Origin of the sequence: Streptomyces sp. 5K101 (assembly GCF_046506645.1) — a bacterium.
Taxonomy (GTDB): domain Bacteria; phylum Actinomycetota; class Actinomycetes; order Streptomycetales; family Streptomycetaceae; genus Streptomyces.
The window spans coordinates 1-57,671 of record NZ_JBKFFO010000011.1 but is presented as its reverse complement, the minus strand read 5'-3'; the positions used below and the strand labels follow the sequence as shown (position 1 = coordinate 57,671).

Here is a 57,671-nt window from a genome sequence, read left to right as displayed (position 1 = left end):
CCGCGGCCGCGGACTGTCCGAGACGGGCATGGCGGCCGTCCTGCGCTACGCCCTCGCGGACGTCTCGCCGATCGTGAGCCTGTATGTCAACGACTACAACACCGCCGCCAGGGCGGCCTACCGCAGGGTCGGCTTCCGCGAGGTCGGCGCCTTCATGAGCGTGCTGTTCTGAACGGCAGGCCCGGCCAGTAGGGTGCGGCCATGGCAGCAGATCCCGGCGTCGTCATCGGCCCGCTCGACCTGACGGCGCGGGTCGACGAGGCACTCGCCGTCCAGGCACTGGCCTTCGGGCTCAGCGACGAAGAGATCGACATCCGCCGCTACATCGTGCTGCGACACCTGACCAACCCGGGCGCGCGCGCCCTCGGCGCCACCACCCCGGACGACCGGCTCGTCGGCTTCGTCTACGGCATGCCCAACGACCGCGGCCACTGGTGGTCCACCGTCGTCGAGCCGTACCTGCGCCGCAACGGCAAGGACGACTGGCTCGACGACGCCTTCGTCATCACCGAACTGCACGTCCACCCCGGCTTCCAGGCCCGCGGGATCGGCCGCGCGCTGATCACCACCATCACGGACGGAGCCGACCAGCCGCGCTCCATCCTGTCCGCCATCGACGTCGAGAGCCCCGCCCGCCGCCTGTACCGCAGGCTCGGCTACCGGGACCTCGCCGAGCACGTCCTGTTCCCGAGCGCGCCCAGTCCGTACGCGGTGATGGGCGCGCCGCTGCCGCTGCTGCGCGGCAACTGATTTCCGCCTGTCGGTGCGGCCCGGCTAACCTCCTGCACATCACACGTTCCGAGCAGGAGTTCACCATGGCCCAGGTCCAGCGCATGTCCCGTCTGATGATCAAGACACTGCGCGACGACCCGGCGGACGCCGAGACGCTCAGCCACAAGCTCCTCGTCCGCGCCGGTTACGTCCGCCGCAACGCCGCGGGCATCTGGTCCTGGCTGCCGCTGGGCAAGCGTGTCCTGGAGAACGTCGCCCGCGTCGTGCGCGAGGAGATGGACGCCATCGGCGCCCAGGAGGTCCTGCTGCCGGCCGTGCTGCCCAAGGAGCCGTACGAGGCGACGGGCCGCTGGGAGGAGTACGGCGCCGAGCTGTTCCGCCTCAAGGACCGCAAGGGCGCCGACTATCTCCTCGGCCCCACCCACGAGGAGATCTTCACCCAGCTGGTCAAGGACCAGTGCACGTCCTACAAGGACCTGCCGGTGATCCTCTACCAGATCCAGACGAAGTACCGCGACGAGGCGCGCCCCCGCTCGGGCATCCTGCGCGGCCGCGAGTTCCAGATGAAGGACTCGTACTCCTTCGACACCTCCGACGAGGGCCTCGCCGAGTCCTACGCCCTGCACCGCGAGGCGTACGTGAAGATCTTCGAGCGCCTCGGCCTGGAGCACAAGATCGTCTCCGCGGTCTCGGGGGCGATGGGCGGCTCGGCGTCCGAGGAGTTCCTCGCACCCGCCGCGGCCGGTGAGGACACGTTCGTCTACTGCCCCTCCTGTGCATACGCCGCCAACACCGAGGCCGTCACCTTCGGGCTGGTGCCCGTCGACGGCTCGGCCCACGGCCCGGTCGAGGAGCTGGACACCCCCGACACCCCGACGATCGAGACGCTCGCCGAGCACCTCGGCGTCCCGGCGTCGGCGACCCTCAAGAACCTCCTCGTAAAGGTCGACGGCGAGATCGTCGCGGTCGGCGTCCCCGGCGACCGCGAGGTCGACCTCGGCAAGCTCGGCGACCACCTGGCGCCCGCGACCGTCGAACTGGTCACCGCCGACGACTTCGTGGACCGCCCGGACCTGGTCCGCGGCTACGTCGGCCCGCAGGGCCTGGAGAAGGTCCGCTACATCGCCGACCCGCGCGTCGCGCCCGGCACCGCCTGGATCACCGGGGCGAACAAGCACGGCTTCCACGCGAAGAACGTCGTCGCGGGCCGGGACTTCGAGGTCGACGACTACCTGGACGTCGTCGTGGTCGAGGAGGGCGACCCCTGCCCGACGTGCTCCACCGGCCTGAAGCTGGACCGCGCGATCGAGATCGGCCACATCTTCCAGCTGGGCCGCAAGTACGCGGACGCCTTCCAGCTCGACGTGCTCGGCCAGAACGGCAAGCCGGTCCGCGTGACCATGGGCTCGTACGGCATCGGCGTCTCGCGCGCGGTGGCGGCGCTCGCCGAGCAGACGGCCGACGAGCAGGGCCTGTGCTGGCCGCGCGAGGTGGCGCCAGCGGACGTGCACGTCGTCGCCGCCGGCAAGGCGCTGCAGACGGAGCTGGCCCTGGACGTCGCGCAGCAGCTGGGCGACGCGGGCCTGCGCGTGCTGGTCGACGACCGGGCGGGCGTGTCGCCGGGCGTGAAGTTCACGGACGCGGAGCTGATCGGCGTCCCGAAGATCCTCGTGGCGGGCCGCCGGGCCGGCGAGGGCGTGGTGGAACTGAAGGACCGCCGCACAGGCGAGCGCGAGGAGCTCCCGGTGGCGGAAGCGGTCGCACGCCTGCGCGCCTGACGCGACGGGGGCGGGGTCCTTTCCCGGGGACTCCGCCCCCGGGCCCCCGCCTCGCACGGAGGTGGGGCGTGATTCGGGGCGCTGCCCCCGTGCCCGCGGCTCCAACGGCGGCGGGGCGTGATCCGGGGGTTCGGCCCCGCGCCTTCGATGCGGCGGGGTGGCTCGCTGTGCGGGATTCAGCCCGTCCGGCGTTTGAGGACACCGCGCGGAGCGCGGTACGGGGTCCGGGGCGAAGCCCCGTAACGGGGGCCGGGGCGGAGCCACGCGCGGTGCGGGGTCTGGGGCGGAGCCCCGGTTCGGGGAGGGGAAAGGCCCCCCGCTACAACCAGCCCGCGAACTCCAGCGCCAGTTCCCCCTCCGCCCGCCGCCCCGACGCCACCGCGCGGACGCCCGACTCGACCGCGCGGAACAGCGTCCAGCCCCGCAGCCGGTCGCGGTCCACCTCCAGCGAGTCCGCCAGCCTGTTCACCCGGCGGCGGGCCGACGACGCACCTGCGGCCGCGGCCACCAGGTCCTCGACCCGGTCCCGGACCAGCCGCGCCAGGTCGTAGGCGCGTTCGCCCACCACCGGCTCCGGTCCCACCGCGAGCCACGGCACGCGCTCACCCGCCAGCACCTTGCCCTGGCGGAAGTTGCCGTGCAGCAGCAGGAGTTCGGGCGCGGACGCCACCAGTTCCTCGCGCGCCGCCAGCGCCGCCGCGACGAGCGGCTCCCCGGCCCCGCGCGCCCGCATCGCCTCCGCCTGCCGCTCCGTGCGCGCGGCCACCGTCTCGAAACCGTGGCCCGCCGGCGGCTCGACCCACAGCCGCCGAACCGTTCCGGCAGCCTCCAGCAGCGCCTTCGCCTCGGGCAGGGACCGCAGGGAGACGTCGGGCTGCAGCCGCTCCATGAGCAGGCCGTCTCCCTCCTCGTCCAGCAGGCGCACCGCACCCCACCCGTTCCAGTGCGCGAGCGCCGCCCGCTCCAGCGCCGGGGCGGCGGTGGGCGGGGCCAGCTTCAGCGCGGCGGGTGTGCCGTCGGAACGGCGTACGAGAAGAACGAGACCGCTCCGGCCGCCCGGCACCACCACCCGCTCGACGTCGAGCCTCCGCCGGTCCACCGCCTCCTGGACGGTCCGGTGCAGGTGCACGAGCCACTCGTCGTTCTCCCCGAGTGCCCGGACCAGCCGCTGCGGCGGTTCGAGAGCCATACGTGGTGCGTTCCCTTTCCGGTTCGGCCGATTGCAGGTGAGGTCAGCCGCTTCGGCCGCCGGCCTGCTCGGCGAGCCCAGGAAAGGCTACGCCGCTGCCGCGCCAGCGCACGGCACGGACCGCCGCCTCACGCAGCGCCGTCGCGGCCTCCAGCCGCAGCGGTCCGTCCGCGGCCCGTACGAGGTCGCAGTACACGCCCGCGACCCGTTCCTCCAGCTCGGCCGCGAGCCGGACGGCCGCAGCCGAGTCCGGCACGGCGAACGGCAGGGCGTAGGCGGCCGCGGCGACCACCGGTTCGGCGCCGAGGTCGCGGGCCGTGCGGGCGAGCGCGTCCCGGCGGGCCCGGTGCGCCGCGTGGGCGGCGGCGGCCTCGTGGGCGCGGTCGTCGGCGATGCGGCCGCCGACGACCCCGTACCCGTAGACCGCCGCGTGCTCCGCCGCGAGCGCGGCCTGTACGGCGTCCACCGTGCTCATCGCGCGTCCCCCTTCGTCAGCAAGTACGCATGGGCCGCCCCGGCCGCGGCGACCGACGCCAGCAGTTGGGCCAGCTCCGGCTCCGCGTCCGCCAGTGCCGCGGTGTGCTCGTCGGAGGTGCGCCGCTCGGCCGCGGCCAGTGCCGTGAGCGCGGCGGCGGGATCGTCCGGGGCTGGCCCGCCGGCCACGACGGACCGTGACCCCGAGGGCGACGGCGACACCGGCGACGGCGTCACCGGTACGGCGGCCGACGGCGACACCGGCACGGCGGGCGCCGGCTTCCGGTCCGTGAGGGCCGCGACATGCGCGGCCACATCCGTGCGCAACGGCGTCAGCCGCGCGGCGAGCCCGGGATGGCGGGCGATCACGGCGTCGTACTCGTCGAGCAGCGCCTGGCTGCGGGCCGCGAGCCGCCGGCGCAGAGCCCTCTCGGCCCGTGCCGGGTCGGCGGCCGGCCGGCCGGGGGGCCGCTCCCCGGCGGCATCGCCCGAACAACCGGTCACCATCGCGGCAGCGGCCGCCCCCGTCGCCAGCAGCGCACGTCGCCGCGTCGTCCCCGTGCGCCCCACGCCTGTCTCCTCGGCCGTCTAGGTGATCATCGCCGCAGGCGAGCGTACCCGCGGGTCCGGCGCCCGTGGACGGCAACACCCTCCGCGACCGGATACCCTTTCCTTCGACACGCGACGATCCCACAACAGCACACGCGGCCGAGGAGTCACCCGGATGAGCACCACCCAGAGCGAGAGGCTGCGCGGGCTGCTGGAGCCGCTCGTCACCGCCGCCGGCCTGGATCTGGAAGAGATCGAGGTCTCCCGGGCGGGCCGGCGCCGCACACTGAGGATCATCGTCGACTCCGACGACGGCGTGGAACTGGATGCCTGCGCCGAGCTGAGCCGCTCCCTCTCCGAGAAGCTCGACGAGACGGACGCGATGGGCGAGGGCGAGTACGTCCTCGAAGTCAGCTCCCCCGGCGCCGACCGCCCCCTGACACAGCACCGCCACTACGTGCGCGCCACCGGCCGCCTGGTCAAGCTGCAGCTGCACGAATCCGGGGAGCTGGTCGCCCGCATCCTCACCGTGGACGACGCGGGGCTCGACCTCGAGGTCCCGGGCGTGAAGGGGCGCAAGCCCACCGCCCGCCGGGTCGCGTTCGACGAGATCGCCAAGGCGCGCGTCGAAATCGAGTTCAGCCGCAAGGACAAGCAGGACCAGAAGGACGAGAAGGAAGAGGAGGCGTAGCCGTGGACATTGATGTGAAGCTCCTGAGGGGCTTGGCACAGGAGAAGGAGATCGCCTTCGACCTGCTGGTCGAGGCCATCGAATCGGCCCTCCTCATCGCGTACCACCGTACCGAGGGCAGCCGCAGGCACGCCCGTGTGGTGCTCAGCCGGGACACCGGCCACGTGACGGTGTGGGCGAAGGAGGACCCGTCCGAACTGGAGGAGGGCCAGGAGCCCAAGGAGTTCGACGACACCCCGTCGGACTTCGGGCGGATCGCCGCGAGCACCGCCCGCCAGGTCATCCAGCAGCGGCTGCGTGACGCGGAGAACGACATCACCTTCGGCGAGTACGCCCGCCGCGAGGGCGATGTCGTCGCCGGCCAGGTGCAGCAGGGCAAGGACCCGAAGAACGTCCTCGTCAAGCTGGACGACAAGCTCGAGGCCATCCTGCCCGTGCAGGAGCAGGTGCCGGGCGAGGAGTACACCCACGGCCTGCGTCTGCGCACCTACGTGGTCCGGGTGGCCAAGGGCGTGCGCGGCCCGTCCGTGACGCTCTCGCGCACCCACCCGAACCTGGTGAAGAAGCTGTTCGCGCTGGAGGTCCCGGAGATCGCGGACGGCAGCGTCGAGATCGCGGCGATCGCCCGTGAGGCCGGTCACCGCACCAAGATCGCGGTCCGCTCCACCCGATCGGGCCTGAACGCCAAGGGCGCGTGCATCGGCCCGATGGGCGGCCGGGTGCGCAATGTGATGGCCGAACTGCACGGCGAGAAGATCGACATCGTCGACTGGTCGGACGACCCGGCCGAGATGGTGGCGAACGCGCTCTCGCCCGCCCGGGTGAGCAAGGTGGAGATCGTCGACCTCGGCGCCCGCTCCGCCCGCGTCACCGTTCCGGACTACCAGCTGTCGCTGGCGATCGGCAAGGAGGGGCAGAACGCCCGCCTCGCCGCGCGCCTGACCGGCTGGCGCATCGACATCCGCCCCGACACGGAGCACCCCTCCGAGCAGGGCTGAGGAATGAAGCGGCGTGGGTCCCCGTTGGCGAAGACGGGGCTCACGCGGATCAGGACAACATCCGTTCGATTTTTGCCCCAAAGGGGTGAGGTCGGTGCGGGGAGGTAGACTTAAGCGTGTCTGGCCGGACGCATGCCCGCGTGTGCCCTGAGCGAACCTGTGTGGGATGCCGGGAGCGAGCGGCCAAGAGCGATCTGCTGCGCATCGTGGTGATCGAGGGCGAGTGCGTCCCCGATGATCGCGGTACGCTGCCCGGCCGGGGTGCGTACGTGCACCCCGCCTTGGTCTGTCTCGACCTGGCGGTTCGCCGCCGGGCGTTCCCGAGGGCCTTCCGGGTCACGGGACCGCTCGAGACCGCCGACGTCAGGCGGTATGTCGAGCAGGCAGCACCGTAAGAAGAAAGAAGTACGGCACGGAACACCGTGCGGTCAGGTACCTCGCGAGTCGGAAGTAGGTCGAGATTGCGATGAGCACTCGATGAGTACGCGATGAGTACGCCCATGAAGTAGCGACGGTCCGGCGGTAACCCGGACCTAAAAGGAGCGAAGTGGCTAAGGTCCGGGTATACGAACTCGCCAAGGAGTTCGGTGTGGAGAGCAAGGTCGTCATGGCCAAGCTCCAGGAACTCGGTGAATTCGTCCGTTCGGCGTCCTCGACGATCGAGGCGCCGGTTGTACGCAAACTGACTGACGCGCTGCAGGGTCCCGGTGGCACCGCCGGCAAGACCGCAGCCAAGCCCGGCGCGCCCCGCAAGGCGACGCCGTCCCCCGCAGCGGCAGGCCGCGCGGGAGGCACCCCCACGCCGTCCGCGCCCTCTCCGGCGCAGGCGGCCCGTCCGGCTGCCCCCAAGCCCGGCGCCCCGGCCCCCAAGCCGGCCCCGGCGAGCGGCACCCCCTCCGCGGCCCCGACTCCGGGCCCGCGTCCGACTCCGGGTCCCAAGCCCGCACCGGCCAAGCCCGCTCCGGCGGCTCCGGTGCCGGCCGCCGAGTTCTCGGCCCCGGCTCAGCCCAGCACCCCGCAGGCCCCGCGGCCCACGGGTGCCACCCCCGGGCCCCGTCCGGCCCGCCCGGCTCCGGCCGGCGGCCAGCGTGACGGCGGCCGCGGCGGCGAGCGTCCGGCGCGTCCCGCCGGCGGCACCGGCGCGCGCCCGGGTGCCCGTCCGGCCGGTCCCCGCCCGGGCAACAACCCCTTCACCTCCGGTGGCTCCACCGGCATGGCGCGCCCGCAGGCGCCCCGTCCGGGCGGCGCCCGCCCCGGCCCCGGCGGCGGTGCCGTTCCGGGTGCCCCGCGTCCGCAGGGCGGCCCCGGCGGCGCTCCGCGCCCGCAGGGTCCCGGCGGTGCCCGTCCGACTCCGGGCGGCATGCCGCGTCCGCAGGCGCCCCGCCCCGGCGGCGGCCCTGCCGGCAACCGTCCCAACCCGGGCATGATGCCGCAGCGTCCCGCTGCCGGCCCGCGTCCCGGCCCCGGCGGCGGCGGTCGTGGTCCCGGCGGTGCCGGTCGTCCCGGCGGTGCCGGCCGTCCGGCCGGCGGCGGCTTCGCCGGCCGTCCCGGTGGCGGTGGCGGCGGTCGTCCCGGTGGCGGCGGCGGCTTCGCCGGCCGTCCCGGTGGCGGTGGCCCCGGTGGTGGCGGCGGCGGCTTCGGCGGCGGTCGTCCCGGCTTCGGCGGACGTCCGGGCGGTCCCGGCGGCCGTGGTGGCACGCAGGGCGCCTTCGGCCGTCCCGGCGGCCCGGCGCGCCGTGGCCGCAAGTCGAAGCGGCAGAGGCGCCAGGAGTACGAGGCCATGCAGGCCCCGTCGGTCGGCGGCGTGATGCTGCCTCGCGGCAACGGCGAGACCATTCGCCTGTCGCGCGGTGCGTCGCTCACCGACTTCGCGGAGAAGATCAACGCCAACCCGGCGTCGCTCGTCGCGGTCATGATGAACCTCGGCGAGATGGTCACCGCGACCCAGTCCGTCTCCGACGAGACGCTGGAGCTCCTGGGCTCCGAGATGAACTACACCGTCCAGATCGTCAGCCCGGAGGAGGAGGACCGCGAGCTTCTCGAGTCCTTCGACATCGAGTTCGGCGAGGACGAGGGCGGCGACGAGGCCCTGGTCTCGCGTCCGCCGGTGGTGACCGTCATGGGTCACGTCGACCACGGTAAGACCCGGCTGCTCGACGCCATCCGCAAGACGAACGTCGTCGCGGGCGAGGCGGGCGGCATCACGCAGCACATCGGTGCGTACCAGGTCACGACCGAGGTCAACGGCGAGGACCGCGCGATCACCTTCATCGACACCCCGGGTCACGAGGCGTTCACCGCCATGCGTGCCCGTGGTGCGAAGTCCACCGACATCGCGATCCTCGTGGTCGCGGCCAACGACGGTGTGATGCCCCAGACGATCGAGGCGCTGAACCACGCCAAGGCGGCCGACGTGCCGATCGTGGTCGCGGTCAACAAGATCGACGTCGAGGGCGCGGACCCGACCAAGGTGCGCGGCCAGCTCACCGAGTTCGGTCTGGTGGCCGAGGAGTACGGCGGCGACACCATGTTCGTCGACATCTCCGCCAAGCAGGGTCTGCACATCGACTCCCTGCTGGAGGCCGTGGTCCTGACCGCGGACGCCTCGCTCGACCTGCGGGCCAACCCGGAGCAGGACGCGCAGGGTATTGCGATCGAGGCCCACCTCGACCGCGGCCGCGGCGCCGTCGCGACCGTCCTGGTCCAGCGCGGCACGCTGCGCGTCGGTGACACGATGGTCGCCGGTGACGCGTACGGCCGTGTCCGCGCGATGCTCGACGACAAGGGCGAGAACGTGGAGGTGGCGGGTCCCTCGACCCCCGTCCTCGTGCTCGGTCTCACCAACGTCCCGGGCGCCGGCGACAACTTCCTCGTTGTCGACGAGGACCGCACGGCCCGTCAGATCGCCGAGAAGCGCGCCGCCCGTGAGCGCAACGCCGCGTTCGCCAAGCGCACCCGCCGGGTGTCCCTCGAGGACCTGGACAAGGTGCTCAAGGCGGGCGAGGTCCAGCAGCTCAACCTCATCATCAAGGGCGACGCGTCCGGTTCGGTGGAGGCCCTCGAGTCCTCCCTGCTCCAGCTCGACGTCGGCGAAGAGGTCGACATCCGCGTGCTGCACCGCGGTGTGGGTGCGGTCACCGAGTCGGACATCGACCTGGCGATGGGCTCCGACGCCATCGTCATCGGCTTCAACGTCCGCGCGGCCGGCCGTGCCTCGCAGATGGCGGAGCGCGAGGGCGTCGACGTCCGGTACTACTCGGTGATCTACCAGGCCATCGAGGAGATCGAGGCGGCCCTCAAGGGCATGCTCAAGCCGGAGTACGAAGAGGTCGAGCTCGGTACGGCGGAGATCCGCGAGGTCTTCCGCTCGTCCAAGCTGGGCAACATCGCGGGTGTGCTCATCCGCTCCGGCGAGGTCAAGCGCAACACCAAGGCCCGGCTCATCCGCGACGGCAAGGTCATCGCGGAGAACCTCAACATCGAGGGCCTGCGCCGCTTCAAGGACGACGTCACCGAGATCCGCGAAGGCTTCGAGGGCGGTATCAACCTCGGAAACTTCAACGACATCAAGATCGACGACGTCATCGCGACGTACGAGATGCGCGAGAAGCCGCGCGGCTGACACAGCTCGGCTGCGCAGCCTTTCCGGGGCCGGTCGGCGGAACAAACTCCGTCGATCGGCCCCGGCCGTTGCGTGTACGGTTTGGAGGTCCCTGCCAAGCGCTGGCAGGCGTCATGAACCCGAACCGGCGGGACATCCGGTCACACATGTATGTGGGGACGCTGTCCTTCGATCTGCTTCTCGGCGACGTACGGTCGCTGAAGGAGAAGCGCTCCGTGGTCCGCCCGATCGTCGCCGAGCTCCAGCGGAAGTACCCGGTGAGCGTGGCCGAGGTGGGCGGTCAGGACCTCTACCGGCGGGCCGAGATCGGCCTCGCGGTGGTGTCCGGCGACACGGGACATCTCACGGACGTACTGGACCGGTGCGAGCGCCTCGTCGCCGGCCGGCCAGAGGTGGAGCTGCTGTCGGTTAGACGCAGACTCCACAGCGACGAAGACTGAATGAGCAAGGCACAGCAGGAAAGGGAGAAGGACCAGTGGCCGACAACGCGCGGGCGAAGAAACTGGCAGACCTCATCCGGGAGGTGGTCGCCGAGAAGCTGCAGCGCGGCATCAAGGACCCTCGGCTGGGATCGCACGTGACCATCACGGACACCCGCGTCACCGGTGACCTTCGGGAGGCCACGGTCTTCTACACGGTCTACGGCGACGACGAGGACAGGGCCAGCGCGGCGGCCGGACTGCAGAGCGCCAAGGGCATCCTGCGCTCGGCGGTCGGCGCGGCGGCGGGGACGAAGTTCACGCCGACCCTGACGTTCGTGGCCGACGCCCTTCCGGAGAACGCCAAGACGATCGAGGACCTCCTCGACAAGGCGCGGGCCTCGGACGCCAAGGTGCGCGAGGCGTCCTCGGGCGCCACGTACGCCGGCGAGGCCGACCCGTACCGCAAGCCCGAGGACGAAGCCTCGGAATGACACAGCACCACAGGACGCCCGACGGGCTTGTCATCGTCGACAAGCCGTCGGGCTTCACTTCGCACGACGTCGTCGCCAAGATGCGCGGGATCGCGAGGACCCGCCGCGTCGGACACGCGGGGACGCTCGACCCCATGGCCACCGGGGTGCTCGTCCTCGGCGTCGAGAAGGCCACCAAGCTCCTCGGCCACCTCGCGCTGACGGAGAAGGAGTACCTCGGCACCATCCGGCTCGGGCAGAACACCGTCACCGACGACGCGGAGGGCGAGATCACGTCCACCGCCGACGCCTCCGGGATCACCCGTGAGGCGATCGACGCGGGCGTCGCCCGCCTGACCGGCGACATCATGCAGGTGCCGTCCAAGGTCAGCGCCATCAAGATCGACGGCAAGCGGTCGTACGCGCGCGTGCGCGGCGGCGAGGAGTTCGACATCCCGGCCCGGCCGGTGACCGTCTCCTCGTTCCAGGTGTACGACGTGCGGGAGGCGACCACCGAGGACGGTCTGACCGTCGTCGACCTCGTCGTCTCCGTGGTCTGCTCGTCCGGCACCTACATCCGGGCGCTCGCCCGCGACCTCGGTGCCTCGCTCGGCGTCGGCGGCCACCTCACGGCGCTGCGCCGGACCCGGGTCGGCCCGTACGGGATCGACGCGGCGAAGACGCTCGATCAGCTCCAGCAGGAGCTGACGGTAATGCCCATCGCCGAGGCGGCCGCGGCTGCCTTCCCCCGCTGGGACGTGGACGAGCGGCGGGCGAAGCTGCTGGCCAACGGTGTGCGGCTGGACATGCCGGCCCAAGACCGGTCGCCGGTCGCGGTCTTCGGCCCCGGCGGGCGCTTCCTGGCGCTCGTCGAGGAGCAGAAGGGCAAGGCCAAGAGCCTCGCGGTCTTCGCGTGACAGGTCTTCGCGTGACAGCTCGTCGCATGACCGGTCTTCGCGTGACCGTGAGCACGGGTCATGGCGTCGCCCGGGAGCCCGGCTCTTCGCCCGGCTGACGCTCCGGCCGGCCCGCACGGGAATCGTCCGCCGGGCCGGGCGGTGCCGCCCGGCGCAGGGCGGGTCGGGCCGCAGGACCGGAAACGCTTCGTGGCACGGGCGGTGCTGCCGCCCGTGCCACGACCCCCCTCGCTTCCCCCACCCACAGCCTGTCCGCCGTAACGCCGGGATTCACCTCATCGTGCAGGCGCTCGGAGTACCTGACGGCGCACTCGGGGGGCGCTTTTGTGACGCGGACTCGTGCGTTGATCATCGGCGACCTACCGTCGACCGCATGGAACAGGGCAGTCCGGCAACGCTGGTACGGATCTGCGATCTGGCCGGGCGGCCGCTGGGCGCCGGCTTCGTCGCAGACGACTCGGGCACCGTCGTCACCGGTCAGGAGACCGTCGACGGGCACGACGCCGTGCTCGTCAGGGCGCCCGGCGGCCGAGAGAGCACCGCCGCGGCGGATGACGTCACCCGCCTCCCGGGCCCCGGCCTCGCCCTGATCCGCACCCGCCGACTCGCCGTTCCCCCGCTGCCCATCGGCGCACGGGACCAGGTCGCGCCGGGGACATACGTACGACTGGCTGCGGACGGCTGGCGCGAGGCCAGAGTCCTCGGCGCGGCCCACGACGTCCCGCAGCCGGGCGCCATGGAGCTGGCCATGGGCACCGACGGCAGCGACGCACTCCGCCGCGGCCGGTCGGCCGTCGGGGGACCGGTGCTCGACGCGGCCACCGGCGCCGTCCTCGCCGTCCTCGGCGCGGCCCCGCCCGGACAGCGCGCGGCGGCGGTCGCCCGGCCCCTGCGCCCCGGCCACCCCGACGGACCGCTCGCCGCGCTGCTGCGCCGCAACGCCGCCACCGTCCCCGCCTACGGCGACGACCTCAACCTGGCCGCCGTCCTCGAACTCACCGCCGTCTCCTGCGGACCCGCCGGAGCGGACGGCGCCTGGCCCGATCCAGTCGAACGCCCCGAAACCGCCGCCCAGTTGACCGCCTTCACCCGGTCCGCCCCCGGGGTGCTGGGACTCGTCGGCGCACCCGGCACGGGACGCAGCACGCAGCTGTCGGCGCTCGCCGCACGGCGCGCAGCCGGCCCCCACCCCGCTCCCACTCTGTGGCTGCGCGGAGCCGACCTGCACCCCGACGACTCGTCCGTCGCCGACGCGATGGCCCGTACGCTGCGTCACGCGGCACGCATCCGGGCCGCCGCCGACGGGACCGCCGACCTCGCGGGCGTCACCCCGCAGCTGGTGGCGCACCTGTCCCACGCGGCCGGCCGCCCTCTCCTCGTCGTCCTCGACGGCCCCGAGGAGATGCCGCCCGCCGTGGCGCACCGGCTCGCCCAGTGGGCGCCGGCCACCGCGGACTGGCTGGCCGCCCACTTGGTGCATCTGATCGTCGGCTGCGGCCCCGAGCACTGGGATCAGGCCGCGGACCTGTACCGGCCGTCCGCCCCCCATCCCCGCACCGCGCGCCCCGTCGTACGGATCGGCGACCTCGGACCGGAACAGGCGCGCCTGATGCGGGAGCGGTACGGCCTGCCCGAGCACGCCCTCGCCGACCGGGACGCGGGGCATCCGCTCGCCCTACGCCTGCTCGCCGAGGTACGGCGGGCCCTGCCCGCGGAGGCGGCCGGCAGTCCGGGGCGCGAGGACGTCTTCGCGGCCTGGCTCGACCTGGTCTGCCTGCGCATCGCGGTCCGCGTCGCCGCGGCGTCCGCACCGGCCCCGCGCGGCACCGCCGTACGGCGGCTCGCCGCCCGGGTGGCCGGCCGGGTGCACGAGGCGGCACGGCGCTGCCTGGGCCCGGGACAGGGCGAACTGGACCGCCGGTCCTTCGAGGACCTCTTCCCCTGGGCGTCCGGCTGGGCCCCCGCCGTGCTCACCGAGGGACTGCTCGTCCCGGCCGGCGCGGGCTACCGCTTCGCCCACGAGGAGTTCGGCGACTGGATCCAGGGCGTCCATCTGGACCTCGGCACCGCGCTCGGCACGCTCGTGCACCGCCGCGCCGACACGGCACCGGCCCTGCCGCGCCACCGCAGCGGCCCCGTCGTACAGGCCCTGCTGCTCCTCGCCCGGCAGCACGGCCCCGGCCGGCTCGTCGCCGAACTGACCGCCCTCGTCGGCGCGTTGGACCGTACCGACGTGTCGCCGCAGGACCGGCAAGCCCGCTGGTGGGCGGTGCGGCTGCTCACCGAGGTGCTGCACCGCGTGCCGGACGCCGAGCCGTACGTGGGCGTGCTGCGGCTGCTCGCGCGGCGCGTCGTCGCCGTCCCCGGCGAACGGGAGGACTTCGGGCCCGCGTTCTGGGCACGGCTGCCACTCGGCGAGGCGTCCCGCCTCGACCTGCTGCGCCGCCTCCTTCCCGCCGACCCCGCTCCGGGCAGGGGCGCAGCCGCGCCGCGCTTCCTCGACCTGGCCGCCGAGCGACTGGCCGCCGACCCCCGGGCCGTACAGCCATTGCTGTGCCGGTGGTTCACCGACGACACACCGCTCGCCGCCGGGCCGGCCGCCGCCGTACGGCCCACCGTCTCGGCCGCCGCACAGGCCCTCCTGTACGCCCGGCGGGGCCAGGACCCCGACGGCCTGGCCGAAGCCCTCGTCGACACCGGCCACCGGCGGGCCGCCGAGCTGCTCGCCGCCCTCGCGGCCGACGAACCCGCCGCCTACTGCCGTGCCGTCCACCGCTGGGCCCGCGACCCGCGTCCCGACCGCAGGGCCGCGGCCGCCGCCCACGCGCGAGCCGCCGACGCCACGATCACCGCCGACGCCGACCGCGAACTGCTGCGGCGGGCCGCGGCCGCGCTGCTCGCGCGGCCCGGACCGCCGAGTGGCCCGGCGCTGGCCCTCCTCGTCCGCGACCCCGTCAGCCGCGGCCGCTACCTCGACCGGGCGCTCGCCCGCTTCACGGACGGCGACCCGCAGCTGGCCCCGGCCGCCTTCACCGGCGCGCTCGCCACGCACCCCGGCCCCGTGCTCGCCGCCTTCCGGGCCCGGCTGCTGCGGCCCGGGGCCACCGACACGGGCCGCCTGATGGATGTGCTCGCCCGGGCGACCACCCCCACCACCGCCCGGCCGGTCGCCGCCCTCGTCTGCGAGTACGTCGACGACCGCCCCTGCGGCGCGCCGCACGCCGCCGCCTACGTCGAGCACCGCCTGGAGCACCCGCCCGTCGACCGGGCCGTCCTCTTCCCCCTCGTCACCCGCCTGCTGCGCGGCCGGCCCGCCCGCGTACGCAGCGCGCTCGCACCCGTACTCGCCGCGCCCGGCAGCCCCGCGTCCCGCCCGCTGCGCGCCGAGCTCCTCGACGTCCTGCTGCGCTACGAGCAGTACGAGGCCCGCGACCTGGAGGTGCTCGACGCCGTGCTGGGTGCCGCGGCCCTGGGCTGCGGCACCCAGGACGAGGCCACGACCAGGACCCTGGTGCACCGCACCGGCCTCCTGCTGGTCCGCAGCCCCGGCGGCGCGGCCCGCATCGACCGCCGTCTCGTGGAACTCGCCGGGACCGTGCCCCGCTTCGCCGCCGCGCTCACCCGATGGCTCGCCGAGGACCCGGAGGAGTGGGCCCTCGTGGCCGGTCCGCACACGTGGGGGACGCTTTGGAGGCCCGGCAGCCAGGTGCCGATGCGAAGCGGGAGTCACGGGCATGGCAGTCTTAGACCTGCGTAATCGTTAATGACGTACACGGGTTCGGGCGAGGAGCGGTCACAGTGCAGCGCTGGCGTGGCTTGGAGGACATCCCCGAGGACTGGGGACGCAGCGTCGTCACCATCGGCTCCTACGACGGGGTGCACCGCGGACACCAGCTGATCATCGGTCGTGCCGTGGAGAAGGCGCGCGAGCTGGGCGTGCCGTCGGTCGTCGTCACCTTCGACCCGCACCCCAGCGAGGTCGTGCGCCCCGGCAGCCACCCGCCGCTGCTGGCCCCCCACCACCGCCGTGCGGAGCTGATGGCGGAGCTGGGCGTCGACGCGGTGCTCATCCTGCCCTTCACCGTCGAGTTCTCGAAGCTGTCGCCCGCCGACTTCATCGTGAAGGTGCTCGTCGACAAGCTGCACGCGCGCGCGGTCATCGAGGGGCCGAACTTCCGCTTCGGCCACAAGGCCGCCGGGAACGTCGCCTTCCTCACCGAGCTCGGCGCCACGTACGACTACGAGGTCGAGGTTGTGGACCTGTTCGTCTCGGGCGAGGCAGGGGGCGGCGAGCCGTTCTCCTCGACCCTGACCCGCCGCCTGGTCGCCGAGGGCGACGTGACGGGCGCCGCCGAGATCCTCGGCCGCCCGCACCGCGTCGAGGGCGTCGTGGTCCGCGGCGCGCAGCGCGGGCGTGAGCTCGGCTTCCCCACGGCGAACGTCGAGACCCTGCCGCACACCGCGATCCCGGCGGACGGCGTGTACGCGGGCTGGCTGACGGCGAACGGGGACCGGATGCCGGCGGCGATCTCCGTCGGCACGAACCCGCAGTTCGACGGCACGGAGCGCACAGTCGAGGCGTACGCGATCGACCGCGTCGGCCTGGACCTGTACGGGCTGCACGTGACGGTGGACTTCCTGGCGTTCGTGCGGGGCCAGCAGAAGTTCGACTCGATCGACGCGCTGCTGGTGGCGATGGCGGACGACGTGAAGCGCTGCCGCGAACTGACGGCGTAGCCCTCGGGCGGGCGGCGTACCGGGCTGCGCACTCGGGCGTGGCCCGGTCCCGGGGGCTTGGCCTCGGGCCGCTCCGGGGCTCGAATTCGGGACTGCTTTCACGAACCTGCGTTGCGGTGACTCACGACGCTTTACGTCCCGAACACGACCCCTGCGCGCCCCGCCCCGTGCAGGGGCCCGCGGCCCCGCCGGTGGGCGACCGAGCCAGCGGGCCGGCTCAGTGCAGCGCCGTGCAGCCGGCGCGGGGCCGGCGGGGCGGAGCCCCGGTCTCGGCAGAGTTTCGGGGAGGGGTGGGGTGGGGGAAACCGCCCCGGCCTGAGCCCGGCGTCCGCGTTCAGCGGCACGCCCCCCGGCAGGGGGGAACCCGGGGGCGCAGCGCCCCCGGGGTCAGCCCGACCAGTGGCACGCCACCCCCGCGCTCCCCAGCACCGGCAGGTCCCGTTCGCGGCACAGGTCCGCCACCCCCGCCCGCGCCGCCTCGCCCGAGGACAGGACCTGGCAGCGGGCGTGGAAACGGCACCCGGACGGGATCCGGGACGGGTCCGGGGGTTCGCCCGTCAGGACCACCGGGGCGTTCTCCGACTCCGGGAGCACCGACAGCAGCGCCTGGGTGTACGGGTGCCGGGGCGCCGTCAGCACCTCCTCCACCGGGCCCGCCTCCACGATCCGGCCCAGGTACATCACCGCCACCCGGTCCGCGATGTTCCACGCGAGCCCGAGGTCGTGCGTGACCACCAGCGCGGACAGGCCCAGTTCGTCCCGCAGGCGCAGCAGCAGCGCGAGGATCTCGCCCCGGACGGAGGCGTCCAGCGACGCCACCGGCTCGTCGGCGACGATCAGCTCGGGCTCCAGCGCCAGCGCGCCCGCGATCACCACGCGCTGGCGCTGCCCGCCGGACAGTTCGTGCGGGTAGCGCAGGAAGAACCGCTCCGGCGGCCGCAGCCCCGCCCGCGACAGCGCCTCGGCGACGGCCACCCGTTCGTCGCCCGCGTACCCGTGGATGCGCAGGCCCTCGGCGACCCCGTCGTACACGGTGTGCCGCGGGTTGAGCGAGCCGCTCGGGTCCTGGAGCACCAGCTGCACCCGCTTGCGGTACCGCTTCAGCGCGCGGGAGGCGTAGTCCAGCGGCTGCCCCCCGAACGTCACCCGGCCCGACGTCGGCGGGACCAGGCCGAGCAGCGAGCGGGCGAGCGTGGTCTTGCCGCACCCGGACTCGCCGACCAGCGCGACGATCTCGCCCGCACCGATGTCGAGATCGACCCCGTCGACCGCCCGGGCGGCGGGGCGGCCCCGCCGCCCGGGGAAGGCGACGTGCAGTCCGGCCGCCGACAGCAGGGGAGTGGTGGTCACGCTCGGCTCCTCGGTACGGCTCACAGCTGCTTCGCCCCCACGTGCAGACAGGCCGCGCGACGCCCCTCACCGGCCGCGACCAACACCTGGTCCTCGCTCGCGCAGGCGTCCACGGCGACGGGGCAGCGCGGGTGGAACGTACAGCCGCCGGGCAGCGACGCCGGGTCGGGCGGATCGCCCGGCAGGCCGCGCGGGGCACGGCGCGACGCCGGGTCGCCGATGCGCGGGAACGCGGCCGACAGCGCCTGCCCGTACGGATGCCGGGCCGCGCCGTACACCTCTCGGGCGGGCCCCTCCTCGACGATCCGGCCCGCGTACATCACGGCCAGCTCGTCGCAGGTGTCGGCGAGGACGCCCAGATCGTGGCTGATCATCAGCAGGGCGATGTCCTTCTCGGCGACCAGCTGCTCGATGAGCCGCAGGATCTGAGCCTGGATCATCACATCGAGAGCGGTGGTCGGCTCGTCGGCCACGATGAGCCGGGGATCGCAGGCCAGGGCCATCGCGATCATGACTCGCTGGCGCTGCCCGCCGGACAGCTCGTGCGGATACGCGTCCGCGCGGGAGACCGGCAGGCCCACGTGCTGGAACAGCTCGCCGACGCGCGTCCTTGCCTCGGCCGGAGTGGCCCTGCCGTGCAGCAGGATCGGCTCGGCGATCTGGTCGCCGACGCGGTGCACCGCGTTGAGCGAGTGCATCGCACCCTGGAAGACGATCGACGCCCCGGCCCAGCGGACGGCCCGCAGCCGTCCCCACTTCATCGTCAGCACGTCCTCGCCGTCGAGCAGGATCTCGCCGGTGAGGCGCGCGGACGCGGGCAGCAGCCGCAGCAGGGCGAGGGCGAGCGTCGACTTGCCGCAGCCGGACTCGCCCGCGACCCCCAGCTTGCGGCCGCCGGCGAGCGCGAGGTCGACACCGCGTACGGCGGGGACGGCCCGCGCACCGGAGCCGTAGGTCACATGGAGGTCCCTGACCTCGAGAAGGCCCGGCGTGGTCATCGCGTCACCCCCAGCTTCGGATTGAGCACGGACTCGATCGCCCGTCCGCACAGGGTGAAGGCGAGGGCGACGACGGCGATCGCGATACCGGGCGGCGCCAGGTACCACCAGTGGCCCGATGAGACGGCACCCGCCTCACGCGCGTCCTGGAGCAGTCCGCCCCAGGAGACGACCGTCGGATCGCCGAGGCCGAGGAAGGCCAGCGTCGCCTCGGTGAGAATGGCGGTGGAGATGCCCAGCGTCGTCTGCGCCAGCACCAGCGGCATCACATTGGGCAGCACGTGACGGTTCATGATGTGTGCGTGTCCGCCGCCGAGCGCCTTGGCGCGCTCGATGTACGGCCGGGACTCGACGGCGATGGTCTGGGCGCGCACCAGCCGGGCCGTGGTGGGCCAGCTGGTGACGCCGATGGCGACGACGACGGTCCACATGCTCCGTGACATGACGGTGGCCAGGACGATCGCCAGCACCAGCGCCGGCATCACCAGGAACCAGTCCGTGATCCGCATCAGCACGGTCGAGAGCCAGCCGCCGTGGTGTCCGGCGACAATGCCGACGAGGGTGCCGATGGCGACCGAGAGGGCAGCGGCCAGCAGTCCGACGGTGAGCGACATCCGCGCGCCCCACAGCAGCAGACCGAGCAGCGACCGGCCGAACTGGTCCGTCCCGAGCGGGAATTCGCCGCTGGGCTTCTCCAGCGCGGTGCCGGGCGCGTTCGTCACGCTCTGCACGTCGGAGCCGACGAGCAGCGGCGCGGCGAGGGCCAGGAGGGCGATCAGCGCGAGCGCGGCCAGTCCGTACAGCCCGGCGCGGTGGGTGCGGTACGCCCGCCAGAAACGGGCCACCGAGTCACGGCGGCGCGCCCATGCCAGCGACGCGGCGGACGGTGCGGTCTTCTCGACGGGGGTCGTCGTCATCGGCCCACCCGGGGATCGAGCAGCGGATACAACAGGTCGGCGAGGAGGTTCATCAGAATCATCGCGCCGGCGAACACCACGAACAGGCCCTGCACGAGCGGGAGGTCCGGCACGCTCAGCGCCTGGTAGAACAGGCCGCCGAGGCCGGGCCAGGAGAACACCGTCTCCACCAGGATCGAACCGGCCGCCACATGACCGAGGTTGATGAACACCATCGTCACCGTGGGCAGCAGCGCGTTCGGCACGGCGTGCCGGCGGCGCACCGCGTCGTCCCGCAGCCCCTTGGCGCGGGCGGTCGTCAGATAGTCGCTGCCCATCTCGTCGAGCAGTGAGGAACGCATCACGAGCAGCGTCTGCGCGTAGCCGACCGCGACCAGCGTGATCACCGGCAGCACCATGTGGTGCGCGACATCGGCGACGTACGCGAAGCCGCTCTCGTTGCCGGACTCCATGCCACCGGTCGGGAACATGCCGGGAATCGGGCCGATGCCGACCGCGAAGACGATGATCAGCAGCAGGCCCAGCCAGAACGAGGGCACCGACCACAGCGTCAGCGCCACACCCGTGTTGAGCTTGTCGCCGAGACTGCCGTGCCGCCATGCGGAGCGCGTGCCCAGCCAGAGCCCGATTGCCGAGTAGACGACCACGGCGACGCCGGTCAGCAGCAGCGTCGCCGGGACCTTCTGGGCGATCAGGTCGCCGACGGGCGCGTGGAACTGGTACGACATGCCGAGATCACCCGACAGGGCCTTGCCGCAGTAGTCCGTGAACTGCTGCCACAGCGGCTGGTCAAGCCCGAACTGGCGCCGCAGCGTCGCCAACTGCTCCGCGGACGTCGGCATGCCGTGGGTCATGGCCTTCACCGGGTCGCCCGGGATGATCCGGAAGAGGAAGAAGCTCGTGACGAGCACGGCGAACAGCGAGACCGCCGCACCGCCGAGCCTGCCCGCCGCATGCATGAGGTAGGCGCGTACGTGGCCGCTCGCGGCGCGGGCCTCGGGGGCCCGCGCCACAGCGGTCGTGCCGGTCGTGCTCGTGGTGCTCATCGTCTATTCACGGTCTTCCGCGGTGGAACGGCGCCGCATCGCGACGAAGAGCCCGAGAGCGACGGCCAGCACGACGACCGCGCCGACGCCGATCACGACACCTGTCGAGGAGCCGCTCCGGGAGTCACCACCGTCATCGCTCGCCGGCTCGGCCGACCACCAACTCCAGTAGCCGTCCTGGCCGTAGATGTTGCCTGCGGCCTCGGGCATCGTCTTGATGGACTTGATCTGGTCGGTACGGTACGCCTCGACCGCGTTCGGATACGCGAGGACATTCATGTATCCCGTGTCGTACAGCCGCGACTGCATCAGCCGGACCAGGTCCGCGCGCCTGGCGGGGTCGTACTCGGCGGCCTGCTGGGCGTACAGCTCGTCGAACTGCTTGTCGCAGATGAAGTTGTCGGTCGCGCCGGTGTCCTTGGGCGTGGCGGGCAGCGCGGCGCAGGTGTGGATCGACAGGACGAAGTCCGGGTCGGGATTGACGGACCAGCCGTCGAAGGCCAGGTCGTAGTCGCCCTTGAGCCAGGGGTCGGAGACGTTGTCGAGGCACTCGACCTTCAGGCCGATGCCCAGCTCGCCCCACCACTCCTGGAGATACTTGCCGATCGCCTTGTCGTTCGGGTCGGTGGCGTGGCACAGGATGCGGAAGTCGAGCGGCTTGCCGTCCTTGCCGGTGCGCTTGCCGGCGGCGTTCTTCCGGTAGCCGGCGTCGTCCAGCAGCTTCGCCGCGCGCGCCGGGTCGTAGTCGATCTTCTGGCCGGCCTCGGGCTGCCAGAAGTACGCGGAGAAGCGCGGCGGGATGTAGCCCTCGCCCTCGACGGCGTGGCCCTGGAAGACCTTGTCGACGATCGTCTTGCGGTCGGTCGCGTGGAACAGCGCCCTGCGCACGGTCGGGTCGAGCAGCGCCTTGTGTCCGGTGCCGAACGTCCGGCCGTCCTTGGACCGCGCGCCCGGGTTGGTCGCCAGGGCGAAGAAGCGGCGGCCCGGGGCGTCGTTGACCTTGATGTCGGGCGTGCTCTTCAGCGCGGCGGCCTGCGCCGGGGTCAGGCCCTGGACGAAGGACACCTCGCCCTTCTGCAACGCGGCGACGGCGGCGTCACCGTCCTTGTAGTACTTGAAGACCAGCTCGTCGAACTTCGGAGCACCCCGCCAGAAGTCCTTGTTCGGACGGAGCTTCACATACTGGTCGACCTTGAAGTCCGTGATGACGAACGGGCCGTTGCCGACGATGGGGAACTGCTGGTCGTTGTTGAACTTCGAGAAGTCCCCGACCTTCTCCCAGACGTGCTTCGGCACGATCGGCACGTCCAGCGCCGTCATGGTGGCCTGCGGCTTCTTCAGCCGGATGACGAGGGTCCTCGGGTCGGGCGCGGTGACCTTCTCGAAGTTGGCCGTGAAGCTGCCGTTGGCGGTGGCGGCGTTCTCGTCCGTCATCATCTTGTTGAACGTCCAGGCCGCGTCCTCCGCGGTGGCCTGCCTGCCGTCCGACCACTTCGAGTCGTCACGGATGGTGTACGTCCACGTGAGCTTGTCCGCGGACGGCTTCCACGCGGTGGCGAAACCGGGGACGGTCCGGCCGTCCTTGGGGTCGTAGTTCGTCAGGTACTCGTAGGCCAGCCGGTGGATCGAGGTGCTCACGAGCCGCGCGGCGAGGAACGGACTCAGGGAGTCCACGCTCTGCGAGACGGCGACGGTCAGGACCTGCTTGCCGTCCTTGCCGTCCTCCTCACCGGCGGCCTTCGACAGGGCCGGCGCGAGAGCGCGGCTCTCCGGCTGCGCGTGGGCGTACGGAACGACCGCGCCGGACATCACCAGCGCGGAGGCGGCGGCGCCCGCGGCGAGGACCAGGCGGTTGCGGGGGCGTTGCCGGGCGGAGCGGGATGGAGCCTTTGTGACCATGGACGGTGACCTCGCGTCATGAGTCGCTCGGAAAAGGCGGGTTGGTGATCATGGGTTCGCCAGCTGGTGAAGCGAAGGTTTATCAGGGTGGTCATGCCGCGTCAACGGTGGCTCAAACCCCTTGTGGGCTGCGGGAATACGCCGAGGGCCCGCACCGGCGAGTCGGTGCGGGCCCTCATTGGTCGAGACCTCTGTCGCGCTACTGCTGAGGGGCTGGCGGTGCCTGGGGCGGCTGCTGCTGCGGCCATCCGGCCGGCGGCACCGGCGCCTGCGGATGGGGCTGACCGGGAACGCCCGGCTGACCCGGAACGCCGGGTGTGCCGGGGTGTCCGGCCCCGGCGGGCGGCGGCCCGGCCGGCGTCGCGGGGGACTGCGCCTGCGACGGCGGCGACTGCTGCTGGCCCTGCGGCGGGTACCCCTGCTGCGGGCCGCCGTAGGGCGGCTGCGGCTGCTGGGGGTGGTGCGGCTGCGGCGGGTAGGGCTGGCCGGGCATCGGCTGACCGGGGACGCCCTGCCACTGCGGCTGCCCCTGGCCCTGGTGGCCGGGCATCGGCGGCGCGGCCTGCGGCGGCGGGTTGCTGCCGTCGGCCGTCCACAGGCCCTGCTGCTGCTGGGCCCGCACGAAGTCCTCGGCGATCAGCGCCGAGAGGTTGAAGTACGCCTCGCGCGTCTTCGGGCGCATCATGTCGAGGTCGACCTCGGCGCCGGCGGCCAGGTGCTCGTCGAAGGGCACCACGACCACACCGCGGCAGCGCGTCTGGAAGTGCGCCACGATGTCGTCGACCTTGATCATCTTTCCGGTCTCGCGCACCCCGGAGATGACGGTCACCGAACGCTGCACCAGCTCCGCGTACCCGTGCGCCGACAGCCAGTCCAGCGTCGTCGACGCACTGCTCGCACCGTCGACGGACGGCGTCGAAATGATGATCAGCTGGTCGGCGAGGTCCAGCACTCCGCGCATCGCGCTGTAGAGGAGACCGGTGCCCGAGTCCGTGAGGATGATCGGGTACTGCCTGCCGAGCACGTCGATCGCGCGCCGGTAGTCCTCGTCGTTGAACGTCGTGGAGACGGCCGGGTCCACGTCGTTGGCGATGATCTCCAGCCCGGACGGGGCCTGCGAGGTGAACCGGCGGATGTCCATGTACGAGTTGAGGTACGGGATCGCCTGGACCAGGTCACGGATGGTGGCCCCGGTCTCACGGCGCACCCGCCGCCCGAGCGTGCCGGCGTCGGGGTTGGCGTCGATCGCGAGGATCTTGTCCTGGCGCTCGGTGGCCAGGGTCGCGCCGAGCGCGGTGGTCGTCGTGGTCTTGCCGACGCCGCCCTTGAGGCTGATGACCGCGATCCGGTAGCAGGAGAGCACCGGCGTACGGATCAGGTCCAGCTTGCGCTGGCGCTCCGCCTCCTCCTTCTTGCCGCCGATCTTGAAACGGGCGGCGTTGGAGGGGTTACGGCTCGACTTGGGCTTCTGCCGGTTGTTGCGCAGCAGCCGGTCGGAGGAGAGCTCGACAGCGGCCGTGTACCCGAGGGGAGCGCCGGGCACGGACCGCTCGCGCTGATCGTGCGTGACGGGAGTGGGCCAGGCGCCACCGGTACGCGGGTCGACGGGCGCGCCGGGAGGCTGGGACACGGGTGCCTGGGGAGGCTGCTGTCCCGGGTGGCCGGGCTGTGCCTGCTGCCCCGGGGGCGGAACAGGCAGGGGGGCGTTGGGCGCGGGCTGGCCGGGGTGTCCGGACTGTGGGGCCTGGGGAAAGCCGTAACCGCCCTGTGGGGTAGGGGCGTTGGGAGCTGGCTGGGGCTGCGGCTGGGCGGGCTGCGGGGCCTGGGGGGCTTGCGGGAAGCCGTAACCGCCCTGGGGACCCGGAGCCTGGGGCGGGAGGGGCTGACCCGCTTGCGGGGCCTGCGGGAAGCCGTAGCCGCCCGGCGCGGGCGGAGTGTTGGGGGCGGGCTGGGCCTGCGGCTGCTGGGCCTGCTGCCCGGGCTGCGGGAAGCCGTAGCCGCCGGGCTGCCCGGGCGCGGGCGTGGGCCAGGGCGCCGACTGGTCGGCGGTCGGCGCCGTCCACTGCTGGGCGGGCGCCGGTGTGGCGGGCTGGTACGCGGGCGGCAGCGGCGGCAGTTCGCCCTGCGGCGCGGCGGCGGCCGGCGTGGGCGCCCACGGCTGGGCCGCGGCGGCGGGCGGGGCGTCCTGCGGAACGGCGTCCTGGACGTCGTCGGCAGCGGCCTCGCCGTCCGCCGGTGCCTCCCCGCCTGCCGCAGTGCGGGCAGCGTCGTCGGCCGGGGTGCCGTCCGAGGCGTCCGCCGGCTCCGCGGGGTCGTCGTCCGTGCCGGCGACGGCGACGGGAGGATCGACGGGCTCGCCCGCTCCGGTGTCGCCCGCGGTCTCGGCGGTGCCGTCGGCGGCCTGGGCGTCCTCCGAGCCCTCGGAGCCCTCGGAGTCCTGAGCCTCCTTGGCGGCGGCCAGTTCGGCCATCTCGCGCTTGAGCGCGGCGGCGGAGAAGCGCATGGTGGCGCCGCTCTCCAGATCGCCGCCCCCGAAGGACTGCGACGAGGCGTCGTCCGCCGCGGGCGCGACCGCGGCGGCAGGCTGCGCCTGCTCGGCCGGAGCGGGAGTCGAAGCGGGAGCAGGAGCAGGGGCGGGGCCGGGCTCCTGGGCCGCGGGCGGGGCGGGCGGCGCCGGTGTCCAGTTCGGCTCGAAACCGCTGCCCGTGGGCAGCCCCGGCACGGCGACCGGAGCACCCTGCGGCGGAGGCGGGGTGTGCTGACCGGTGCTCCCGCCCGAGGTGTCGCCCGACGCGTTCTGCGTGTACCAGGCAGGCGGGGTGTAGTCGATGGTGAACTCACCCGTCAGCTCGGCGGGCTCCGCGTCGGACTCGTCGACGGGAAGGTTCCAGCCCCCGTGGATGTCGTCCCGATCGCCGTTCACTTTGCCTCCTGGTGTGGTCGAGCACCCTTGTGCCGTCGTGGGCGGGGGCCACCGTTGACTTCCGATCGGCCCGGCTCTCCCCCTGGGGACGCGCTCAACCCCGAGGGTTCTTCTGCCGCGCCCTGACCCACCCTAATCGCCAACAAGACCACTCCGTCAGGCCCGCCCGCCCCCGGCCGCTGTCCGGTGCGTCACGCCCTGCCCGCATGTGACGCCGGTACGCCGGAGCGTGAAGAACCTCATGGGGCAAACCAGTACAACTGCACCGAGATCCGGGGCCGCTCAGTCCATCCGCCGGGCGCTGCCCAACAATCCGGTCTCGGCGTCGGTGGCCTGCGTCATGACGAACCGGCGGTCCCGCGAATCCCTGCCCGGTCGTCGCGAGCCGCCGGCTGGTGTGAGGAGGTCGAAGCCCCGACGAGGAACGAATGCCTCAGCGAAGATCGAACTCGCCGTCCCGCGCACCGAGCACGAACGCGCGCCACTCCGCCTCGGTGTACCGGAGAACCGTGTCCGGACACAGGGAGGAACGCATGGCGACGGCACCGCCCGGGAGGTGTGCGATCTCGACCCGTTCCTCGTCCGGACTGGTGCCGGGAGGGCCCTGCCATTCGACGTCGGAGATGTCCAGTGCGTACAGTTCGTCCTTCTCCTGCGCGCTCCCCATCAGGCTTCCTTTCGCTACAGCCGACTTCCGGCAGCCGGGTGAACGGCCCAAGTGCCTCGTGGCGCCGAGTAGTTCGGCGTCGCTCTCCGTCACCATGAAACATCCTAGGCCAGCAGGCCGGACGTGGTGAGCGAGTTCCCGGACCCTGCAACCGTGACCTGGGACCCCTGCAACCGTGATCCGAAACCCTGCCCCGTGAGGTGACGCGGACGCCGGCCCGGGCGGTTCACAGGCGTCTGCAGGAACATTCACCCTCTCCGGACCGGCGCGACGGGCTCAGTCCATCCGGCGGGCCACACCGAGCAGGCCGGACTCGGCGTCCGTCGCGCTCGTCATGACCCAGTGCCGTTCACGTCCGGCGCACCAGAGCGTGACGCCGTCCGCCAGCGTCGGCAGAGCGTCGACCTCGCCCTGGGCGAGCCCCAGGATGTGCCCGATCTGCTGTGCCTCCTGCGGCGACACCCGCTGGACGCCGACCAGCGTCGCGGTCCGCAGCAACCGCGGGGCCACCGGGCTCAGATACGGCAGAAGGGTCAGTACCGACTGCCACGGCGACGACACGACGCGCCCCCGCGGCGGCCGCATGCCGCAGTCGCGCACCACCACGACGGGGCTGCCGACGGTCGCACCCATCGGAGGCACGCGCCCCACGTCGTGCAGTGTGATGCACTCCAGGCCCGCGCCGGCCGCCTGGGCCAGCACGCTCCACTCCCGTGCGCGTCCGGTCTCCACGGCCACCCTCGCGCCCGTACCCGCCGCGCGGAGCGCCAGCACCTGCGCGGTCCACAGGCCGCCGATCAGCAGCACCTCGTAGGGGGTCGAGCGATGGAGGCCCACCATCTGCGGACGCCCCTCGGCGTCGTCCCCGATGACCACCCCGTCGTCGCCCACGGGGAGGGAGAGGGCGCCGAGGTGATCGGCGGTCATGGTGTGCCCCGCGTGACGGGGGCCGATCAGGCCCCGCAGGCCCTTGGACATTCCCGTGCGCCCCATCACCGAGCACCTCCCAGCGGCATCGTCGCCAGTACGCCCGGCAGTTGTTCACGGTCGAGCCGCAGCAGGCCGACCTTCGCGGTCCGCGCCGCCTGCTCCAAACTCCTGCGCACACCGACCAGTTCCGTGTCGGAACCGCCGGTGATCCGCACATGACCCCCGATGTCCATCGTGCCCTGACGCGCACCGCGCCGGACGGTGAGACTGAAGGTGGTGGCGTACGCGGGGACGGCGGTGAGCAGCGAGACCAGCTTGGGCAGCGGCGTCGCGCCCCGGCCGAGCTCGGGCCAGCGGCCGACCGCGTAGGTCGTGTGCCAGCGGTCGTCGCACCGCCACACCCGGGAGGTCTCCGTGGTGCGCCGCTGCGGAGCGGTGTCGGGCCGGCCCGCACGCGCCGCCGCCCGTGGGCTCGCACACGCCGCGGTCGCCATGGTGGAGTTGAGCTCCTCCTGGTCCAGCACGACGGCCTGGAATCCGGCGCCGGTGATCCGGCTGGCGACATGGTCCGCCACCCGGACCAGGCAGCGCTGGGCGCCCTCGAAGCCGCCGCCGCGAGCCGCCACGGCCTCCGGGCACAGCTCGGGGTCCAGCTTCACCGCCACCCAGGTCATCCGCAGGGCGGGCGCGCCCGTCTTCTCCTGCAGCGGCGCGTACGAGAGCCGGGCGACCGACTGCTGCGGGAGGTGCGGCGCGGGTGCGGCGCGGACCTGCTGCACCAGTTGCACCGACTCGGCCCGGATGTCGTCGACAGCCAGGGCGTCGCCCAGCAGTGACAGCGGCAGGGCGCGGGCGCCGAATGCCGGCCGCAGTGCAGACCCGCTGGCCTCGACGCGCACCACGGCCGTCAGGAAGCTCCCGTCGCCGAGCATGCCGACGGTGCGGCGGCTCCGGTCGACGTACGGCGACGGGCGCAGGCCCGGGACGCCCTCGGCGATCGGGGCGAGGGATGCATCGGTCTCGTGCGCGGCCGACGCGGTGTTGCGCCTGCGTGCACGCAACGCCTGAGCAGTCGACAGCCAGTCCTGGAGGGCGTGTCCGCGGCGGCGGATCACGGCGAGCAGTACGAGCGCACCCGCCACGACGCAGGTGGGCACGAGCCAGAGGCCGCCGAGGGCCAGACCCACGGCGACGAGGGCCAGCGCCGACTCCACGAGGACCAGCTGCCTCAGCTGCAGCGGGCCGACCCGGCTCGTGCGGGACAGAGGGCGCAGAGTCGTTGTTGCCGGGACACCCCGGACACCCTGCCCTCCGGGCGCGTTGCTGCGTTGCCGTCGGGAAGTGTCAGGCGCCTGACCGGTGGCCCGCCCGTTCCGCGCACGCGTCGCCGTACCCATCGCCGCGTTGCCCCCTCGTGTCCGTAATAGCCAAATTCTCATGGGCGTTGACCGGGCGATCACCCTACCTGAGCAGTGGGACGCGAGCGCCAGGAGGCATAGTAGGGGCGGCACGGCGTCAGGCCGCCCCGCGCGGGTGTGGGAACCTGGTCGCCCAGCGGGGAGAGGGACTGCGTACAGATGGCATCACGACGGGACGAACTGAACGCCTACACCTTCGCGAAGCGAAGGCTGATTGCACAGTTCGTGCAGCCGAATGCGACCGGCTCGGAGGAAGGCGCGCCACGGCCCCTGCGTGCTGTGCTCCCCGGAGCCATCATCGGCGTGGTGATCCTGGCGATCTTCGGCGCCTGGGGGATGTTCAAGCCGGTCGCCCCCAAGGACTGGGACAAGCCCGGCGAGAACGTGATCATCGCCAGTAAGTCGACGACTCGTTATGTTGTGCTCAAGACCGGCAAGAAAGTCCAGTTGCACCCGGTTCTTAACATGTCGTCGGCCAAGCTCCTGCTCAACCCGGACAAGGGCAAGGTCATCAACGTCGACGAGTCGGTCCTCGACAGCGGCAAGATCCCGCACGGCGCCACGCTGGGCATCCCGTACGCGCCCGACCGCCTGCCCGACAGCAAGGAAGCCAGTGCGGCCAAGCGCTGGGCCGTGTGCGAACGGCCGGGCGAGGGCGGCCGGGCGATCCAGAAGGCGGCGTTCGTCTTCGCCGAGCGTGAGGCGAAGAACACGGAAGGCGCGAACCGACTGACGGGCGGCGAACTGCTCTACGTCGAAGGCCCCGACAAGACCCGCTACGTGGTCGACGCGTCGGGCACGGCGTACCGCGTGGAGAAGAACGAACTACTGCTGCGCCAGCTCGTCGGCGAGGGCCGTGCGGCGCAGCGGGTGTCCGAGGCGTGGCTCGCCACCCTGCACAAGGGCGACACCATCACCTTCCCGACCGTCCCCGGGCAGGTCAACACCCCTGCCAACATCCCCGGTGAACTCGACCCCCAGGTCAACAAGGTCGGCATGGTCCTGTCCGCCACGAGCGGCACGAAGAAGCAGATGTACGTCGTCCTGCAGGGACGGGTCGCCCCCGTGTCGGACTTCACCGCCAAACTGCTGCTCAACAGCCGGCAGCTCGTCGACCTCGGCCAGGCCGGCGAGGCGACCGCGGTCAGCGGCGGCGCCTTCCAGCCGGGCCGGGCGTTCGGCCAGGACAAGAAGTGGCCGCAAGCGGCACCGGTGCCCGTGAACGAGGCGAGCACGTCCGAAGGCAGCCGCAACACGGTGTGCAACGTCCTGCGATCGGTGGATGCCGACAACGGGACGACCACACTGAGCACCTGGGCCGGTACCGACTTCCCGGCCACCCTCCCCACGGGATCCAGCAGCGCCTACGTCACCCCCGGATCGGGCCAGCTGTTCCGGCAGTTCAAGGGTTCGACGACCGGCAGCGGCTTCCTCTTCCTCGTGACCGACACCGGGCTGCGCTACGCGATGCAGTCCAACGGCGACAGCGCCACCGACGACTCCGGCATCGGCTCCTCCGGTTCGGCGGAGGAGACGCAGGCGCGCCAGGCGGAAGCACAACAGGCCCAGAACCGGCTCGGTTACAAGGGTGTCGACCCGCGGCCCATCCCCGCGGAGTGGTCGACGTTCCTGCCCACCGGGCCGCGTCTGTCGACCGGGGCCGCGCGGCAGCCCCAGGGCTCGTGAGGGCCGGTACGAAGATGACGAACACCAGCCGGCGCCTGCTGACCGTCGCGGCCGCCACCGCGCTCACGGTCGTCGGCCTGCCGATGACCACCGCGGCGGCGGACAGTACCCAGTGCACCTTCCCCGGTAAGACGTACGAAGGCCGACCCTGGGCGCTCCAGCGCGTCCTGCTCGACGAGCTGTGGAAGCAGTCCACCGGCAAGGGGGTGCGGGTGGCCGTCATCGACACGGGGGTCGACGTCAAGAACCCGCAGCTGACGAAAGCCGTGGACACGAAGAGCGGCGTGAACCTGATCCCGAAGGACGCCAAGGACTCGGGCGGCAACAAGCTCGAGCGCGGCAAGGAGAACGGCACCACGGACACGGTGGGCCACGGCACCAAGGTCGCCGGCATCATCGCCGCCCGCCCCGCCAAGGGCACCGGTTTCGTGGGGCTCGCCCCCGAGGCCACGATCATTCCCGTGCAGCAGAACGACGCGGACGGCAACGGCACCGCCGAAACCCTGGCCCAGGCGATCCGGCACGCGATCGACGAGAAGGCCGACGTCATCAACATCTCGCAGGACACGGCCGACGCCGTGGCACCGGCCCCGGCGCTCAAGCAGGCGATCGACGCCGCCCTGGCGCAGGAGATCGTCGTCGTCGCCTCGGCGGGCAACGACGGGCTGGGCGGCAACGTCAAGCGCACCTATCCCGCCTCGTACGACGGCGTGCTCGCCGTCGCCTCGTCGGACCGCAACAACGAGCGGGCCCAGTTCTCCCAGTCCGGCGACTTCGTGGGGGTGGCCGCTCCGGGTGTCGACATGGTCTCCACCGTGCCGGGCGGCGGCCACTGCGCCGACACCGGCACGAGCTTCTCCGCGCCGTACGTCGCCGGTCTGGCCGCCCTGGTCAAGGCCAAGCACGGCGACTGGACCCAGGAGCAGATCGTCGCCCAGATCCAGCAGACGGCGGAACGCTCGATCGCCGGTCATGACCGCCTCGTCGGCTGGGGAGTGGTCGACCCGGTCCGTGCCCTGACCGAAGACGACAAGCCGATCGAGAAGCCGGTCGCCCACGAGGGCGTGACCCGCGCGGAGGCCCCGACCCCGGCCGAACTCCCCCTGGGCGAGACGCCGGACCAGCGCAACGCGCGACTGGCGACGTATGTGTTGGTCGGCGGAGGAGTGGCGGTCGCGGCGATCGCGGGCTCGGCGGTGGCACTCCGCGACTCCCGCCGCAGGAGCCGACGGGTCGCGCGGGGGGCGGCGGGCTGACACTGCGTAGCAGTACGGGGCCGGTGCGGTGACGATTGCAGGCGCACACGACGCGGTCCGGAGACTGTTGAAGTCTCGTGACGGATAAGACACTTGGCCTGTCATGCCTGGTGGTTAGAGTGGTATCCGATGCAATCGGCGGATGACGAGTCACGACGATCGCACCGCGGACAGCTGAAGCAAACGGGGAGGAATGGGCATCGTGCTTCCGGCAGAAGATGGGGGCGGCTCGGGGGCCAGGGGTGACCTCGAGCGCGGCGTAGGGGCACTGAAGCGGTTTCAGAAGCGGGTGACCACACTGCTGACCGCGTTCGAGGAGGGGGCGGCGGGCAAGACCAAGGTGTCGGCCCAGACGATTTCGCCCGCGTCGCTGACCAGCGGTGGATCCAAGGAGTTCGCGGAAGCGTACGGGCTCTACACCCAGTACGAGCGTGTCCATCAGTCGCTCGTCTCACTGTCTCAGTCCCTCGGTGACCAGATCGAGATGCTCAACATCGCTGTGCATGCCTCGGACGTCGGCTTCGACAACGTGGACGAGGACACGAGGCGCCGGTTCGCGGAGATCAAGGCCCGGGTCGACGAGCGGTACGCGGCAGACGAAAAGCGTGAGAAGCACGACGACAAGACGCATACGCCGGGCTCTAACGACAACACTTCAGACGGCGGGAATTACCGATGACCGAGAATGCGCCGGAGCTGAGCCCCAAGGAACAACACGAGCAGGACCTGACGCGCGTCAAGGTGCAGCTCGGGATCACCGACGTAACCAGGATCGTCACGTCGGTCTGGGACTCGAGCGGGGTGTACGCGCGCAGCGACTTCGAAGGCAAGCAGCTCAACGACCTGATCAAACTCGTCGAGAACACCAACCCGGCGGACCTGGAAAACGCGGGCACCGCCCTGTGGAACGCACGCGATGCGCTCAGGGACGCCGCGCGGGAGTTGCAGGCCTACGTCGACAAGGTGGACTGGCAGGGTGAATCCGGGGAGGAGTTCCGGTCCTTTGGACGGGCACTCGCCGGACACGCACGAGAGCTTGCCGCGTTTGCCGACGTTGCCGGCACGCAGATCACCGTTGCCGGCACTGGTCTTGCCTCTGTGAAGATGCCGCCGCGTGACGACCGGGCGGTCAAGCGGAAGCCTGGCGAGATTCCGCCGGAGGAGCGTGCCGCCAACAAGGCGGAGTACGACAAGGCCGTGCAGGTCGAGAAGGACCGACAGGAAGCCATCAACCAGATGTACAAACTGGCTTCGTACTACGCGGTGTCGGAGCAGAATCTGGCGGCGGCGGAGACACCGAAGTTCGAGCGGGCGCTCAAGGCGCATGTGCCGGCTCCAGAAACGGGTGGCCGCAGGGTTCCACAGAGCGACAGCCCGGCCTATGCCGATTCGGTCGAAAGGGCAGCGAGGGAGAACACGTCGGAACGGTCGGTACCCCAGGGGACCGACGGTTCATCGCGCAAGGAGTCCATCGGCACCGTGGGCACGCCGCCGCCGAGTACGTCCGTGCAGATCGACAGCGTCACACTCCAGCACCCGCCGACCACTACTCCATCTGCCCCCCCACCGGTGTCGCCCACCACGGGACCGTCTCCTTCTCCGACAGTCCCCCTGCCTCCCGTGACCGGTATGCCTCCCGGGCGGGAAATGACGTCGCGTGCGGTGGGCAAGCCCGGTCAAGCGCGAACGACCGGTCCGAGTGGGCCCCCGGTGGGCAGGGCGGATATGTCCCGAACCAATCCTGTGACAGGGCGCCCGGGGCCTGCAGACCGCCAGGCGGGCCAGCCTCCGATGGGTCGCACAGCCGGTCAGCCTCCCATGGGCCGTACAGCTGGTCAGCCACCGATGGGCCGCACAGGGGCGACGGGCCCCATCACCTCGACAGGCAAGGGCCCGGGCCCTGTCACAGGCCGCACCGGCGGCCCCCCGCCTATGGCCGGCCGAGCCGACACCGGAAAGTCGACAGGACCCTCCCGTGCTGGACGGGCAGACGGCATCTTTGGTGGCAAGCCGCAGCAGACTGCGAACAAGACGTCCGGCACCCGGATCCCCCAGGGGAAGGTGATTGGTGCCGATTCGACACCTGCGGGTCGCACTTCGGGTGGCCGGATCGGTCAGCAGGGTGTCATCGGGGCGACCACGGCGAATCCCGAATCCCGCCCTGGAGCCCGGGTCACCGCTGGGCCGAACGGAGTTGTTGGTACACCTCGTGCCGACGGGACCGGATCCCGCCCCGGTGCTGGTGGCTTCACGCAGGGCGGCTCGGGGCTCGTGAGGCGAGCGAAGGGGCACGACAAGCCCGAGAGCGAGGAGCAGGAGCGTACTGATTCGTCGCGTCCAGAGTTCCTGACGGAAGACGAAGAGGCCTGGCAGGCACGGCGCCGCAATGCCGTTCCTCCGGTCATCGAATAGGCACACGGAAGGTTCGGAAGCCAGGATGGGGTCAGTGATGGGCCAGGCAGGGAAGCGCGGTGTGTCTCGTGCCTTGCGACGAGGCGTTGTGTGCACGGTAGCTGCGGCCGGTGTCTGGTTCGCCGGCCCAACGGGTGCTGCCCTGGCCGCAACTGCAGAGGATGTCCAGGCGAAGCAGTGGTACCTGGAAGCGATGTACGCGGAGGAGCTGTGGCAAGTCTCCACCGGTAAGGGCATCAAGGTCGCAGTCATCGACACAGGGGTCAACCCGGACGTGCCATCCCTGAAGGGACAGGTGCTGAAGGGGCTTGACGCGACAGAGGCCGACGGCGAGGAAACAGACGACTACACGGGGCATGGGACGACCATGGCCGAATTGATTGTCGGAACAGGAAAAGGCGGAGGCTTGCGGGGAGTTGCTCCAGGCGCTCAGGTCATCCCCTTTCGTGTTTCGGACTCCGACTTTCAGAACAAGCACAAGGTAAACGGCCAGGATCAGGCTGACGCGATCCGTGCTGCGGCTGACAGCGACGCGCAGATCATCAGTATGTCCTTCGGGAGCCCATACTCGGACATGGCCACCCGGCAAGCCACGAAATACGCGCACAGCAAGGGTAAGCTGTTCTTTGCCAGTGCCGGAAACAACGCCAAAGAAAGCAATGCTCCCGAATATCCGGCTGGATATCCCGACGTAGTCGGCGTTGCCTCCGCTGATCAAAAGGGTACGGTCTCCGATTACTCCCAGCACGGCGACAACATCGACCTCGCTGCCCCGGGCAACGACATCCCCGGCTGGTGCGACTCGACGTTCACCAAGTACTGCGACGGGGATGGTGGCACGAGTTCGGCCACAGCCATCGCTTCCGCATCCGCCGCACTCATCTGGTCCCAGCACCCTGACTGGACCGCCAACCAGGTTCTTCGCGCGATGTTCGACACAGCAAGCCGTGACTGGGCGAAGGGTACCCGGAGTGTCTACCTCGGCCACGGTCTCATCCGCCCCGGCCAGATCATCCTGGACAAGAAGGGCGACCCCGGAGCACCCGACGTCAGCCCGCTCACCAATGAGAAGACCGGGGGCGACATCCCAGCCACCGGTGCCCCTTCCTCTTCTGCACCAGCTTCGTCACAAGCCCCCCAGGACAAGCCGGACTCCGCCGTTCCCGTGGCAGGCTCCAGTTCAGAGTCCTCGGGCGACAGCAGTCTGCCCGGATGGGCAATCGGAGCCATCGCCGCCGCGGTGGTGATCGGGGGCGGGGCCTTCGCTGCCGTACGGAAGCGTCGCAGCGCCTGACCCAACGGCCGGGCTCGAAGGCCCGCCCGTTCAGACATTCACCTCAAGTCAGGCTTCACCTCATACCCGGTGAAGCGCAACCCAGCGGGTCACAACAGTAGTTCAGAAGGGAAACGCAACCGTGTCACAGGGCCAGCGGCTTTCAGATCAGCAAGTCATTCAGCTCGAGAAGCAGCTGTTTGAGAAGTTCAACTCGATCAAGGGCCAGCTGCAGCAGATTCAGGGCACGATCGACAGCCTTGAGGGCCAGTGGAAGGGTATCGGTGCCGGTGCCTTCAACACGAAGCAGCAGGAGATCAACACCTCGATGGTGCGTCTCGGCAACATCCTTGCGAAGTTCCTCGAGGCGATGAGCACCTCGCGGAAGATCAAGGACGGCACGGAAGACGACGTCCGGGCTGCTGTGCAGGCCATCAACGTCGATCTCGGTGTCGGCACCAGTGCCGCTCCGAAGTCGGGCCTCAGCGGTCTCTAGAACCACTGGGCGCACCCGATCTCGGCACGTGCGATGCCGAACGACCACAACACGTGAGATGAGGGAATCATGGGCATGAACTCGGGAGACGAACTCGTCGTCAAGTACGACGGTCTCGACATGGCGGCGACCACGCTTGGCAACCAGGCCAAGAAGCTCGAAGAGGACCTGCGGGAGATCAAGACCGCCATGGCCACTGTCGCCGCCGGCTGGGAGGGCGAGGCGCACACCGCCTACGTCCAGGAGCAGGTGAAGTGGGACAAGGAAGCCGCGGACATCCACCGGGCTCTCATGCAGATCGGCAAGGTCGTTGCGCAGGCAGGCGGCGACTACATGGGTGGAGACAAGAAGGCCGCCAGCTACTTCGCCTGAGCGACGCTAAGGCAGTACGCAGCCACAAGGGGTGGGCACGCGCGAGGGGTGCCCACCCCCCTGCATGTCTCATGTTCACCCCCAAGCTCAGGTTCCACGCTGCGTCAGCAGGCCCACATCGCCTCCTGATGGAGCACGACTGGGGAACGTTCAGAAGTCAGGATGACGTCAGGAATGATGACGGCGCGAGGGTTTCGATGGCGGCGGTTGGCCAGCACCGTGACGGTGGTTGCGGCACTGACGGCGAGCTTCGCGGGAACCGCCCCAGCCGCAGTTCCTACTGACGCGCTCGTTACGCTCACGGTGTGAGTGGAGACCCTGGTGATGAGTCGATCTTCGTCCGAAGGCGAGGGAGTTATGCGTACAACCCCAGAAATCCCATCGGGCGCGCGCTGATCGTGGTGAGTGTGGTGTTCCTGATCGGGTACCTGTATCACCTCTTCGACAGCGCGCAGTGGAGCGAGAACGAGCTACGGAACGCCGTTCACGAGGCCGCGCGCCACCTGGAATCGGAGCCGCAGACCCTGAGGGGCTACATCGGCTACGAGGTTCTGATCGAAGAGGCCATCGAGAAGACAGGAGAGGGGCCTGAGCACGGGCTCGTCCGCGTCGAGGAGATCGAGCATTCGCATGTTGCCGACGCCACGGCAGCCAGCCATGCCTCCGACGCCTTCGAGATCAGGACGGACGACGTCGAGACCATTCACTGCATGCGTGTGTCCCCTCCCCGGCCCGAAACAAGCATGTCGAGCTTGACCGTGACGCTCACGGTGGATGTTGCGGGAGGACGGTGCTGATGCTGGGGCCGAGGTGTGACCGCCAAGCAGTACGTCCGCTTGGGCGTGAGTCGCAGCCTGCAGACGCGAGCGTGTCGCTGGAGGAGCACCGCCATTCGGCTGCTGCGCAGTCCTCGAATACCTGGCCGTGATCCTGCGAAGCTCTTGCGTCTCGCAGGATCACGGTGGTGGCCAGCCCTTAGAGCTGCCCGCGCCAGTCCGGTGGCGGTGTCAGGCCGAGCACCCGAGCTCCTTCTTCACCTTGGGCACCAAGTCGATGGTGAAGGCCTCAATGTTCCTGCGGCGTTCGGCGACAGCGCCGCCGGCATCGCCATCCACGCTCACGTACGTGATGAGGTGGTCTGTTGCCGGGCCGGCGCAGTCCGTACTGACCATGGAGTTGGAATCACCCAACGCGCCCAAGCCATCGAACGGCAGGTTGGTCATCTTCTCCCGGTTGCGGAAGCGGAACTCCTCCGACTTGTCCATGGGGTCGTAGAGCTTGTCGACTTTGTCGACCTGAAAGGCGACGATCAACGCACCATCAACCCGGATCTGGCACCGCCCCCATGTCTTCCCCTCGGGCTTGATCACGGAATCGCCGACGACTGTGAGCTTCTCGCCATCAACGAGGAACGGGTTCAGGGCCTTCTCCTCGATGGGGACGCCGCACGCCTCTTTCGGAACGGCGTACTCCCGTCCCTCGCCGCACCCAGCGAGGGACAGTGCGAGGCATGCGGTCAGCGCTGAGGTGGCCGTGTGGCGTAGTGTCTTCGTCACTGGGTGCCCGACACTCCCTCGGCCTTCTTGTTGCCGTCGTTGGCTGCGCCCTCGATCTGCGAGTAGATGCCGTGATCCTTCGAGTAGCCCTCGTGCGTGGGGTCCTCGGCCCACTCCTTGTTCTCCCTGTACCAGAGGTCTGCGAGCCCCCGCAGCTCCTCACTGCGGTTCTCATAGGTCTTTGTGTGGTCAGCGGTGGCCTGGGCGTTGATCCTGTTCTGCTCGTCCTCGAGCATCTTCGCGGTGATCAGGTCCACGCCGCGCTGTACGGCGTCGCCGGCCGGATGCCACGGCGTCAGGAGACCACCGACGATGTGGTATCTCCACGACTTCTCCCACGAGGCGTCGGCGAGGGCTTCACCCTTGTCCGTGTTGGTCGCCTGGTAGCGGGCTTCCTCCAGGAAGCCGATCGTGCGCCCGGCGCGGTCCAGGCTGTCCTCGGGGTGGGCCTTCTCGGTGACGATGTCGGCCACGACCGACTGGTGCATGACTTGGGTGAGGGTCTGGTAGTCGTCCCTGTTCCGCGAGATCTGCTTGCTGACCTCCATCAGCTGGCCGGCGTCCAGCTCGTGCCGGCCGACAGGGTCGCTCATGGCCTTGTGGACCCAGTCGCCGTGGTTGCCCATGGCGTACGCCATGCTGTCGCGCATCTCCGGCGGGAAGTCGTTACCCGTGCCGGCCAGGATCGCCAGAGAGCGCTTCATGGCCTCGCGCTGCTCCGGGGTGTGCTCCTGGTATTTCGTCCCAGGTGCCTCCGGGTCCGTGACGCCCGACACCGCGGCGAACATGGCCTTTCCGGCGGCGTCCTTGGCCTCGTTCGGGCCGTCGTCCAGTGGCGAGTCGTCGAAGTACGGGCGGTCCTTCAGCACCCACTGGGCGTTGTCCTGCGGCTCCTTCGCGTTGAAGAAGTCTGTCGAGGCGTCCGGGCTGTTGGCCAGAGCGGTGAGGAAGCCAGTCATCGGGTCGCGGCCGAACTCCGTGTCGCCGATGAAGTTCATCTTCGGCATCGGTGGCGCGTTCCAATAGCGGTCCGGGAGCTTCATCTCCTTTTCCTTGGCGACCAGCTCGTTGCCGTACTTGTTGAGGAACTGGTCGTCGTAGTCGCCGGTCCGCATGAGGTTGCTCATGATCTGGTAGCCCCATACATCGCCGTGGCGCGTGTTGTACCGCTCGCCGGCGAGCCGCACCATGTCGTTCTCCCACTGCCGCATGGCAGGGCTGTCCGACTGGGTGGCGCCGCCGAGAACGTGGCCCAGGTTCTTCTGGAACTCGCCGAGCTGGTCGAGCTGTGTCCGGGTCAGGTCCTTCGTGGTGTCCGGGCTCGACAGGTCCGACCAGAACTCCAGCATCCCCTTCGGGCCGACCTGCGCGGCGAACTTCTCCTGGAACAACGGGTCGTTCTTGTACGAGGCGAGCAGCCCGTTCAGCTTCTGGAACTCCTCGGGCGACATCTCGTCGCCCTTCTCCTTGAGAAGCTTGGCCGCTTCCTCCGCCTTGCGCATGGCGTCGATCGCGGAGTCTCGGTCGCCGTACGAGGCCCCCGAGAAGCCGGTCTCTGCCTGGTCGACCAGGGCGCGCAGGACGGTCGCCGCCGTTGTGTCGCTCTCCGTCGCACGGTTCAGTATGCGCTGGACGTCATCCCGCAGGTGTTCCGCGTCCTGCGGAGAGTGGTCCGGGACGTCATGGCCCTTGGCGGCGCGGTCCGGGTGGATGAGCATCGTCACGGTGAAGCCACCACCGGCGATGGGGGTCACCGTGAGGTTCTTCTTGCGGCCCCTCTCCAGAGCCTGCTCCAGCTGCTCCTTGTAGCTCACCAGCTCGTCGCGGGTGTCATTGAGGATGTCGTGGATGCTCTTGGCCTGGGTATGGGCGTCGGAGAACTCACCCGCCGTCTTGGTGATGAACTCACGGGAGACCGTGGCGTTCACACCGGCCCAGTTGGCCTTGTCCGCCTTCGCCTTCAGATCGTCCCGTGCGTCCTTCTCCAACGTCTTGAGTTTGTCCATCACGCCCTTCCAGGCAGTTATGGCCTGTCCCAGCTGGGCGAAATTCCCCTGGCGCAGCGTTTCGAGGTCCATCAGCGCTGCGTCCTTTCGGTGAATCCGTCGTCCAGCGTCGCAATACTGCTCACGGCGCCGTAGATGTAGTACTCGTCGCCGGCATGTGCGCCTTTTGTGTAATCCATATGATTGGAAATGTGCGCGCAAGCGTCCAACAGGGTCTTGAGCTGCTTCTCCCAGCGCTCCTGCACATGGTCGAGCGCGCCGCCCAGCGCGAAACCCTGGGTCGTCAGATCCTTCGCGGCTGTCTGGCTGATCGACCAGGCGTCACGGCCGTGTTTGCCCAGATTGTCGAAGAGCCGGAACGCGGCGTCACCGACAGCTGCGAGATCCTGCTGGCCGACCTTCAGGTCACCTCCCGGTGGGGCTGCGCCCGGGTCGTCCGGCACACGGTTCAGCTGCATCTGCGCCGACCCCTTTTCGGCCGCCGACGCCTTCAACTGCTCCCACTCGTCCCAAGCCATCCGCAGGGCTCCTTCCCCCGTACACCGATGGACGCTTCAATTCCGAATCAACATCAACCTATGTGATGCGCTGTTCCTACGTACAAGGGCTGTCGACGACGTCGGTGGTGATGCCGTACATCAAGTTGTCGATCGCCGCGTCCCTCTCGGACTGTCCCGCCAGCGGCACCGCATGCACCGTCAGGCAGATGCTGCCGTCGATCTCGTACCGCTCGACGAACGGGCCCGTGGGGTCCGGCTCGGAGGCCGCCTCCGACCCGGACCCGCCCTCCCTGCTCGCCTCCGAGTCCCAGTCGCCGCCGGAGTCCTCGTCCTCCTTGACCAGCGTCGCCACCGGGTCCTCACGTTCCGGTCCCTTGAGCCGCGGGTCGATGAACCCGCCCCACGAGCCCTCTCCGACAGGCCATTTGCGGCGCCCTTGGCCGTCCTCCGTCTCCAGGTTCAGCGCCGCGTGCTCCACCCGGTCCAGGACCTCCGCGTGATCCGGCCCCGTCTCGAAGACGCCCGCCAGGCGCAACAGGCTGACCACCTGCCACCCGAGGAAGAGCCCCACCGCCACCAGTGCCACCCGGCGCCACATGAACGACGCCGCCGACGGCTCGTGTGGTTCCGGGTTCTCGAAGTGCGGCGCCCGGAAGCGCCACCACAGCTTGCGGGGGTCGACGAACAGTCCGAAGGCGACGAACGCCACCGCGAACACCCCGGCGAAGACCGCTGCCACGATCATCAGGACATCTCCGACGGCATCAGACCCGTCTGCACCAGCGGGTTCCCCCGCTGCCGCGAGACGAAGACGCCCCGCCCCGCCGGCATCGGCCGCATCCGCACTCCGCCGAGCACGTCGCCTTCGGTCGGATCGCCGGAGAGCAGCACACCCTGCGCGCCCAGCTCCATCATCCGCTGCATGAACGCCTCGTACGTCGCCCTGCTCGCCCCCGCCGCGTTGCGGGCGATGATGAAGCGGACGCCGACGTCCCGGGCGAAGGGCAGCAGTTCCGTCAGCTTCGCCAGCGGGTTGCCGCTCGACGTCGAGACGAGGTCGTAGTCGTCGACGACCACGTACACGCACGGACCGCGCCACCAGCTGCGGTCCCGCAGCTGCTGCGCCGTGACCTCCGCGTTGGGCGTACGGCGCTGCATCAGATCGGCCAGCGCGTCGACGTGATGGTCCATGTTGTTCGACATCGGAACGTACTCGGCCAGGTGAGTGGCCGGGGTGACGTCCAGCAGCGCACGCCGGTTGTCGATCACGAAGAACTTGGCCGAGTCGCCGTCGTAACGCTCCGTCAGCTGCTTGATCAGCAGCCGCAGCAGGTTCGACTTGCCGGACTCGCTCTCACCGAAGATCAGGAAGAACGGATCGCGGTCGAAGTTGACGAAGACCGGCTCCAGCGCGTTCTCGTCGATGCCGAACGCCACGCCGCGCTGCGGTTCGGCGTAACCCGCCGGAAGGCTCTGCGCCTGCAGCTCGCGCGGAAGGAGGCGTACGGCCGGGGCCGGAGCCGCCGTCCAGTGCCGGGTGACCTCCTGCGCCATGGCGGCCGTCGCCTCCGAGAGGTCGCTGTCGGAGCTGATGCCGTCGATGCGGGGCACGGCGGCCATGAAGTGCAGGCCCTCCGGAGTCAGACCGCGGCCGGGCACGCCCGCGGGGACGTTCGCGGCGGCCTTGCGGTCCACCTCGGAGTCCATCGTGTCGCCCAGCCTCAGCTCCAGCCTGTTCATCAGCTGGTCCTTCAGGTTGGAGCGCACCTCCATCGAACGCGACGCGGTCAGGATCACGTGGATGCCGTAACCGAGTCCGCGTGCGGCGATGTCCACCACCGCGGACTCCAGCCCCTCGTAGTCGCTGCGGAAGTTGCCCCAGCCGTCGATCACCAGGAAGACGTCGCCCCACGGCTGGTCTGTCGCCGAGATCTCGCCGCGGGCGCGGAGTTTGCGGTACGTGGCGATGGAGTCGATGCCGGCGCTGCGGAAGTACTCCTCGCGACGGGACAGGATGCCGTAGACCTCGGCCACCGTGCGCCGCACCCGCTCGGGGTCGAGACGCGAGGCCACACCGCCGACGTGCGGCAGGCTCTGGATCGACGACATACCGCCACCACCGAAGTCGAGCCCGTAGAACTGGACCTCCTGCGGTGTGTGGGTCAGCGCGAACGAGGAGATGAGCGTCCGCAGCAGGGTCGACTTGCCGGACTGCGGACCACCGATGATCTGCATGTGGCCCGCGGCTCCGGAGAAGTCCTTGTAGAGCGGGTCACGGCGCTGCTCGTACGGCTTGTCCACGAGGCCCAGGGGGACGACCAGCCGGCCGGCCCCCTCGTAGCCGGGCTGGGTGAGACCGCGGCCCTCCACCCCCGCGAGGCCGGGCAGCAGTTCGTCCAGCGCCGGCGGGTTGTCCAGCGGCGGCAGCCAGACCTGATGGGCCTCGGCGCCGCGGCCCTCCAGACGCCGCACGATCACATCGAGGACGGAGTCCGCCAGCGCGTCGTCCTCGGGCGTGCGGGCGTCGGGGACGGTCGACTGGGCGGTCGGCTGGATGTAACGGACGGGGACCGGCGCGGCGGTGAAGGGCGCCGGCCGGCGGTCGACGGGCAGCGGCCCGCTGGACACAGCCGCGTGCTGGTTGGAGCGGTACACACCGGAGACGTAGGCCGCCTTGAAGCGGACCATCTCGTCCGTGCCGTACTTGAGGTACCCGGAGCCCGGGACGTTCGGCAGTGTGTAGGCGTCGGGCACACCGATCGCGGCACGCGACTCGGCGGCGGAGAAGGTGCGCAGACCCACCCGGTACGACAGATACGTCTCCAGACCGCGAAGACGCCCCTCCTCCAGGCGCTGCGAGGCGAGCAGCAGATGGACGCCCAGCGACCGGCCGATACGGCCGATCTGCACGAACATCTCGATGAAGTCGGGCTTGGCCGTCAGCAGCTCGCTGAACTCGTCGATCACCAGGACGAGCGACGGGATGGGCTGCAGCGGCGCACCGGCCGCACGCGCCTTCTCGTAGTCGTGGATGTTCGCGTAGTTGCCCGCGTCGCGCAGCATCTCCTGCCGGCGGTTGAGCTCGCCGCGGATGGAGTCGCCCATGCGGTCCACCAGCGTGAGGTCGTCCGCGAGGTTGGTGATGACGGCGGCGACGTGCGGCATCTGGGACATGCCCGCGAAGGTCGCACCGCCCTTGAAGTCCGCGAGGACGAAGTTCAGCGTCTCCGAGGAGTGGGTGACGGCGAGACCGAGGACGAGCGTGCGCAGCAGCTCCGACTTGCCCGAACCGGTGGCGCCGACGCACAGGCCGTGCGGGCCCATGCCTTCCTGCGCCGCCTCCTTGAGGTCCAGCATGACCGGGCTGCCGTCCTCGCCGACGCCGATCGGCACGCGCAGCCGCTCGGACTGCGACCGCGGCCGCCAGGTGCGGCTGACGTCGACCGAGGCGGCGTCGCCGAGGTTCAACAGGTCGGTGAACTCCAGGTTGGCGAGCAGCGGTTCGTCGTCGTCCCCGCCGGATGCGATCCGCAGCGGAGCGAGCTGACGGGCCAGGGCCTCGGCGGCCTCCAGGCTCAGACGGTCGGGCGTTCCGTCGTACACGAGCCCGTGACCGGACTCCAGTTGCAGGGACTCGGGGTGCACGATCACGGACAGGCCGCCACGGGCGCCCGTGAGCTCACCCGGTACGACCTCGATGATCGTCACGCCCTGAAGGCCCTCCGGGGCGGCGAGCGCCGAAGCCTGCGGTACCGACTGGCCGTCGAGCACGACGACGATGTGGGGGTGGTCCAGGAGCGGGTGGTTGCCGCCCTGGAAGCGGGGGCGGCCCTCCAGGCGGGTGGCGAGCATGTCCTGCAGGTCACGCGCGTCCGTGGTGATGAGACGCCGCGTCCCCGCGCCGTCGCCGGGACCGGTGTCCTGGACGTGCGGAAGCCACTTCGCCCACTCCCATTCGGGCGCGGCGGTGGTGCTCGCCGCGACGGCGACGACCAGGTCCTCGGGGGAGTGGAGCGCTGCGAGCGAGCCGACCATGGCGCGCGCGGCCGAGCGGACGGAGTCCGGATCGCCGCTCACGGTCAGGTGGTAGAAGGCCCGCAGGGACACCGCCATCGGCAGGCCGTCGAGCGTGCTGTGCGCATGGACGAACTGCTGCATGGCACCGGCCGTGAGTGGCTCCAGCTCATCGACGGGCGCGGTCTCCGGAGCGATGAGCGGAGTGGCGAGCTGCTGGCTGCCCAGCCCGATGCGGACCTGCGCGAAGTCGTCGTCGGCGACGCGGCGTTCCCAGACCCGGCTTCCCTCGGCGACGAGCGCCCACAACTGCTCCGGGGACGGGTGCAGGTAGTACTGCGCGTCACGCTGCAGCTTCGCCGTCCTGAGCACGGTCCGCCGCATCTGCGTCAGGTACTTGAGGTAGTCCCGTCGCAGATCGGCCAACTGGCCCTGCGTACCGCGCCGGTAGCGGACGAGCATGGCGATGCCCATTCCGACCGTCGACGCGATCATCACCATGCCCATGATCCGCATGATCGGGTTCGGGGTCATGAAGAAGAAGACGACCGAACCGCCCATACCGAGCATGGGCAAGAGCTGCATCAGAGCGCCCTCCTGCTGCCCCCGGGGCAGCTCAGGCGGTGGTTGCAGCTGCACCTGCTCGCCGGGCACTTCGGACGGCAGGGCCCGTGGTGGGCGCTTGACGACGATCTGACTCACAGCTCACCGATTCCCTTGCCGGACGGAATGTTCCTATCGGCGCCCCCGTGGCGACGGGTTCCATCCGCGGGGAGGGATCCTACTTGCGTGAGGAGTCACGGGTGGGCGGTAGGGTGGCGCGACGTGTTTGCGCGCTCATGAACTACCGCAAAAAAAGGGTCATTCGGAGCGCAATGTCAGGCTCGCCAGCCAGGATCACCACGAGGGGAAGCAGCAGGTGACTATGTCGGCCCCAGCCACGGCCACCGGAGCCGGTCAGACGGCGCCCGCGACTGTGTCCAACGGCAGCACCGGCTTCTGCCGGGTCACGGTCGTGGCACCGGACAGTCGCGTCGACGTCGCCCTGCCCGAGGACATCGCCGTCGCCGACCTGTACCCGGAGATCCTGCGTCTGTCGGGCCAGACGCCCGCGCAGGGCGCCCCGGTCGGGTACCACCTGGTGCGCCGGGACGGCACGGTCCTGGACGGTGGACGTTCCCTCGCCGCCCAGCGCATCCTCGACGGCGAACTGCTGTCGCTGCGGCCGTTCGCCGAATCGCTGCCGCCGGCGGTCTTCGACGACGTGTCCGACGCCGTGGCCTCCGCCGTCGCCCGGGACCGCACGCTGTGGAGCGACGCCCTGATGCGGGGCGCGGGTCTGTTCGGCGGTTCCGTCCTGCTGGTGCTGCTGGCCTTCGCCCTGTGGTCCGCCGACCCGCGGCACGACATGCACGGCCTGCCCGGCATCCTCGCCGCCGTCGCCGGAGTGCTGCTCCTGGCGCTCGCGGCTGTGCGCGCCAGGGTGTACGACGACCGGGGCTCCTCGGTGGCGCTCGGAGTCGGTGCAATGGCGAACGCGGCCGTGGGCGGCGCCGGGCTGCTGCCGCTCGCCCAGGGGGAGGGGATCGGTAAGCTGCAGTTCCTGCTCGCCTGCGCCGCCGTCCTCGTCTGCGCCGTGATCCTCACGATCGTCGCGCCGGCCGGGGACGGACCCTTCGTCGCGTTCGTCTTCGCCGCGACCGTCGGCCTCCTGGTCACGTTCGTCGCCATCCTGACCTCGCTGGAGCCGGTCGAGACGGCGGCGGTCTGCGCACCCCTCGCCGTCGGCGCCCTCGCCTTCCTGCCGGGTCTGTCCACCCGGTTCGCCCGCCTGCCCGTCGGCTTCGAGCCGCCGCGGACGTCCGTCGGCGGTTACGGCACGGACCCCGAGCCCCAGGGTCCGGTCGACGGCGAGCGGATCGCGGCCCGAGCCCGCCGGGGGCACGAGCTGCTCGTCGGTCTGGTCGGCGGCTGTGCCCTGGTCACGGTCGGCGCCGCCGCGGTGCTCGGATTCTCCGACAACGTCTGGGGACAGCTGCTGGCTCTCGCCACGGGCATCGCCATGCTGATGCGCGCCCACCTCTTCCGCTACACCGCACAGGTCGGCTGCGCCCTGGCCGCCGGCCTCGGCGCCCTGGTGCTGCTCGGGCTCGGGCTGTGCCTCAACCCGCCCACCGGCCTCTTCCGGGACGCCCTGCGCGGGGACGGCACCGGCCTCGACATCCGTACGATCTGGCTCGCCGCCGCGATCGCCGGAGTCGCCGCGCTGATCACGGCCATCGGCCTGATCGTGCCGCGCAAGGGCGTCACGCCGTTCTGGGGCCGCTTCCTGGAGGTCGCCGAGACGTTTGTGCTGCTCACGCTCCTGCCCCTGTGCCTGGCCGTCTTCGACGTCTACCACTCCATCCGGGCTCTGACGTCCTGAACACCCTGGTACCCTGTGTGACGGCCGTTTGTGTACGCGATCCCCGGAGCCCTCCCGGACTCTGGAGCAGCGCTCATCGGACCTTCGCCTCCGAGTCACGGAAGCTCCCCTGAGACCAAGACCAGGGGCACTCGTGGGCGCATCGAACACCAAGAGGAGTACCGAGTGTCTCTCGACGCCGCTACGAAGAAGCAGATCATCGCCGAGTTCGGCACCAAGGAGGGCGACACCGGTTCCCCCGAGGTCCAGGTCGCGATGCTCTCCCGCCGCATCTCGGACCTGACCGAGCACCTCAAGACGCACAAGCACGACCACCACTCCCGTCGTGGTCTGCTGATCCTCGTCGGCCAGCGCCGCCGTCTGCTGCAGTACCTGGCCAAGAAGGACATCCAGCGCTTCCGTACGCTGGTCGACCGGCTCGGCATCCGCCGCGGTGCGGCCGGCGCCAAGTAAGACGCCGTGAAGGGAGCGGTTCCCACCGACAGGGAGCCGCTCCCTTTGCTGTACGCGCGGCAGTCGTCGCGCTGTACGTGCGCGACCGGCCGGACGGCAATTAGTCTGGTCGCACAACGCCACACACCCATCGAGCGAGAAGACGCCTCCTCGCCGCCGGTCCTCGGTAGTGGCCCCCGGAGACATGCCGGGTGCTTCGATCGAAGACCGGCCCGCACACAAGGCGCGCTTCTCCGCCACCGTCCCGCCACCACACGGGTGCCGGGACGAAAAGACGATACGTAGGAGAAATCGCTAGTGGAGAACGAGACCCACTACGCCGAGGCCGTCATCGACAACGGCACCTTCGGCACCCGCACCATCCGCTTCGAGACGGGCCGCCTGGCCAAGCAGGCCGCTGGTTCCGCCGTGGCGTACCTGGACGACGACACCATGGTGCTGTCGGCCACCACCGCGTCGAAGAAGCCCAAGGACCAGCTCGACTTCTTCCCCCTCACGGTGGACGTCGAGGAGCGGATGTACTCGGCCGGCAAGATCCCCGGCTCCTTCTTCCGCCGGGAGGGCCGGCCCTCCGAGGACGCGATCCTCACCTGCCGCCTGATCGACCGACCGCTGCGCCCGTCCTTCAAGAAGGGCCTGCGCAACGAGATCCAGATCGTCGAGACGATCATGGCGCTCAACCCCGATCACCTCTACGACGTGATCGCGATCAACGCCGCCTCCTGCTCCACGCAGCTCGCCGGCCTGCCCTTCTCCGGCCCCATCGGCGGCACCCGTGTCGCGCTGATCAAGGGCCAGTGGGTCGCGTTCCCGACGCACACCGAGCTCGAGGACGCCGTCTTCGACATGGTGGTCGCCGGCCGCGTCCTGGAGGACGGCGACGTCGCGATCATGATGGTCGAGGCCGAGGCGACCGAGAAGACGGTCGAGCTCGTCAAGGGCGGCGCCGAGGCGCCGACCGAGGAGATCGTCGCCGCCGGTCTCGAGGCCGCGAAGCCGTTCATCAAGGTCCTGTGCAAGGCGCAGTCGGACCTCGCCGCCAAGGCCGCCAAGGCCGAGGGTGAGTTCCCGGTCTTCCTCGACTACGAGGACGACGTCTACGCCGCCCTGTCCGACGCGGTCAAGGACGAGCTCGCCCAGGCGCTCACCATCGCCGGCAAGCAGGAGCGCGAGACCGAGCTGGACCGCGTGAAGGCCGTCGCCGCCGAGAAGCTGCTCCCGGCCTTCGAGGGCCGCGAGAAGGAGATCTCGGCCGCGTACCGCTCGCTGACCAAGGCCCTGGTGCGCGAGCGCGTCATCAAGGACAAGGTCCGCATCGACGGCCGTGGCGTCACGGACATCCGTACGCTGGCCGCCGAGGTCGAGGCGATCCCGCGGGTGCACGGCTCGGCGCTGTTCGAGCGTGGCGAGACCCAGATCCTGGGCGTCACCACCCTGAACATGCTCCGCATGGAGCAGCAGCTGGACACCCTCTCGCCGGTGACCCGCAAGCGCTACATGCACAACTACAACTTCCCGCCGTACTCCACCGGTGAGACCGGCCGCGTCGGTTCCCCCAAGCGCCGCGAGATCGGCCACGGCGCGCTCGCCGAGCGCGCTCTCGTGCCGGTGCTGCCGACGCGCGAGGAGTTCCCGTACGCGATCCGCCAGGTGTCCGAGGCCCTCGGCTCCAACGGATCGACGTCCATGGGTTCGGTCTGCGCCTCCACCATGTCGCTGCTGAACGCCGGTGTGCCGCTGAAGGCCCCTGTCGCCGGTATCGCCATGGGCCTGATCTCCCAGGAGATCGACGGCGAGACCCACTACGTCACCCTCACCGACATCCTCGGTGCGGAGGACGCCTTCGGTGACATGGACTTCAAGGTCGCCGGTACCAAGGAGTTCGTCACCGCCCTCCAGCTCGACACCAAGCTGGACGGCATCCCGGCCTCCGTCCTGGCCGCGGCCCTCAAGCAGGCCCGCGACGCTCGCCTCCACATCCTCGACGTGATGATGGAAGCGATCGACACCCCGGACGAGATGTCCCCGAACGCCCCGCGGATCATCACCGTCAAGATCCCCGTGGACAAGATCGGCGAGGTCATCGGCCCCAAGGGCAAGATGATCAACCAGATCCAGGAGGACACCGGCGCCGAGATCACGATCGAGGACGACGGCACCATCTACATCGGTGCCGCCGACGGCCCGGCCGCCGAGGCCGCCCGCGCCACGATCAACGGCATCGCCAACCCGACCATGCCGGAGGTCGGCGAGCGCTACCTGGGCACCGTCGTCAAGACGACCACCTTCGGTGCGTTCGTGTCCCTGCTCCCGGGCAAGGACGGCCTGCTGCACATCTCGCAGATCCGCAAGCTCGCCGGCGGCAAGCGCGTCGAGAACGTCGAGGACGTCCTCGCCGTGGGCGCCAAGGTCCAGGTCGAGATCGCCGAGATCGACTCGCGCGGCAAGCTCTCCCTGATCCCCGTGATCGAGGGCGAGGACGGCGACGAGGACAAGACCGCGGCTGACACCGGCTCCGCCGGGGGCACCGACAAGTGACATCCCGCAGTTCCAGGACGACGGCCCGCACCTCCTCGGAGGCGCGGGCCGTCGCCCGTACCCAAACCCTGCTCAAGGGCAAGGACGGCATCGGCACGGTCCGGCGCACCACCCTGCCCGGCGGACTGCGCGTCGTCACCGAGACGCTGCCGTCCGTGCGCTCGGCCACCTTCGGGATCTGGGTGAACGTCGGCTCGCGTGACGAGACGCCGTCGCTCGGCGGCGCCACCCACTACCTCGAGCACCTCCTGTTCAAGGGCACGAGCCGGCGCTCCGCCCTCGACATCTCCGCCGCCATCGACGCGGTGGGCGGCGAGATGAACGCCTTCACGGCCAAGGAATACACCTGCTACTACGCGCGGGTGCTCGACACGGACCTGCCGCTCGCCATCGACGTCGTGTGCGACATGCTCACGGGCTCGCTCATCCTCGACGAGGACGTCGACGTTGAGCGCGGCGCGATCCTCGAAGAGATCGCGATGACCGAGGACGACCCGGGCGACTGCGTGCACGACCTGTTCGCGCACACCATGTTCGGTGACTCCCCGCTCGGCCGGCCGGTCCTCGGCACCGTCGACACCGTCAACGCGCTCACGGCGGACCGCATCCGGCGCTTCTACAAGAAGCACTACGACCCCACCCACCTGATCGTCGCCGCCGCCGGCAACATCGACCACGCCACGGTCGTACGCCAGGTCCGCAGCGCCTTCGAGCGGGCCGGCGCCCTCTCCCGTACGGACGCGGTCCCCACGCCGCCCCGCGACGGGAGCCGGGCCCTGCGCACCGCCGGCCGGGTCGAGCACCTGAACCGCAGGACCGAGCAGGCGCACGTCGTGCTCGGCATGCCGGGCCTCGCCCGCACCGACGACCGTCGCTGGGCCCTCGGCGTCCTGAACACGGCGCTCGGCGGCGGGATGTCCTCGCGCCTGTTCCAGGAGGTCCGGGAGAAGCGCGGCCTCGCCTACAGCGTCTACTCGTACACGTCGGGCTTCGCCGACACGGGACTGTTCGGGGTGTACGCGGGCTGCCGGCCCAGCCAGGTCCACGACGTCCTCAAGATCTGCCGGGACGAACTCGACCGGGTCGCCACGGAAGGCCTGTCCGACGAGGAGATCGGCCGGGCCATCGGGCAGCTCGCCGGTTCCACCGTCCTCGGCCTGGAGGACACGGGCGCGCTGATGAACCGCATCGGCAAGAGTGAGCTGTGCTGGGGTTCCCAGATGTCGGTCGACGAGATGCTCGCCCGGATATCGGCCGTCACCCCCGACGAGGTGCGTGCGGTGGCCGGTGACATCCTGGGGCAGCGTCCGTCGCTGTCGGTCATCGGCCCGCTCAAGGACAAGCAGGCGGACCGTCTGCACGAAGCGGTCTCGTAAACCTCCTGCGTAACCCCCTGGCGTAACCCCTGAAGGAAGAGTGCAATGAGCAAGCTGCGCGTGGCTGTTCTCGGTGCCAAGGGCCGTATCGGCTCCGAGGCCGTACGAGCCGTCGAGGCGGCCGACGACATGGAGCTGGTCGCGGCCCTCGGCCGCGGCGACAAGCTGGAGACCCTGGTGGAATCCGGTGCACAGGTCGTGGTGGAACTGACCACTCCCGACTCCGTGATGGACAACCTCGACTTCTGCGTACGCCACGGCATGCACGCGGTCGTCGGCACCACCGGCTGGACCGACGAACGCCTCGCGCAGCTGAACACCTGGCTCGCCGCCTCGCCGGAGACCGGCGTCCTCATCGCACCCAACTTCTCCATCGGCGCGGTGCTCACCATGAAGTTCGCCGAGCAGGCGGCGCGGTTCTTCGAGTCCGTCGAGGTCGTCGAGCTGCACCACCCGAACAAGGCCGACGCCCCGTCCGGCACCGCCACCCGCACCGCCCAGCTGATCGCCGCGGCCCGCGCCGAGGCGGGCTGCGCACCGCAGCCCGACGCCACCGTCACCGCACTCGACGGCGCCCGCGGTGCCGATGTCGACGGGGTCCCGGTGCACGCGGTCCGTCTGCGCGGTCTCCTGGCCCACCAGGAAGTGCTGCTCGGCGGCGAGGGCGAGACGCTGACCATCCGGCACGACTCGCTGCACCACAGCAGCTTCATGCCCGGCATCCTGCTCGGCGTCCGCCGCGTGGTCTCCGCCCCCGGCCTCACCTTCGGGCTGGAAAACTTCCTCGACCTGGCCTGACCGGAACCTCGCATGCGCGCAAAGATCACGTACTTCGTCACGGCAGCCGTCCTGGTCGTCTACTTCGTCCTGGTCGGCAGCCGGGGCCTGATGCTGATCCGGCAGGGCACCGCGCTCACCGTCACGTTCGGTGTCGCGGTGCTGATCCTGCCGGTGATCGGCCTCTGGTTCCTGTGGAAGAACACCCAGTTCGTCACCAGGGCCAATCAGCTCGCGGCCGAGCTGGACGCCGAGGGCGGCCTGCCGGTGGACGAGCTGGTGCGTACGCCCGGCGGCCGTATCGACCGCGACTCGGCCGACGAGGTGTTCGCCAGGCGACGGGCGGAGACGGAGGACTCGCCGGACGACTGGCGCTGCTGGTTCCGCCTCGCCGTCGCGTACCACGACGCGCGCGACACACCGCGCGCCCGTAAGGCCATGCAGCGCGCGATCGCCCTGCACGACGGCAAGCCCGTCACCGACTGACGGTCCGGTCACCCGCTGACGCCCGCTGACGGCGCGGTCACCCGCCCACGGCCGGGCCCCGTCGGCGGCCGGGGCCAGCCGTCAACCGGCCCAGACCCTACGGCGTGCCGCCCCGCCCTCGCCGTCAGCCGGCGCGGTACTCGGAGCCCCAAGCCTCGATGCTGTCCGCGGCCCGGTCGAAGGCCTCGAGCCGCGACAGGAAGTCCCCGTTGTGATCGGTGAGCAGCGTGAGCTGCTCACCGCCCCGGTGATCGAGGACCAGCGCCTGCCCCTGCACGGTCCGGGGCATGCCGAGCCAGCGCACCGGCTGCTGGACGGTCCGCAGGGCGGTGGTGCGGCTCCAGGGGACCGTGGTGGTCGAGAGGAACGTCACGCGCCGCACGCCGTGCCGGCTCACCCACGTACCCATGCGCAGCAGCCGCAGCGCGGCCACGATCACGGAGCCGCCGATGACCATGCACACAGCCGTCCCGGGAAGCTCGCCCGCGAGGGCGATGATCATTCCTGCCATGAGCACGAACGAGGCGAGCAGCAGCAGAAGCGCCGCAGGCCCCACGCGCCACGGACCCGGGCGGTAGGGACGCCGCCAGCGGTCGTGGTCGTCGAAGGGCAGCGCGACATCGTCCGCTTGCGCGTCGAAAGCACGGTCGGCCGTCAGGAAGGGCAGGGGCACGACGGATCCTCACTCACCAGCACGCTCGGTTGGGCTGTGCCCGGTGAGGCTATCGAGGCGGTCGGGGGACGACCACCCCCGGGGTCCAAGGGGGTGTCCTCCGATCCGGTTGGTCACGGCCAGGTCAGCGCCCTTGGGATGCCTCGGACTTCTGCGAATGGGTGGGAGCCTGATCCGACTCCAGGGCGGGCATCCCGAGCAGCAGGGAACCGACGAGACCACCGACGATGGTGAGCCCGATCATCGCCCGCCCCAGCAGCTGCGACCTGGTCGGCCGCTCCCTGGGCGGGGGAGTGACGTTACTGCGGAAGGCGTCGGCCTCGGCGACGAACGAGAACGGGACGGCCTCTCGCCGGAACATCAGGGACTCTCCTCGACAACTCGTGGCTCAGTGGTGCGTGCCGGCCATTCGTGCGGCCGCTGCTCATACAGACGAGCAACGCGGCCGTTCGGTGCCCGAATTCCCCGAATTGACCAGCGGGGGTCCTCTCGCTCGCCGTTTCCGCGATTGTCGGTGGTCCGCCGTAGAGTGGGTGCCGCCCGAGCGATGCAACTGGAAGGACCCGCCGGTGAGCGGCACCCCCGCAGAGAACGTCAAGCCCAGCTTCCGCAGCGATGTCACGGTCGAGCTGGTGAAGCACACCGCCAGTGACTCCGACGTGCTGTGGGCCGCCCGGGTGTCCACCGCCGGCGAGCAGTCCCTCGACGAGCTCTCGAAGGACCCCAAGCGCTCCAAGGGCCTCATCAACTACCTGATGCGGGACCGCCACGGCAGCCCCTTCGAGCACAACTCGATGACCTTCTTCATCAGCGCCCCGATCTTCGTCTTCCGCGAGTTCATGCGCCACCGCGTCGGTTGGTCGTACAACGAGGAGTCCGGTCGCTACCGCCGTCTGGAGCCGGTGTTCTACATCCCGGACGAGGAGCGCAAGCTCGTCCAGGAGGGCCGCCCCGGGAAGTACGTGTTCGTGGAGGGCACCCAGGCGCAGCAGGAGCTCACCGGCCGCGTCATGTCCGACGCGTACCTGCACGCGTACCAGGCGTACCAGGAGATGCTCGATGCGGGCGTGGCCCGCGAGGTGGCCCGTTCGGTGCTGCCGGTCGGGCTGTACTCCTCGATGTACGCCACGTGCAATGCCCGCTCGCTGATGCACTTCCTCGGCCTGCGCACCCAGCACGACGACGCGAAGGTCCCGTCCTTCCCGCAGCGTGAGATCGAAATGGTCGGCGAGAGGATGGAGCAGCACTGGGCCAAGCTCATGCCGCTCACCTACGCCGCCTTCAACGCCAACGGGCGCATCGCTCCCTGACGCCGGCTGCGGGGCACAGATGTGCGGTCAGCCTGGAGAAGTGTCCGTATTGCGGCGTTTCGAGAAGTTCATCTAGGCTGATCAAACGGACCCGGCACTGCTTGAACCCCCGAGCAGGCAGTGCCGGGTTCCACATGCCACGTCGTACGTCACGTCCCCCGAGGGGACACCGGGCGCTGAGCAGCGAGTAGCGTGTTACCCATGGCTCCGATCTCCACTCCGCAGACCCCCTTCGGGCGGGTCCTCACCGCCATGGTCACGCCCTTCACGGCGGACGGCGCACTCGACGTCGCAGGCGCGCAGCGACTGGCCGCCCATCTGGTCGACGCAGGCAACGACGGCCTGGTCGTCAACGGCACCACCGGCGAGTCGCCCACCACCAGCGACGCGGAGAAAGACCAGCTCGTACGGGCCGTCCTGGAAGCGGTCGGAGACCGTGCCCACGTCGTCGCCGGCATCGGGACCAACGACACCCACCACTCCGTCGAGCTCGCCCGCGCCGCCGAGCGCGCCGGCGCACACGGCCTGCTCGCCGTCACGCCGTACTACAACAAGCCCCCTCAGGAGGGCCTGTACCGGCACTTCTCGGCCATCGCCGACGCGACGGAGCTGCCGGTCATGCTGTACGACATCCCGGGCCGCAGCGGCGTCCCGATTGACACCGAGACGATCGTCCGCCTCGCCGCGCACCCGCGCATCGTCGCCAACAAGGACGCCAAGGGCGACCTCGGCCGCGCCAGCTGGGCCATCGCCCGCAGCGGCCTCGCCTGGTACTCCGGCGACGACATGCTCAACCTGCCGCTCCTGTCCGTCGGCGCGGTCGGCTTCGTCTCCGTGGTCGGCCATGTCGTGACCCCCGAGCTGCGTGCCCTCCTCGACGCCCACCGCGGTGGCGACGTCCAGAAGGCGACGGAGATCCACCAGAAGCTGCTGCCGGTCTTCACCGGCATGTTCCGTACCCAGGGCGTGATCACCACCAAGGCGGCCCTGGCCCTCCAGGGCCTGCCCGCCGGTCCGCTGCGGCTGCCGCTCGTGGAGCTGTCCCCGGAGGAAACCGCACAGCTCAAGCTCGACCTGGCCGCCGGCGGGGTAGAGCTCTGAGCACAGACTTCACAACTGAATAGACGCAGAACCGGCCGACGTGATCGATGAGGTCGCACACCCGTGGAATCGGTGAGCCACGACCCCGATCGGACCGGCCGACACATACATCAGCAAGTGGCATGAATGTCATGTACGCCACGTGCCCGGAGGGGCGCGTGGCGTACATGGTGAGGAGAGTCTTTTGAGTCATCCGCATCCTGAACTCGGCGCGCCCCCGAAGCTGCCCAAGGGCGGCCTGCGCGTCACGCCTCTCGGCGGCCTCGGCGAGATCGGCCGGAACATGACGGTCTTCGAGTACGACGGCCGACTGCTCATCGTCGACTGCGGCGTCCTCTTCCCCGAGGAGGAGCAGCCCGGGATCGACCTGATCCTTCCGGACTTCACCACCATCCGGGACCGGCTCGACGACGTCGAAGGCATCGTGCTCACGCACGGCCACGAGGACCACATCGGCGGTGTCCCGTACCTGCTCCGGCTGAAGCCGGACATCCCGCTGATCGGCTCCAAGCTGACCCTCGCCCTGATCGAGGCCAAGCTCCAGGAGCACCGGATCCGCCCGTACACGCTCGAGGTGGCCGAGGGCAACCGCGAGCGCATCGGCCCCTTCGACTGCGAGTTCATTGCGGTCAACCACTCCATCCCCGACGCCCTGGCCGTCGCCATCCGCACCCCCGCGGGCATGGCCGTGCACACCGGCGACTTCAAGATGGACCAGCTGCCGCTCGACCGTCGGCTCACCGACCTGCACGCCTTCGCGCGGCTCAGCGAGGAGGGTATCGACCTCCTGCTGTCGGACTCGACGAACGCCGAGGTCCCGGGTTTCGTCCCGCCCGAGCGCGACATCTCGAACGTCCTCCGCACGGTCTTCGCGAACGCCCAGAAGCGGATCATCGTCGCCAGCTTCGCGAGCCACGTCCACCGCATCCAGCAGATCCTCGACGCCGCGCACGAGTACGGACGCCGGGTCGCCTTCGTCGGCCGCTCGATGGTCCGGAACATGGGCATCGCCCGCGACCTGGGCTACCTCCGCGTCCCGGCGGGGCTCGTCGTGGACGTCAAGACGCTCGACGACCTGCCCGACCACGAGGTCGTCCTCGTCTGCACCGGTTCCCAGGGCGAGCCCATGGCGGCCCTGTCCCGGATGGCCAACCGCGACCACCAGATCCGCATCGTCCAGGGCGACACGGTGATCCTGGCGTCGTCCCTCATCCCGGGCAACGAGAACGCGGTGTACCGCGTGATCAACGGCCTGAGCCGCTGGGGCGCGAACGTGGTCCACAAGGGCAACGCGAAGGTCCACGTCTCGGGCCACGCCTCGGCCGGCGAGCTGCTGTACTTCTACAACATCTGCAAGCCGAAGAACCTGATGCCCGTCCACGGGGAGTGGCGCCACCTGCGCGCCAACGCCGAGCTGGGCGCGCTCACGGGCGTCCCGAAGGACCGCATCGTCATCGCCGAGGACGGCGTGGTCGTCGACCTGGTCGACGGCAAGGCCAAGATCGTCGGCAAGGTCCAGGCCGGGTACGTGTACGTGGACGGCCTCTCGGTCGGCGACGTCACCGAGCCCGCGCTCAAGGACCGCCGCATCCTCGGAGAGGAGGGCATCATCTCGGTCTTCGTCGTCGTCGACAGCACGACGGGCAAGGTCGTGGGAGGGCCCAACATCCACGCGAGGGGCTCCGGCATCGACGACTCGGTGTTCACCGCCGTCGTGCCCAAGATCGAGGAGGCGATCGCCAAGGCGGCCTCCGACGGCGTCGCCGAGCCCCACCAACTGCAGCAACTGGTCCGGCGATCGGTGGGCAAGTGGGTGTCCGACACCTACCGCCGGCGCCCGATGATCCTGCCCGTCGTCGTCGAGGTCTGACGCCCCGGCAGGCCGTCACTCCGGAGCGGGGCCCCCGATTTGCATCGGGGCGCTCCGCTCCAGTACGTTTGCGTCTCCGCCTGAACGGGAACTCCGCACACTCACTCATGTGCGCGTACCGGTGCCCGAACGGGGCGGGGAATTCCGACTCAGAATCTCTGATAAAGTCGGGTCCGCCGGAAAGGGAAGCGCGAAAGCGAAGAACTGGAAAGCACCGAGGAAATCGGATCGGAAAGATCTGATAGAGTCGGAAACGCAAGACCGAAGGGAAGCGCCCGGAGGAAAGCCCGACGAGGGTGAGTACAAAGGAAGCGTCCGTTCCTTGAGAACTCAACAGCGTGCCAAAAATCAACGCCAGATATGT

The 57,671-nt window shown here is 70.6% G+C and carries 48 protein-coding genes (1 of these 48 running past the window's edge); 29 read left to right on the top strand and 19 right to left on the bottom strand.

Translation table 11 applies throughout. The annotated features are described in order from the left end of the window. From ACLB9X_RS21570 to ACLB9X_RS21560, 3 genes are all read left to right on the top strand, one after another. Positions 1 to 172: the end of a GNAT family N-acetyltransferase gene (locus tag ACLB9X_RS21570; protein ID WP_410362019.1), read on the top strand. Its footprint begins 689 nt before the window's first position; the window shows 172 of its 861 coding nt (coding positions 690–861); the start codon falls outside the window, past its left edge; the stop codon is at positions 170 to 172. Between the two features lie 29 nt (positions 173 to 201). Then, the gene (locus ACLB9X_RS21565) at positions 202 to 750 is read left to right on the top strand and encodes a GNAT family N-acetyltransferase (protein WP_410362018.1); all 549 of its coding nucleotides are present in this window, start codon (positions 202 to 204) and stop codon (positions 748 to 750) included. A gap of 65 nt (positions 751 to 815) precedes the next feature. Next, entirely contained in the window at positions 816 to 2,510 is a 1,695-nt protein-coding gene (locus ACLB9X_RS21560) for a proline--tRNA ligase (protein WP_410362017.1), read from the top strand. Between the two features lie 319 nt (positions 2,511 to 2,829). Here ACLB9X_RS21560 and ACLB9X_RS21555 read toward each other — a convergent pair whose 3' ends face one another. Genes ACLB9X_RS21555 through ACLB9X_RS21545 form a run of 3 tightly spaced genes read right to left on the bottom strand, consistent with a single transcriptional unit; the run spans position 2,830 to position 4,743 of the window. Next, complete coding sequence (locus tag ACLB9X_RS21555; RefSeq protein ID WP_410362016.1) at positions 2,830 to 3,699, bottom strand: aminoglycoside phosphotransferase family protein; 870 nt, start codon at positions 3,697 to 3,699, stop codon at positions 2,830 to 2,832. A gap of 43 nt (positions 3,700 to 3,742) precedes the next feature. Further along, positions 3,743 to 4,174: a ferritin-like domain-containing protein gene (locus tag ACLB9X_RS21550; RefSeq protein WP_410362015.1), complete on the bottom strand. Its 432-nt coding sequence runs from the start codon at positions 4,172 to 4,174 to the stop codon at positions 3,743 to 3,745. After that, entirely contained in the window at positions 4,171 to 4,743 is a 573-nt protein-coding gene (locus ACLB9X_RS21545) for a hypothetical protein (RefSeq protein ID WP_410362014.1), read from the bottom strand. The genes ACLB9X_RS21550 and ACLB9X_RS21545 overlap by 4 nt, the downstream gene beginning before the upstream one ends. 154 nt (positions 4,744 to 4,897) lie before the next feature. Between ACLB9X_RS21545 and rimP the strand changes: the two genes are divergently transcribed. From rimP to ACLB9X_RS21500, 9 genes are all read left to right on the top strand, one after another. Next, the gene (rimP, locus tag ACLB9X_RS21540) at positions 4,898 to 5,413 is read left to right on the top strand and encodes a ribosome maturation factor RimP (RefSeq protein ID WP_410362013.1); all 516 of its coding nucleotides are present in this window, start codon (positions 4,898 to 4,900) and stop codon (positions 5,411 to 5,413) included. 2 nt (positions 5,414 to 5,415) lie between these two features. Then, the gene (nusA, locus tag ACLB9X_RS21535) at positions 5,416 to 6,411 is read left to right on the top strand and encodes a transcription termination factor NusA (protein ID WP_410362012.1); all 996 of its coding nucleotides are present in this window, start codon (positions 5,416 to 5,418) and stop codon (positions 6,409 to 6,411) included. A gap of 116 nt (positions 6,412 to 6,527) precedes the next feature. Then, positions 6,528 to 6,806 carry a YlxR family protein gene (locus ACLB9X_RS21530; RefSeq protein ID WP_410362011.1) on the top strand — a complete coding sequence of 93 codons (279 nt, stop codon included), beginning with the start codon at positions 6,528 to 6,530 and terminating at the stop codon, positions 6,804 to 6,806. Between the two features lie 152 nt (positions 6,807 to 6,958). Then, on the top strand, positions 6,959 to 10,033 hold the full coding sequence (gene infB / locus ACLB9X_RS21525; RefSeq protein WP_410362010.1) for a translation initiation factor IF-2: 3,075 nt from the start codon (positions 6,959 to 6,961) through the stop codon (positions 10,031 to 10,033). 146 nt (positions 10,034 to 10,179) lie between these two features. Continuing rightward, entirely contained in the window at positions 10,180 to 10,473 is a 294-nt protein-coding gene (locus ACLB9X_RS21520; protein ID WP_410362202.1) for a DUF503 domain-containing protein, read from the top strand. Positions 10,474 to 10,508: 35 nt separating this feature from the next. Next, positions 10,509 to 10,946: a 30S ribosome-binding factor RbfA gene (gene rbfA / locus ACLB9X_RS21515; RefSeq protein WP_410362009.1), complete on the top strand. Its 438-nt coding sequence runs from the start codon at positions 10,509 to 10,511 to the stop codon at positions 10,944 to 10,946. Then, positions 10,943 to 11,842: a tRNA pseudouridine(55) synthase TruB gene (gene truB / locus ACLB9X_RS21510; RefSeq protein ID WP_410362008.1), complete on the top strand. Its 900-nt coding sequence runs from the start codon at positions 10,943 to 10,945 to the stop codon at positions 11,840 to 11,842. The genes rbfA and truB overlap by 4 nt, the downstream gene beginning before the upstream one ends. A 373-nt stretch (positions 11,843 to 12,215) precedes the next feature. Then, positions 12,216 to 15,599, top strand: coding sequence for a serine protease (locus tag ACLB9X_RS21505; protein WP_410362007.1), 3,384 nt, complete (start codon positions 12,216 to 12,218; stop codon positions 15,597 to 15,599). 41 nt (positions 15,600 to 15,640) lie between these two features. Further along, positions 15,641 to 16,579 carry a bifunctional riboflavin kinase/FAD synthetase gene (locus ACLB9X_RS21500; protein ID WP_410362006.1) on the top strand — a complete coding sequence of 313 codons (939 nt, stop codon included), beginning with the start codon at positions 15,641 to 15,643 and terminating at the stop codon, positions 16,577 to 16,579. A 387-nt stretch (positions 16,580 to 16,966) separates the two neighbouring features. Here the strand turns inward: ACLB9X_RS21500 and ACLB9X_RS21495 are convergent, their stop codons facing one another. The 9 genes from ACLB9X_RS21495 to eccE all read right to left on the bottom strand — a co-directional run bounded on the left by ACLB9X_RS21495 (position 16,967) and on the right by eccE (position 28,706). Next, complete coding sequence (locus ACLB9X_RS21495) at positions 16,967 to 17,929, bottom strand: ABC transporter ATP-binding protein (protein ID WP_410362005.1); 963 nt, start codon at positions 17,927 to 17,929, stop codon at positions 16,967 to 16,969. A gap of 20 nt (positions 17,930 to 17,949) precedes the next feature. After that, on the bottom strand, positions 17,950 to 18,927 hold the full coding sequence (locus ACLB9X_RS21490; RefSeq protein ID WP_410362004.1) for an ABC transporter ATP-binding protein: 978 nt from the start codon (positions 18,925 to 18,927) through the stop codon (positions 17,950 to 17,952). Continuing rightward, positions 18,924 to 19,844, bottom strand: coding sequence for an ABC transporter permease (locus tag ACLB9X_RS21485; RefSeq protein ID WP_410362003.1), 921 nt, complete (start codon positions 19,842 to 19,844; stop codon positions 18,924 to 18,926). The genes ACLB9X_RS21490 and ACLB9X_RS21485 overlap by 4 nt, the downstream gene beginning before the upstream one ends. Continuing rightward, positions 19,841 to 20,890: an ABC transporter permease gene (locus ACLB9X_RS21480; protein WP_410362002.1), complete on the bottom strand. Its 1,050-nt coding sequence runs from the start codon at positions 20,888 to 20,890 to the stop codon at positions 19,841 to 19,843. Before ACLB9X_RS21480 ends, ACLB9X_RS21485 begins: the two co-directional genes overlap by 4 nt. Positions 20,891 to 20,893: 3 nt before the next feature. Further along, a complete protein-coding gene (locus ACLB9X_RS21475) occupies positions 20,894 to 22,789 on the bottom strand; it encodes an ABC transporter substrate-binding protein (RefSeq protein ID WP_410362001.1) in 1,896 nt (631 codons plus the stop codon). A gap of 199 nt (positions 22,790 to 22,988) precedes the next feature. Then, positions 22,989 to 25,712: an SCO5717 family growth-regulating ATPase gene (locus tag ACLB9X_RS21470; protein ID WP_410362000.1), complete on the bottom strand. Its 2,724-nt coding sequence runs from the start codon at positions 25,710 to 25,712 to the stop codon at positions 22,989 to 22,991. 433 nt (positions 25,713 to 26,145) lie between these two features. Next, the gene (locus tag ACLB9X_RS21465; protein WP_410361999.1) at positions 26,146 to 26,379 is read right to left on the bottom strand and encodes a DUF397 domain-containing protein; all 234 of its coding nucleotides are present in this window, start codon (positions 26,377 to 26,379) and stop codon (positions 26,146 to 26,148) included. Positions 26,380 to 26,655: 276 nt separating this feature from the next. Then, positions 26,656 to 27,372, bottom strand: a complete 717-nt coding sequence (locus ACLB9X_RS21460; protein ID WP_410361998.1) for a hypothetical protein — start codon at positions 27,370 to 27,372, stop codon at positions 26,656 to 26,658. Further along, positions 27,372 to 28,706 carry a type VII secretion protein EccE gene (gene eccE / locus ACLB9X_RS21455; RefSeq protein WP_410361997.1) on the bottom strand — a complete coding sequence of 445 codons (1,335 nt, stop codon included), beginning with the start codon at positions 28,704 to 28,706 and terminating at the stop codon, positions 27,372 to 27,374. The genes ACLB9X_RS21460 and eccE overlap by 1 nt, the downstream gene beginning before the upstream one ends. Before the next feature lie 180 nt (positions 28,707 to 28,886). Between eccE and eccB the strand changes: the two genes are divergently transcribed. The 8 genes from eccB to ACLB9X_RS21415 all read left to right on the top strand — a co-directional run bounded on the left by eccB (position 28,887) and on the right by ACLB9X_RS21415 (position 37,019). Then, positions 28,887 to 30,413 carry a type VII secretion protein EccB gene (gene eccB / locus ACLB9X_RS21450; RefSeq protein WP_410361996.1) on the top strand — a complete coding sequence of 509 codons (1,527 nt, stop codon included), beginning with the start codon at positions 28,887 to 28,889 and terminating at the stop codon, positions 30,411 to 30,413. Between the two features lie 14 nt (positions 30,414 to 30,427). Beyond that, positions 30,428 to 31,669, top strand: coding sequence for a type VII secretion-associated serine protease mycosin (gene mycP / locus ACLB9X_RS21445; RefSeq protein ID WP_410361995.1), 1,242 nt, complete (start codon positions 30,428 to 30,430; stop codon positions 31,667 to 31,669). A 193-nt stretch (positions 31,670 to 31,862) separates the two neighbouring features. Further along, positions 31,863 to 32,348: a hypothetical protein gene (locus ACLB9X_RS21440; RefSeq protein WP_410361994.1), complete on the top strand. Its 486-nt coding sequence runs from the start codon at positions 31,863 to 31,865 to the stop codon at positions 32,346 to 32,348. Continuing rightward, complete coding sequence (locus ACLB9X_RS21435) at positions 32,345 to 34,081, top strand: hypothetical protein (RefSeq protein WP_410361993.1); 1,737 nt, start codon at positions 32,345 to 32,347, stop codon at positions 34,079 to 34,081. The genes ACLB9X_RS21440 and ACLB9X_RS21435 overlap by 4 nt, the downstream gene beginning before the upstream one ends. 25 nt (positions 34,082 to 34,106) lie before the next feature. Continuing rightward, the gene (locus ACLB9X_RS21430; protein WP_410361992.1) at positions 34,107 to 35,375 is read left to right on the top strand and encodes a S8 family serine peptidase; all 1,269 of its coding nucleotides are present in this window, start codon (positions 34,107 to 34,109) and stop codon (positions 35,373 to 35,375) included. A 121-nt stretch (positions 35,376 to 35,496) separates the two neighbouring features. Then, a complete protein-coding gene (locus ACLB9X_RS21425; protein WP_410361991.1) occupies positions 35,497 to 35,850 on the top strand; it encodes a WXG100 family type VII secretion target in 354 nt (117 codons plus the stop codon). A gap of 69 nt (positions 35,851 to 35,919) precedes the next feature. Beyond that, on the top strand, positions 35,920 to 36,222 hold the full coding sequence (locus ACLB9X_RS21420; protein ID WP_410361990.1) for a WXG100 family type VII secretion target: 303 nt from the start codon (positions 35,920 to 35,922) through the stop codon (positions 36,220 to 36,222). A gap of 305 nt (positions 36,223 to 36,527) precedes the next feature. Continuing rightward, positions 36,528 to 37,019 (top strand): hypothetical protein, encoded by a 492-nt coding sequence (locus ACLB9X_RS21415; RefSeq protein ID WP_410361989.1) that lies wholly within the window; start codon positions 36,528 to 36,530, stop codon positions 37,017 to 37,019. A gap of 210 nt (positions 37,020 to 37,229) precedes the next feature. Here ACLB9X_RS21415 and ACLB9X_RS21410 read toward each other — a convergent pair whose 3' ends face one another. From ACLB9X_RS21410 to eccCa, 5 genes are all read right to left on the bottom strand, one after another. Continuing rightward, a complete protein-coding gene (locus ACLB9X_RS21410) occupies positions 37,230 to 37,778 on the bottom strand; it encodes a hypothetical protein (RefSeq protein ID WP_410361988.1) in 549 nt (182 codons plus the stop codon). Further along, a complete protein-coding gene (locus tag ACLB9X_RS21405; RefSeq protein WP_410361987.1) occupies positions 37,775 to 39,856 on the bottom strand; it encodes a hypothetical protein in 2,082 nt (693 codons plus the stop codon). Before ACLB9X_RS21405 ends, ACLB9X_RS21410 begins: the two co-directional genes overlap by 4 nt. Beyond that, positions 39,856 to 40,302, bottom strand: a complete 447-nt coding sequence (locus ACLB9X_RS21400) for a hypothetical protein (protein WP_410361986.1) — start codon at positions 40,300 to 40,302, stop codon at positions 39,856 to 39,858. The genes ACLB9X_RS21405 and ACLB9X_RS21400 overlap by 1 nt, the downstream gene beginning before the upstream one ends. A gap of 76 nt (positions 40,303 to 40,378) precedes the next feature. Continuing rightward, positions 40,379 to 41,029 carry a hypothetical protein gene (locus ACLB9X_RS21395; RefSeq protein ID WP_410361985.1) on the bottom strand — a complete coding sequence of 217 codons (651 nt, stop codon included), beginning with the start codon at positions 41,027 to 41,029 and terminating at the stop codon, positions 40,379 to 40,381. Further along, on the bottom strand, positions 41,029 to 45,000 hold the full coding sequence (gene eccCa, locus ACLB9X_RS21390; protein ID WP_410361984.1) for a type VII secretion protein EccCa: 3,972 nt from the start codon (positions 44,998 to 45,000) through the stop codon (positions 41,029 to 41,031). Before eccCa ends, ACLB9X_RS21395 begins: the two co-directional genes overlap by 1 nt. A gap of 223 nt (positions 45,001 to 45,223) precedes the next feature. Between eccCa and eccD the strand changes: the two genes are divergently transcribed. The 6 genes from eccD to ACLB9X_RS21360 all read left to right on the top strand — a co-directional run bounded on the left by eccD (position 45,224) and on the right by ACLB9X_RS21360 (position 52,353). Next, a complete protein-coding gene (gene eccD, locus ACLB9X_RS21385; RefSeq protein ID WP_410361983.1) occupies positions 45,224 to 46,723 on the top strand; it encodes a type VII secretion integral membrane protein EccD in 1,500 nt (499 codons plus the stop codon). A gap of 165 nt (positions 46,724 to 46,888) precedes the next feature. After that, the gene (rpsO, locus tag ACLB9X_RS21380; protein ID WP_030583699.1) at positions 46,889 to 47,176 is read left to right on the top strand and encodes a 30S ribosomal protein S15; all 288 of its coding nucleotides are present in this window, start codon (positions 46,889 to 46,891) and stop codon (positions 47,174 to 47,176) included. 297 nt (positions 47,177 to 47,473) lie between these two features. Next, complete coding sequence (locus tag ACLB9X_RS21375; RefSeq protein WP_410361982.1) at positions 47,474 to 49,714, top strand: polyribonucleotide nucleotidyltransferase; 2,241 nt, start codon at positions 47,474 to 47,476, stop codon at positions 49,712 to 49,714. Then, positions 49,711 to 51,090, top strand: a complete 1,380-nt coding sequence (locus ACLB9X_RS21370; protein ID WP_410361981.1) for a M16 family metallopeptidase — start codon at positions 49,711 to 49,713, stop codon at positions 51,088 to 51,090. The genes ACLB9X_RS21375 and ACLB9X_RS21370 overlap by 4 nt, the downstream gene beginning before the upstream one ends. Before the next feature lie 45 nt (positions 51,091 to 51,135). Continuing rightward, positions 51,136 to 51,888, top strand: a complete 753-nt coding sequence (gene dapB, locus ACLB9X_RS21365) for a 4-hydroxy-tetrahydrodipicolinate reductase (protein WP_410361980.1) — start codon at positions 51,136 to 51,138, stop codon at positions 51,886 to 51,888. A 12-nt stretch (positions 51,889 to 51,900) separates the two neighbouring features. Further along, complete coding sequence (locus ACLB9X_RS21360) at positions 51,901 to 52,353, top strand: hypothetical protein (protein ID WP_410361979.1); 453 nt, start codon at positions 51,901 to 51,903, stop codon at positions 52,351 to 52,353. A 124-nt stretch (positions 52,354 to 52,477) separates the two neighbouring features. On the opposite strand, the gene ACLB9X_RS21355 is transcribed toward ACLB9X_RS21360, so the two are convergent. Together ACLB9X_RS21355 and ACLB9X_RS21350 are read right to left on the bottom strand one after the other, a co-directional pair. Further along, the gene (locus tag ACLB9X_RS21355; RefSeq protein ID WP_410361978.1) at positions 52,478 to 53,026 is read right to left on the bottom strand and encodes a hypothetical protein; all 549 of its coding nucleotides are present in this window, start codon (positions 53,024 to 53,026) and stop codon (positions 52,478 to 52,480) included. Between the two features lie 124 nt (positions 53,027 to 53,150). Beyond that, positions 53,151 to 53,387 carry a hypothetical protein gene (locus tag ACLB9X_RS21350; protein ID WP_410361977.1) on the bottom strand — a complete coding sequence of 79 codons (237 nt, stop codon included), beginning with the start codon at positions 53,385 to 53,387 and terminating at the stop codon, positions 53,151 to 53,153. Positions 53,388 to 53,595: 208 nt separating this feature from the next. Here ACLB9X_RS21350 and thyX point away from each other — a divergent pair, with 208 nt between their 5' ends. From thyX to ACLB9X_RS21335, 3 genes are all read left to right on the top strand, one after another. Then, positions 53,596 to 54,336 (top strand): FAD-dependent thymidylate synthase, encoded by a 741-nt coding sequence (gene thyX / locus ACLB9X_RS21345; protein ID WP_410361976.1) that lies wholly within the window; start codon positions 53,596 to 53,598, stop codon positions 54,334 to 54,336. Positions 54,337 to 54,537: 201 nt separating this feature from the next. Next, a complete protein-coding gene (gene dapA, locus ACLB9X_RS21340) occupies positions 54,538 to 55,437 on the top strand; it encodes a 4-hydroxy-tetrahydrodipicolinate synthase (RefSeq protein ID WP_410361975.1) in 900 nt (299 codons plus the stop codon). Between the two features lie 184 nt (positions 55,438 to 55,621). Further along, positions 55,622 to 57,307: a ribonuclease J gene (locus ACLB9X_RS21335; protein WP_410361974.1), complete on the top strand. Its 1,686-nt coding sequence runs from the start codon at positions 55,622 to 55,624 to the stop codon at positions 57,305 to 57,307. Positions 57,308 to 57,671 lie beyond the last annotated feature (364 nt).

What these genes read in the sequence shown, in the direction of transcription:
- ACLB9X_RS21565 (WP_410362018.1), top strand. Translation starts at nt 202, where the DNA reads ATGGCAGCAGATCCCGGCGTCGTCATCGGCCCGCTCGACCTGACGGCG.
- ACLB9X_RS21560 (WP_410362017.1), top strand. Translation starts at nt 816, where the DNA reads ATGGCCCAGGTCCAGCGCATGTCCCGTCTGATGATCAAGACACTGCGC.
- ACLB9X_RS21555 (WP_410362016.1), bottom strand. Translation starts at nt 3,699, where the DNA reads ATGGCTCTCGAACCGCCGCAGCGGCTGGTCCGGGCACTCGGGGAGAAC.
- ACLB9X_RS21550 (WP_410362015.1), bottom strand. Translation starts at nt 4,174, where the DNA reads ATGAGCACGGTGGACGCCGTACAGGCCGCGCTCGCGGCGGAGCACGCG.
- rimP (WP_410362013.1), top strand. Translation starts at nt 4,898, where the DNA reads ATGAGCACCACCCAGAGCGAGAGGCTGCGCGGGCTGCTGGAGCCGCTC.
- ACLB9X_RS21520 (WP_410362202.1), top strand. Translation starts at nt 10,180, where the DNA reads ATGTATGTGGGGACGCTGTCCTTCGATCTGCTTCTCGGCGACGTACGG.
- truB (WP_410362008.1), top strand. Translation starts at nt 10,943, where the DNA reads ATGACACAGCACCACAGGACGCCCGACGGGCTTGTCATCGTCGACAAG.
- ACLB9X_RS21505 (WP_410362007.1), top strand. Translation starts at nt 12,216, where the DNA reads ATGGAACAGGGCAGTCCGGCAACGCTGGTACGGATCTGCGATCTGGCC.
- ACLB9X_RS21490 (WP_410362004.1), bottom strand. Translation starts at nt 18,927, where the DNA reads ATGACCACGCCGGGCCTTCTCGAGGTCAGGGACCTCCATGTGACCTAC.
- ACLB9X_RS21485 (WP_410362003.1), bottom strand. Translation starts at nt 19,844, where the DNA reads ATGACGACGACCCCCGTCGAGAAGACCGCACCGTCCGCCGCGTCGCTG.
- ACLB9X_RS21480 (WP_410362002.1), bottom strand. Translation starts at nt 20,890, where the DNA reads ATGAGCACCACGAGCACGACCGGCACGACCGCTGTGGCGCGGGCCCCC.
- ACLB9X_RS21475 (WP_410362001.1), bottom strand. Translation starts at nt 22,789, where the DNA reads ATGGTCACAAAGGCTCCATCCCGCTCCGCCCGGCAACGCCCCCGCAAC.
- ACLB9X_RS21465 (WP_410361999.1), bottom strand. Translation starts at nt 26,379, where the DNA reads ATGGGGAGCGCGCAGGAGAAGGACGAACTGTACGCACTGGACATCTCC.
- ACLB9X_RS21460 (WP_410361998.1), bottom strand. Translation starts at nt 27,372, where the DNA reads ATGGGGCGCACGGGAATGTCCAAGGGCCTGCGGGGCCTGATCGGCCCC.
- eccE (WP_410361997.1), bottom strand. Translation starts at nt 28,706, where the DNA reads ATGGGTACGGCGACGCGTGCGCGGAACGGGCGGGCCACCGGTCAGGCG.
- eccB (WP_410361996.1), top strand. Translation starts at nt 28,887, where the DNA reads ATGGCATCACGACGGGACGAACTGAACGCCTACACCTTCGCGAAGCGA.
- mycP (WP_410361995.1), top strand. Translation starts at nt 30,428, where the DNA reads ATGACGAACACCAGCCGGCGCCTGCTGACCGTCGCGGCCGCCACCGCG.
- ACLB9X_RS21440 (WP_410361994.1), top strand. Translation starts at nt 31,863, where the DNA reads ATGGGCATCGTGCTTCCGGCAGAAGATGGGGGCGGCTCGGGGGCCAGG.
- ACLB9X_RS21435 (WP_410361993.1), top strand. Translation starts at nt 32,345, where the DNA reads ATGACCGAGAATGCGCCGGAGCTGAGCCCCAAGGAACAACACGAGCAG.
- ACLB9X_RS21430 (WP_410361992.1), top strand. Translation starts at nt 34,107, where the DNA reads ATGGGGTCAGTGATGGGCCAGGCAGGGAAGCGCGGTGTGTCTCGTGCC.
- ACLB9X_RS21420 (WP_410361990.1), top strand. Translation starts at nt 35,920, where the DNA reads ATGGGCATGAACTCGGGAGACGAACTCGTCGTCAAGTACGACGGTCTC.
- ACLB9X_RS21405 (WP_410361987.1), bottom strand. Translation starts at nt 39,856, where the DNA reads ATGGACCTCGAAACGCTGCGCCAGGGGAATTTCGCCCAGCTGGGACAG.
- ACLB9X_RS21400 (WP_410361986.1), bottom strand. Translation starts at nt 40,302, where the DNA reads ATGGCTTGGGACGAGTGGGAGCAGTTGAAGGCGTCGGCGGCCGAAAAG.
- ACLB9X_RS21395 (WP_410361985.1), bottom strand. Translation starts at nt 41,029, where the DNA reads ATGATCGTGGCAGCGGTCTTCGCCGGGGTGTTCGCGGTGGCGTTCGTC.
- eccD (WP_410361983.1), top strand. Translation starts at nt 45,224, where the DNA reads ATGTCGGCCCCAGCCACGGCCACCGGAGCCGGTCAGACGGCGCCCGCG.
- dapB (WP_410361980.1), top strand. Translation starts at nt 51,136, where the DNA reads ATGAGCAAGCTGCGCGTGGCTGTTCTCGGTGCCAAGGGCCGTATCGGC.
- ACLB9X_RS21360 (WP_410361979.1), top strand. Translation starts at nt 51,901, where the DNA reads ATGCGCGCAAAGATCACGTACTTCGTCACGGCAGCCGTCCTGGTCGTC.
- ACLB9X_RS21350 (WP_410361977.1), bottom strand. Translation starts at nt 53,387, where the DNA reads ATGTTCCGGCGAGAGGCCGTCCCGTTCTCGTTCGTCGCCGAGGCCGAC.
- dapA (WP_410361975.1), top strand. Translation starts at nt 54,538, where the DNA reads ATGGCTCCGATCTCCACTCCGCAGACCCCCTTCGGGCGGGTCCTCACC.